The sequence below is a fragment of the Aeromonas sp. s7(2024) genome (assembly GCF_040907825.1).
Lineage (GTDB): Bacteria > Pseudomonadota > Gammaproteobacteria > Enterobacterales > Aeromonadaceae > Aeromonas > Aeromonas veronii.
In genome coordinates this window covers 55,876-111,498 of the sequence record NZ_JBFOCM010000004.1, presented here as the reverse complement: position 1 = coordinate 111,498, position 55,623 = coordinate 55,876, and the positions used below count along the sequence as shown (strand labels likewise).

Genomic DNA, 55,623 nt, shown 5'->3' with positions numbered 1-55,623 from the left:
GCGGGCAACTACAAGATGCCGGACTACCTCAAGCTGGCGCTGCCGGTTTCGCTGGCCTATAGCCTCGGGGTGATTGTGATGGTGCCCCTGCTGTTTCCGTTTTAAGGCGTGAGCGCCAATCAGGGAGTGTTGAATGAGTAATGCCATGGCATCAGCATGTTGTCGGCTGATCGTCCTAGGCGGCTCCCTGTGGTTCCGGACCGTTTAAGTTTTGAGGCGTGAGCGCCAATCAAGGAGTGTGGGATGAGCAATACCATGGCACCAGCACGTTGTCGGCTGATAGTCCTAGGCGGCTCCCCGTGGTGCCGGACAGTTTAAGTTTTGAGGCGTGAGCGCCAAGCAAGGAGTGTTGGATGAGCAATATCGTGTGGCACAAGCATGCCGTGGACAAACAGAGCCGGGCCGAATTGAAAGGACAAAAGCCGCTGGTGATCTGGTTTACCGGGCTGTCGGGGGCGGGCAAATCGACCCTGGCGGGGGCGCTGGAGCAGGCGCTGGCGGCACAAGGCAAGCACACCTATCTGCTGGATGGGGACAATGTGCGCCACGGCCTCTGTGGCGATCTCGGTTTCGATGATGCTGCGCGGCAGGAGAATATCCGCCGGGTTGGCGAAGTGGCAAAACTGATGGTGGATGCGGGCCTTATCGTGCTCACCGCCTTTATCTCGCCATTTCGTGCCGAGCGGGCGCTGGTACGCAATCTCTTGGGCGAAGGGGAGTTTGTCGAGGTGTTTGTCGATGCGCCGCTCGCCGTCTGTGAAGAGCGCGACCCCAAGGGGCTCTACAAGAAGGCTAGGGCAGGGGAAATTCGCAACTTTACCGGTATCGACTCCGCCTATGAGGCACCGGAACAGCCAGAAATTCATCTGCTGAATGCCGGTAAGCCGGTGGAAGTGTTGGTGGATGAGTTGCTGACCGCCCTGCGGCAGGGGAACTACCTGTAGTTGGATCGGAAGAACCTATAACAAGCCCCCGGCAGCCGGCCAGTTAGCTACCACAGGCGTTGATGAGCTGACGGCAGCCACTATAAGCAAAAGCTGGGTCATTATCGTAAAACCCATAAATACAGCTTCTTATAGTGGCACCGGCGAGTCTTGAGCCACTCCGAGGCGGTCGATAGCAACCCCGCAAAGGGATCTTCCGATCCTTGCTTATATCGCGGCGGGATTATTCGCGATTGTCCGAATACGCTGCGCTATTCGAACCTACGGGCTTAAGGGGCAGACAGCGCCACTAGCAACTTACCGCATAACACCTTAATCACCGAAACCAACGCATAGTAAAAATGCCGCGCGTTGGCTGTCCCTCTTGAAACGTTTGTTATACGTTTTTTGATCCTACATAAATTCCACTTGCATGAGATGCTTTTTCATAGCGTTTTATGTTGTTGAGAATATATTTTATGCTCTCTACATCATCTCCTAAATTTTTAGAAATACGCACCATAAAATACAAGATTCTTGACCATGCTTTAAAATGCTCATCTGTTAACTCTGATGCAACAGGAAGTAAGTTTCCAAATGTATTAAGGTCAACATCACACTGAGCTCGGATTGCATCAATTTCTGTCGTAGAAAGACCGTTTGAACTAACAAACTCAAATAAATTCTCTAAATAAGCAACATTTTCTTCATGCAACTGCCCATAGAAATTACCAACACGATACTCTTTAGGCAATGATTTGAAACCATGCTTCAAAAAGAAAATGAGATATTCTCTCAGGCGCTTCTCTTTAACAATTAAAAGCTGTAGTCGGTTTTGTTCCTGCCAGCGATCAACTATGAACAAGATAATACAAAGTTCAATAAGCATTCCTGTTAGTTCTGGCAACAAATTCCCCGAAAAGTACTCGGCGGGTTTATTAATATAAAACCCAACTCGGATACAAACTAATAGCAGGATGACAACTACGATGGTAAATGTTCCCTGCTTAGTATTACCTGGTATCCAATTCATTTCTTGTTATTTTCCTCTGACTACGTATAACGCCTTGTTGAGGTGTGAGGCAAACAATACCGAAGTCTCCGCATGCCACCTTAACTACTAAAACCAATGCATAGTAAAAATGCCAAGTGTGCCGAGTCACTCTTGAACAATTTGTTAGCTCACATAGTGTCGCAGAGCTTCCATACCAGAAGAGTCGCTCCACCGCCCAGATTTCGAAGAAGGATGATATTCATAAAACATGCTAAAATTAAATTCTTTCCACGCAAATTCAGTTACCTTACGCAACTTACCTTGTAACTTCGTTACTTCTTCAAAAAAGCATTGTGCGATGACCCCACAAACCACTATTTTAGCTTTCTGTGAAATTTCTATACTTGCATAAAGTCGCGATTCAAAACTATCTAAGGCTTTTAAACCAATCTCGCTACGCAAGATGTCTTTTATTTGATTTTTCTGAAGTTGAACCGAAGGATCGTAAATAGTTTGGATACGAAAAAATTCAACTAGTTTTGGTGGCAAATTCTCACCTGCATAACACGTACTTTGTAGAGGAATTCGAGAGCAATTAAGTATAGAGAGTTGGGTTGGAAGTGGTGCTCTGTTTTTTATTAGTTCACCAAGAGGTTGCTCGGAGTTAAATATGACTTTGCTCATATTCACGCCAGTTTCTCCCGCAGCAGGGTATCCAACTTTGAGCTCTTGAGTATGGGGGGATTCTAGAATGAAAATCACATCGCTATTCGGATGTGATAAATCTTCGATTTGAAATTTCTTTAAATTCAAATATAACACCTATCTCGTATGTTGGGCTAAAAATAGTAGGTTGGTGCTGAACGAAGTGAAGCCCAACGTTTACCGCGAACATATCTGAAAATTTGTTTTACCGAACGACCAAATCCATGTTTATCCTGCTCTGGTTGACGTTATAACGCTCGTCTGTTGAGCTTCGCTACGCTCTGCGCCAACCTACAAAAGCGAGGCTACCGAGTATAAATATCGGAACGCTCATTTATTTTACCTAGACGAACTAACCTGGAGGCAATGGAACCTTTTGTTCTTTTATGGATTCTTGATAATTCATCAACACCTAAGCCTGAATCAAAGCTATTTGCCAATAGCTCATCTTCGTCTGGCTTCCACGGCTTCCCAGCATTTTCTGGAAAATCAGATTTACGCTTTTCAGAAATGATTGATGCTTCGAGGCTCTGTTTTGCGATAAATAAAGCTCGAATGACTTTCGGCTGATTGAAGCAGCTTTCTTCAGATAACTCTTCACCGGTTTCAGGATTAACACCTTCTGATAATGCTGAGATGATTTCTAAAGCCTTAATGACATCCATATTTTTCCCTTTAACGCTGAAGAACTTGTCTGTTGGTCTTCGCTACGCGCTGTGCCAACTTACAAAAACCACGCTACCGCCCCTGAATTACAGCCTCCAGTCTGCTGCTTTACCTGAGATTTGGCACTGGCTTGGTTCATGGCTGACTCCGACGAGGGGTTGCCAAGCGGCTATGTTACCGAACGGGGCTGTGGTGAAAAGCGCAAGCGGGCGGTTTTCTGAGCAAGATCAATAAATTAATAAATAACGGACAGCGATATAACCGCTCAACAGTAGCGGCCATCAGAGCTGGGGAAAATCGGACGGTGAAAGCGGGAGTGCCGCCCTCTTGCTGGCGGGCATTAAAAAACCCTATGGGCCTGCGGGCCCATAGGGTTTTGCTGCGGTGATTGTTTGGGTAGTAGTTATCTTGCTTGGCGAACCGGCACGGCGCGGGTGGTGGCCACTTCGTAGCGGCTCTGGGTTGCCGGCGCCCCTTTCTGGAACTGGCGTACCAGCCGGTCGAGATCGCTTAACTGGTTTACCAGCTGGGTGATGCCGTGCACGGCGTGCTGGCTGCCGACGCTGGAGTCATCGGCCAGGGTCTTGATGCTGAGTACGTTGCGGTTGATCTCGGCGGTGACGTGGAACTGCTCCTGCACCGCCTGGGCAATCTGGCCGCTGCCGGAGGCCACCTGCTGCAGCATATCGTTGATCTGCTGGAGAATGGTGCCGGTTGCCGAGGCTTTTTGCTGGCAGCTCTCGGAGAGTTGGCAGCCCTTCTCCATCGCCTGCTCTGCATCCCCAGCGCTGGTTTGCAGTTCGGTGATCATCTTCTGGATCTCGCTGGTCGAGGATTGGGTCTTGATGGCGAGGGTGCGGATCTCGTCAGCCACTACCGAGAAGCCGCGACCCGCTTCGCCTGCCCGGGCCGCTTCAATGGCGGCATTGAGGGCCAGCAGGTTGGTCTGGTTGGCGATGTTGTTGATCACATCGAGGATGCCGTCGATATCGCGGCAGTGGCCGACCAGCGCACTGATCACGCTCTTGGAGGTGGTCAGCTCGCTGTTCATGCCCGCCACGGCCGCCACGGTTTCGGCCACGCTACTGTTGCCGCTCTTGAACAGCACGGCCGTTTCATCCAGCAGGCTGGAGGAGTCAGTCGAGCTTTGTGACACCTCGCGAATGGATTCCGACATCTCGGTCACGGCTGTCGCCACTTGATTGGTTTCGGCCTGCTGCTGTTGCAGGTTGTCGGTGATGGACTCGGCGTTGCGCAGATCCCCTTCGGCGGCCTGCAGGATCTTGCTGCAAGTCTGTTGGGTACGGGCCAGCACGGCGTTGAACTCGGCCTGATTCATCACCATCGAGAGTTCGATGGCGGCGATGTTGTCCACCTTGTTGGTGTAGAGCAGCTGCATCAGCGGGTTGTCAAAGCGGCTGCGGGCCATCTTGTTGAGCTTGCCGAGGCGGCGGGAGAGGGCATTCAGGGTGATGGCCGCTATCGCCAGCGGCAGGGCGACCAGCGCCAGTTGCCAGTTCATGTCGTGGTTGTAGCCCAGCGCAAACATGGCGAGCAGGCTCAGCAGCAGGCAGAGGTTGATGGTCAGGGTATGGGAGAAGGTGGGCAGCTTGTTGTTGCGAAGGTCGGCATAGACCTTCTCGGCCCGCTGTTTGATCTCCTCGCTCGGGGCGGTGCGCACCGACTGATACTCCACCACCCGGCCGCTGGCATCCTTGATGGGGGTGACAAAGGCGCTGACCCAGTAGTGATCGCCACTCTTGCAGCGGTTCTTCACCGGCCCCATCCAGCTCTTGCCTTCGCGGATATGGTTCCACAGATCGGCAAAGGCCTGTTTCGGCATGTCAGGATGACGTACCAGATTGTGGTGTTCCCCCACCAGCTCATCGAGCTGGAAGCCTGCTATCTCGCAGAACTCATCGTTGGCGTAGGTGATGCGGCTCTCCAGATCCGTGGTGGAGATCAGGCTCTGGTGGTCTGGATAGAGACGTTCTCTTTGGGTAACCGGTTGATTGATTCTCATGGCCTTACTCCCGAGCTGTGATGGTTAGATTTTGATCTACATCAAGACATCTGCAAGGGGTGGGCCAGCTGGCAAAAGCTAATGACTGATGTGTTATTAGTGCCGTTTTGGCAGGAAAAGAACGTTGCTGTTTGCAATATGCAATGGAGCAGACGGGGTGTGCCTTTGCGGCATCAGCAATTTGCAACCTATTCTGGTCAAGCCCATGAGCTGGGAGCCAGAAGCTTGATGCGAAGGAGCCACGAACCGACGGGGCATCAGCTGCCCCGCCAGAGATCAGGGGAGAGGGTCGGGAGCGGGTGAGGAGGGGGCGCTGACGAGCTGCATCACTTCAATCTGGATCCCCTGCACCAGCACGGTTTTCAGATCCTGCAGGTACTCCTCCAGCGGCGATTCTTGCAGCAGCTGAGCGAGCTCGTTGCCCACCGGGGTGAGGCGGTAGTAGAGCAGGGTGATGTTGTTCTGCTTGCACTGCAGCCGCCAGCGCTGGTTGCCGAACTCCAGCTCGACCCCATCGGCGGGCAGCGGGCCGGACTCCAGCTCCGCGCGATGCAGCAGCCCCAGCTCGAACAGTTGCAGCAGGGCGTTGTAGGGCAGTCGGTATTTGCCAAGGCCAAGGCGGGTTGCTTTGGCGCGACTCAGCAGGGTGGCCCCCTTGTGCAGCCCCAGCAGCAGTCGCTGTTCGTCGCTGCCGGTGTAGTGGCAGGTCAGTGAACAGATGCGCTGAAACAGCTGGGCTTCGCGCTGGGTCATCTCTTTGAGGGTGGCGAGCGCCCGGATGGAGAAGCGGCCCGGCGTGGCGACTTCCAGCGCGAAGATCCGCCCCCACAGCTGCTGCATCGGCACCATGCTGATATCTTCCGCCAGTTGCAGGAAGCGGGTCAGCCAGTCGCTGTCCATCTCGCCACCGGCCGCGGTCTCTTCGCAGTGGCGGGAGGCCATCACCATGATGGCTTCCAGATTGCGCTGACGGGCGGCCTGATCCGCCAGATGGCGAAAGGTGGCGCGCTGTTCGAAGGTGCTGTCGGTATTGCGGGTGAGCATGCCGTCGATGCCGCGACTGCGGGCCAGACGCAGGGTCTGCTCCTGGCTGCTCAGGATCGAACTCTCTTTTTTCGGGGGGGGGAGGTCTGCCATGCTGACTCCATTCGCACAGGTTCTGGAGCTGAATGTTACTCCAACCGGGATGCCAAGATAACAAAGCGGCCTCCGTGGAGGCCGCTTTTTTTGCAACGGGAGGATTACTCCTCGTAGACGCTCACCTCGACCGCTTCCATCGAGTAGGAGGCGGTGGCCATCTCGTGGCTGGAGCTGACCGTGCGCATCTTGCCCTTCACCCAGATGGCATCCCACAGATCATCCACCGGCGCCCCCTTGGGGTAGCTCACATAGATCACCTGATTGGTGGGGGGCGGCGGCACATGGATGCAGGCGCCGAAGTAGGGCACCAGCAGGAAGGCGGTGATCTTCTTGGCATCCCCTTCCAGCGGCACCACGAAGCCCGGAATGCGCACATCCTGGTTGTCCAGCTTCTTGTTTACCCCGCCCACCGGTTGTGGCACCGACATGGGATCTTCGTGATTGACCTGGGGCGGTGGCAGCAGTTTCTCCCCTTCCGGGATGAGCACATCCCAGTCGATGGTCTTGTAATCGGTGGCCAGGGCGGGCAGCACCAGCAGGCTGGCGAGCAGCGCCACAATTTTCCACTTCATCATCTGTCCTTCTGTTTCTATTTTGGGCGTCTCGCTAGACGCGAATGCTCATACCATCGCTCAGGCTGTAGCGGTAAGCGCGGGCAGCAGGGAGCAGGCCAATTACCATGCCTGCCAGCCACACTACCCCCAGCAACTGCCACTCGTAGGTGCTCGGCAGCCCCAGACTCAGTTGCAGGCCATAGTGGCTGAGCAGCCAGGGCGAGGCAAGCCCCTGCCCCAGATAGAGCACGGCGACCCCGAGAGCGATGCCGACCGTGGTCAGCGCCATCGCCTCCAGCGCCAGCAGCAGGAACAGATGGGCAGGGCCCGCACCGAGGGATCGCAAAATAGCGAGCTCCCGGCGCCGCTCGTTAAGCCCAGCCAGCAGGGTAGTCAGCATGCCGATCAGGCCCGCCACCACCACAAAACCGGCGATGACCGAGAGAGCGGTTTCCGCCACGCTCATCAGGCTCCACAGCTCCTGCAAGGCGGCCCCCGGCAGGATCGCCATCAGCGGCTCCTTGGGATAGGTGTTGACGCTGCGCTGCAGCTGGAACGCCAGGATCCGGTTGCTCAGCCCCACCATAAAGGCGGTGATGGTTTTCGGGGTGAGATCCTGCGCCAGCGCCTGCTCCGGCGTCACGTTCTTGCTGTGGCGGCCGGTATCCCAGCCCAGATGGATCGCCTCTATCCCCGCCAGCGGCACATGGATGGTGCGATCGATGGGCGTGCCGGTCGGCGCCAGAATGCCCACCACCTTGAACGGCAGGTTGTCGTGCTGGCTGAAGGAGGTGTTGCCAGCGCCGTGGGCGATGACGATGGATTGGTCAAGGTGATAGCCGAGCTTCTCGGCCACCTGGGCGCCGAGTACCGCTTCAAACGGCGTGTCGAATGGCCGCCCTTCCCGCAGTTGCAGCGACTGTTGCTGACCGTACTTCAGGTGAGTGAAGTAGTCGCCATTGGTGCCGAGCACCCGAAATCCCTTGTGGGAGTCACCAAGGGAAAGCGGGATGGTCCAGGCGACGCCCGGTTTCTGCTTGATAGCCTGATAGGAGTCCCACCCCACGTTGTTGGTGGGGTTGCCGATGCGAAACACCGAGTAGAGCAGCAGGTTCACCTGGCCGGAGCGGGCGCCAACGATGAGATCGGTCCCCGAGACGGTGTTGGAGAAGCTTTCGCGGGCCTGGGTGCGCACTCGTTCCACCCCGAGTAGCAGGGTGACGCTGATGGCGACGGCCAGCAGGGTGAGCCCGGCGGTGAGGCGGCGGGCCCAGAGACTTTGCAGGGCGAGCTTTAGCATGATGCCCTCCGGTTGAGCAGTTGCAGGTTTTCGACCCGCGGGAACAGGGGTTCGAGATAAGGGTCGTGGCTGACGAAGATCAGGGTCGAGCCCTGTTTGTCGCACTCCTCGAACAACAGCTTGATAAAGGCGGCCCGGTTGTCGGTGTCGAGGGCCGAGGTGGGCTCGTCGGCGATCACCAGCGGTGGCGAGCCAATCAGCGCCCGTGCGGCAGCAACCCGCTGCTGCTGGCCGATGCTGAGGGCATGCACGGGTCTGTGCAGCGCCTCGTCCGGCAGTTGCAGCTCCGCCAGCAGACGGCGCGCCTCCTGCTCCGGACTCCCTTGCAGGCGGGCCCGTTTGGCGGGCGAGAAGGTGAGGGCAGCGGTCACGTTGTCCTGCACCGAGAGAAAGGGCAGCAGATTGAACTGCTGGAAGATATAACCCAGATTGGCCGCCCGGAAGTGGTCACGGGCACGGCCAGAGAGCCGGGCCAATGGTTGGCCCAGCACCTCCAGGGTGCCGTGGTTGGCGGTCTGGATCCCGGCCAGCAACCCGAGCAGGGTCGACTTGCCAGAGCCCGACGGGCCCTTGATAAAGACCCGCTCACCCTCGCGGATGGTGAGGGCGGGCAGATCGAGTACAGCATCGCCACCTGGCCAGGCAAAGGCCAGATCGCGGATCTCAACCACGGCTTTTTTCATGGCGTTACCAGCTCAGCTTGTTGGCGGACGGGGTCAGCTCGCCCGCGGTCTGGCCGGTAGGCAGAATGCCCTGCACGCTCAGCTTCTCAAGGCTCGGATAGACGCTGAACAGGGTTGCCTCGAGGCCGGTCAGTTTGGCTGGTGTAGCGCAGGTGTAGGTGTACATGGCGCCCATATCGGCGTGACCCGCTTCGTCATGATCATGGTGGTCTTCATGTTTGTCGCTGGCAGCCTTGTCATGGTCGTGGTCGTGATCATGCTCTTCTTTGGCGGCTTGCAGCTCCTGCTGGGTCAGTTTGCAGCCAGCGGCCGGGTCGAAGCGGAACAGGGCGTCAGGCTGCTGGAGGCGGGTGACCGCTTTGGCATATTGCGCCTTCTCTTCATCGCTCTTGGCAGCGTGCTCGAAGCCCACCAGATCGGCTGCGGGTGCCTGCAGCTCGATCATCAGCTGGTTGCCATCGACAACCAGATTGAGGTGGCCGTGGCCATGCTCGTGGGCGCCGTGGCTGTGGCTCTCGTGTTCGTCGTGATTGGCGTGTGCGCCAAAGGCCGCTGCGGCCAGCAACAGAGTAACTGCTTTCATCTTTAATCCTTTTTTCAAAACAAATAACAAAATTAAACAAAGGGATAGAGAAAAGCAGAGGCTGGCGGTGCACGGATGGCATAGCAGTGAAGCGTGGCGGTATCTGCCGAGCGTTGCATGATTGAAACTGCGGGCAGAACAGAGGTCGAACCGGGGAAACAATAGGGGGTAGCGGTGATGACCTGCTTGCCATCCAGATGGAGGGCGCAAACCAGGCAGTGATGGTCGTCGTGGCCGGGCAGGGCGGATTCAAACTGGTGCCGGGCAAGGGCTGGCTGCAGCCATAACCAGCCCAGCAGCAAGATCCAGATTTTCAGTTTGATACGACCCATAGACCCTTATGGAAAGGGCGCCATCAGCGCCCTTTCTCTCTGACTTAGAGATGGGACTTGATGAGCCCCATCACGGTAGCAATGTTGTTGGCATCGAGCTGGCCATCTTTGGCAAACAGCACCTTGCCCTCTTTATCCAGCAGGATGATCGCCGAGCTTTCCGGCGTCAGATCCCAGGCGTTACGCGCCATGCCCTTGGCATCCAGCACCATGGCGGACCAGGGGAACTCTTTCTTGCTGTCCTCGGCACTGCTCTTCACGAAGCCGGAGGTGCCCCAGATGGCGTCATTGCTGTTGATGACGGTAACGGTCTGGTACTTGTCTTGCGGCAACTTGGCGGCCTTGATCGCCTCGATCATCGGGGCGTTCAGCTCCTTGGCACTGGAGCGACCGGCAATATGCTGGATCAGAAACACCTTGCCGGTGAGCGAGGTGCTCTGCCACGGCTGGTAACCGATATCCTTGCCATTCAGTACCAGCTCACCCTTGTCGCTGACATTGACCAGCGGCACCGGGTTGCCATCCTTGAAGTTGTGAGCAAAGACCAGAGATGGCAGCAGCGCCAAAGTAAGTACGAGATGTTTCATCCTGATGACACTCCATTTGTTATGTTATAACGAGTTTCGGATTGAGGGAATGGGCGAGCTTCATCCTAAACTGATCGGATCTGTTTAAAAAGTGTTAAATAAGATCGCAATTCAGAAGCGTCGGCGCCCCGCCTGTCAGGTGGTTGGCTGGCAAGGGCGGCTAGGATGGCATGACATCGATAAAAATCAATGAATTGGCTGCTGGTCTGAGCTGTCGGCGTCAGTAGAGTGATTCGCTGATAAGGGGGATCTTTGCCATGGTCATCTGCTGGGCCAGCAGGGACGAGCCGGTCAGCAACACATGGCGCTGATTATTGATCACCACCACATCACCGGGTACGCCACTGTCTGCCGTAATGGCCAGCCAGGCAGGGGAGACGCTGCCGATGCTGATATCCGGATAGATGATGCTGAGCACATATTGCGGCGCCAGCTCTGCCAGCAGGCTGGCCATCAAGAGCGCCTTCTCGTCGCTGTCGGCCTTGTTATCTTGCAGCGCCTGCAGCGGCGGCGCGAAGTGATCCAGCTGCTCCGGCTGGGTGGGGATGGCGTTCAGCCACTCCTGCAGCAGGCTGACGCTGGTGGCGAGATCCTTGGCCGCAAATTGCTGCGCCAGTGGCTTGAGGTGCCCTTTGAAGTGGTAGAAGAGCTGGGAGTAATCGGGGCGCACGCAAGGCAGCTTGCGATTGGCCGGATGAACGCAGGGCACCACCCTCATCTGGTAGAAGGCATCCTCCTGATACTGCTGGTAGGCTTGCCAGAACAGCATCGACTCCATGCTGTCGTCCCGCAGGGTGAAGGCCTGCTCCAGATTGCGAAATTTGGTAGCGGTCTCGGGGCTGCTCTGATTTATCAGGTTGATGCTGTTGTAGAGCCGCGGGCTGATATAGGCGTAAAGGGTCTCCAGCGGATTGGTGAGAGAGGCCTTCAGCAGGCTCATCTCGTGGCGACTGGCGGCCATCACCTGATCGTCGGTGGTCAGCTGGAAGTGCTTGCGCTGGCCATCGGTGGATTGCCACTGCCAGCTCATGTTGATCTCGCTGGCGTTGCTTGTAGCACCAAGGGTGGTGCTGAGAGTGAGGCTGAGCAACAGCGCGGGGGTCAGCTTCATGGTGGTGCTTCCTGCCGTGGACGATAATTAACAACTAGGTGAGCCGGCACCACTTTGGTGATGTTTCGTTTTGTGATCTGGATAACAGATTGATGTGACTTTTAATTTAATTGTGAAATTAAGTCACTCTGGAGGGGTTATGAAGCCTTGGATCATAGTGCTGTTTGGGCTGCTCAGCCTGCCAGCCATGGCGGGTCAGGTGATCGTCAACAAGGGGATGTCCATTGCGGATACCTTTGCCCTGCGTGACCAGCTGGCGCGCGAACACGAATGGCAGGAGTGGCTGCGCTACCAGCAGGCCATCAAGTGGCTGGAGGTGTTACCGGTCAACTGCGAGCTGATGAGCCAGCCGGGCGGTGGCTATCGCTGTGGCGGTGATTACTATCGTCCCTACCAGAAAGATGGTCGTGAAATATACATTCAGGGCAATCCTGCCGAAGATGCGGCCGGTCAGCTGCCGCAAACACCGACAAAAAAGGCGCCATAAGGCGCCTTTTTTACAAGCGAAGTGACGCTTACTTGGCAGCGTAACGTTCGGCAGAGGTCTTGATCTCGGCTTCGGCAGCGGCCTTGTCGCCCCAGCCTTCCACCTTGACCCATTTGCCCGCTTCCAGCTCTTTGTAGCGCTCGAAGAAGTGCTGGATCTGAGCTTTCAGCAGTTCCGGCAGATCGTTCACATCCTGGATGTGGTCGTACTGCTTGGTCAGCTTGGAGTGCGGTACGGCAACGATCTTGGCATCTTCGCCAGATTCGTCGGTCATCTTCAGCACGCCAACCGGGCGGCAGCGAATGACGGAACCGGCCAGCAGCGGGTAGGGGGTCGGAACCAGTACGTCGACGGGGTCACCATCCAGAGAGAGAGTCGCGTTCACGTAGCCGTAGTTGCACGGATAGAACATCGGGGTAGACATGAAGCGATCGACGAAAATAGCACCGCTGTCCTTGTCGACTTCGTATTTGATCGGGTCGGCATTCTGCGGGATTTCGATGATGACATAGATATCGTCGGGCAGGCTCTTGCCGGCCGGTACCAGGTTCAGGCTCATGATAATTCCTTCGTTGTTAGTATCAGGTTTGCAGGCCGATATTATAGCGATGTGATGTTAAATGACCATATTTCAGCGGATATCGCTAACAAAGAAGGAGGATGTTTCCTGTTTGCGGCGCGTTGATGTGTGCGGGATGCAACAAAACGGCTGTTTTGATGCCCTGCCGGTGAGCAAGGTCACCGGCAGAGCATGTGGAGTTGCGAGCAAAGAGGGTCAGAGCGAGTAGGGGAGTCTCGATTCGTTGACCAGTCGCGACAGGGCTGTCACTACATGAGGGTCAAACTGGGTGCCGGAGCGGGACTGGATATACTCCATGGTCTGCGTCAGCGTCCAGGGCTCCTTGTAGGGGCGCTTGCTGAGCAGGGCATCGAATACATCGACTACCGCCACAATCCGCGCCGACAGCGGGATCTGCTGACCAGCCAGCTGCTGCGGGTAGCCCTTGCCATCGAAGTGCTCATGGTGGCCCCGAGCGATTTCGGCGCCGAGAGAGAGGTAGCTGGTTCCCTCCACCATTTCACCCGCCTTGTGCAGGATATTGGCGCCGATACCGGCGTGCTGCTCCATGATGGCCCGCTCTTCCGGGTCGAAACGCCCCGGCTTGTGCAGGATATGGTCCGGGGTGCCCACCTTGCCCACATCGTGCAGGATGGAGGCCATGCCGATCATCTCGACAAACTCCGGGGTCAGCTGCTCAGGATAGGCCGCCATCTTCTTCAATTCGGCCACGATGGCATCCGAGAGCTTCTGTACCCGCAAGACATGCTCGCCGGTATCGGAGTCGCGGAACTCCGCCAGCGCCGCCAGCGCCACCACGGTGGCCTCCTGGGCGCGCAGCAATTGGTTGTAGAGATAGAGGTTGTCGTAGGCCGCCGAGATGCGCTGGCAGAAGACATCCAGCAGATCGCACTCGAGGGGATCGAGAGGCTGGGTCGGGGTAAAACTCAGCACGAACTCGCGACCATTCTGGGCGGCGATATAGAGGGAGTCCTGCGGGTGTTCAAAGCGGTTGCAGCGCGCCGCCAGTGCCTTCATGACCGAGTCATTGAGGGTGGGGAAGTCGGTGATCTTGCCATCATCCAGCAGAGTCTCGTAGTCGCCGGTGGCGGCGAGGATCTCCAGCCCCTGTTCGCCAGGACGGCGCTCGGCACAGATAGCCCCTTCGGTGCCCACATCAAGAATGGCGCTGATCTGTTTCAGCACGCCGGAGGCAAACTCCTTGAGTGAATGAAGATGGTAGAGATCGCCCGCTCCTTCCAGAATTTTGCCGAGCCCCTGACGGCTCTTGTCGATGGCACTGAGGGTTTCGTATGAACGCAGGGATGCGATGACAGTAGTGTAGAGCTTTTGTACCGTCAGCTCGGTCTTGGTCTTGTAGTCATTGATGTCGTAATCGAGGATCACCCGCTGCTCGGGGGCTTGGCCGGGTTGGCCGGTACGCAGCACGATCCGTACCAGCGAGTTGTGCATTTCGTTGCGGATCCGGTGCACCAGCCGCAGACCTGCGTCTTCGGTCTCCATCACCACATCGAGCAGGATCAGCGCAATCCTGGGATTGGCCTCCAGCATGCGGCCAGCTTCGGCGCCGCTGTAGGCATTGAGCAGCTCCAGCGGACGGGATTTGTAGTGAATGTTGGAGAGGGCCAGGCGGGTGGCATGATGGATATCCGGCTCATCATCCACGATCAGCACTTGCCATGGGTTGAGTGCCTTGGGGACCACGACCTCCTCATCATCGAGTTCGATGATGTCGTCGTCCAGCAAGATATCGTCCTTGTCTTGGGCACTGCTCATATCGGTTACGCCTCCGGCGCTCAATGAGTATGTGAACAGTATGCACGATCACATCCGCTCGGATCATCAGGATAAGTAGATATCGTGAGCTGGCTCCGCCTCTTTATCGCTACTCGAAAGGTTCCAGATACCCCTGGATCGACTTCTTCAACCAGGCCAACACCTTGCCGTGATAGGCGTTTTCCGCCAGATAGACCCCGTAATCCCGCCACTGCAGGCTGAACTTGTGTTTCAGGGTCAGCAGGGAGCCTTGTCGCAGCTGGCTCTGGATCAGTGGCGAGGGGAGCACCGCCCAGCCCAGTCCGTCCAGCACCGCATTGCGCATCAACTCGAAGCTGGAGAGACCAATATGCTGGCCTCCCACAGGTAGCAGGCTTTTTACAGAAAATTCATCTACATACGAGAGGGTAACCTGGGTATGATCGGTCAGATCCTGCTGTTTGACCCGCTTCAGTCCGGCCAGCGGATGGCTGGGAGCCACCACCATCAGGGTGCGGATCGGGTTGAGCACGTCGATATTGAGGCCGCTGCGTTCCTGATCCTCGGTGATAAGGCCAAAGGCGGCATCGACGAATCCCTCTTCCACCAGCGCCGGCAGTTCAGGCGGAGAGGCAAGCACCAGCGAGATACTGGTGCCGGGAAACTGATTGTGCAGGCTGGTCAGCATCTCGCGCCACACCGGCTCGGGAATCGCGTCATCGCGGGCAACCCGCAGCGCCACTTCGGCCCCCGAGGCGTAATGTTTGCACTTCTGCTGCAGGCTGTTGGCTGCCTGTAGCAGGCGAGTGCAATCATCAAGCACCAGCTCGCCGATCTCGGTCAGGCGACTCTGATTGGCGCCTCGTTCAAAAAGTTCGACGCCAAGCTCAACTTCCAGCGCCGCGATGGCGGTGCTGACGGCGCTGCGGCTTTTGCCGAGGCGACGGGCGGTGTTGGCAATAGAGCCGCTATTGGCTGACTCTACAAAGAGTTCTATCTGATATAGCTTCATCTTTTACAGGCCATGACGGATTTTTCACCATCACCTTAGCGTGCCGAACCAAGGCAAGGCAAACCTGTAGCGTCGGGATAATCGACGCTGAGCGATTGTCGTGAGTTGCGTCTCCCCGTTTACCATCTCTCCCGTCGAAGCAACAAAGGCATCTTATATGTTATTAAGTCGTATGTTTCTGGCCCGGCTGTTTTTGACCGGCGCCATCGTGACCGAGGTCGCCGGTACCTCCAGCATGGCCATGATCCCCGAGCAGGGGGCTGGCTGGATGAATTACATCCCGATGTGGCTGTTGATCGGTTTCTCGTACTGGTTGCTGGCGAAAGCCGCCAAAACAATCTCCATTGGTATTGCGTTTGCGCTCTGGGAGGGGCTCGGGATCACCTTGATCACCATAGTGTCGGTCATGTTCCTCGGTTACGATGTGACCGTTCAGGAGCTGATTGGCCTGGCTCTCGCGATAGTGGGGATTGTTATGGTGACCATGGGGGAGACCCATGATGAGCCCGTAGACAAGTCAGTAGAAGCGGAGGCCACAGCATGAGTCCGTTTGTCATAGTGCTGGGCGCAGCCCTGATCGATATCGGCGCCAACATGGCTATCAACCGCTCCAAAGGCTTTCGTTACAAGGGGTGGGGCTTCCTGGGGATCATGCTGGTACTCGGCGCCTTTACCTTGCTCTCGGAAGCGGTAAGTGGCGGCCAGATTGACCTGGCTGTTGCCTACGCCACCTGGGGGGCTATCGGCATTGTCGGTACGGCGCTGGGCGGTTTGCTCTTCTTCGGTGAGCGGCTCAAGCCCATCGGCTGGGCTGGCATGATGGTGATGGCGCTGGCTGTCGTTATGCTGACTACCGCCTGATAACCTGAAGCAATAAGAAAAGCCGCCCGGTCGCAACCGGGCGGCTTTTGTTTGGCTGATTGCTTGGTCGATGCAGGCTCAGCGCGGCGCTTCGTAGAGCTCCAGCGGCAGACCGTCCGGGTCGGCGAAGAAGGTAAAGCGCTTGCCGGTCAGTTCATCCACCCGCACTGGCTCAACATCGACTCGATGGGCATGCAGATGGGCGATGACGCGGTCAAGGTCGCTGACCCGAAAGGCGAGATGGCGCAGGCCGCACGCCTCGGGGTGGGAGGGGCGCTCGGAAGGCGAGGGGAAGCTGAACAGCTCCAGCTGGCTGCCGTCCGGCAGGGCCAGATCCAGTTTCCACGACTGGCGCGCCTCGCGCAGGGTCTCGGCGATGATGGGCAGCCCCAGTACCTCGTGATAGAAGTGGCGCGATCGCTGGTAATCGCTGGCGATAATGGCAATGTGGTGAATAGCCTCAAACAACGGCTGGCTCATGATGACTCCTTGTAAGCAGGCTGGGGAGAGGGGCCGCCCGTGCAGCCCCTCTCGCGATGTCAGTTGAAGAATCCACCGAACCACTCATCCAGGGCACTGCGTGGCGTCGTACTGCCGGCACAGCTGGTCGGGGAGCCCATAGTCGAGGTCTTGGCCGGTACCTGCAGGCTGCCCGGGCAGTCGCTGGTGACGCGGGTGCCGCTGGCACGGGAGAAGTTGGCCCAGGTGATCCCTTCCGGCATCTTCAGCCCCAGGCTGTTGACGCCTCGCTGGCTCATGTAGCCGCTAAAGAGCTGCAGTGCCCCGCTTGCGCCGGTCAAGCCCGCCGGGGTGTTGTCGTCGCGCCCGACCCAGATACTGACCAGCTCGTTGTTGTCCATCCCGGTAAACCAGGAGTCGCGCAGCTCGTTGGTGGTGCCGGTCTTGGCTGCCATGGTGGCGCCGGGGAACTTGGCACTGAGGGCGCGGGCCGTGCCCTGACTCACCGTCTTGGTCATGGCGAACAGGGTCAGCCAGCTTGCTTGCTGGTCGGTGACCCGCTTGGCGGTCTGATCATGCTGATAGAGCAGGCTGCCATCCCCGTTGACTACGGCGCGAATGGCCGACAGCGGCTGGGTCAGTCCCTGATTGGCGATGGGCAGATACATCTGGTTCACCTCCAGCGGCGAGAGGGCCACTGCCCCCAGCACCAGCGACGGATAGGGCTGGATCTCCTGCTGGACTCCCAGCTTGTGCAGGGTGTCGACTACCTTCTCCAGCCCCACCTGCAGACCCAGATTGACGGTCGGTACGTTGAGGGAGCTAGCCAGCGCATCCATCAGCGGCACGCTCTGGCGGAACTTGCGATCGTAGTTTTGCGGTGTCCAGACCTGACCATCCTGACCGCGAATGCGGATCGGCTGATCTTTGAGCGGGGTCGCCAGGGTCAGACCGTTTGAGAGACCGGTAAGGTAGACCGCCGGTTTCACCAGCGAGCCGATCTGGCGGCGGGCATCCAGCGCCCGGTTGAACCCGGCGTAACGGGGATCGCGACCACCCACCAGCGCGACGACTTCGCCCTTGTGCCAGTCGGAGACCACCATGGCCGCCTCCAGCTTCTTCTTGCCGCGCAGTTTCTCGATATCGGCGAGGCCCGATTCGACCGCCCGCTCGGCCGCGTGCTGGGCGATGGGGTCGAGGCTGGTGAAGATCTTGAGGCCGGACTGCTTGAGCAGATCGGCACCGAAGCGGCTCTGGATCTCTCGCTTGAGTAGTCCCATGAAGGCCGGGGTGCGGCCATAACTCATCTGGCCGCGAGCGATGATGCCGAGGGGCTGACGGCTGGCCAGTTCATACTCGGCTTGGGTCAGGCTGCCGTGATCCATCAGCAGCTTCAGCACCAGATCACGGCGGGTCTTGGCCCGCTCCGGGAAGCGCCATGGGTCGTAATAGGAGGGGCCTTTCACCAGACCGACCAGCAGGGCGACCTGATCGATATCCAGCTCGTTGACCGGAATGCCGAAGTAAAAGTAGGAGGCGAGGCCGAAACCGTAGACCCCTTGCGAGAAGTTTTGCCCCAGATAGACCTCGTTGAGGTAGGACTCCAGGATCTCGTCCTTGCTGTAGCGATAGTCGATCAGCACCGCCATATAGGCTTCCTGCAGTTTTCGCCACAGGCTGCGTTCACGGGTCAGGAAGAAGTTCTTGGCCAGCTGCTGGGTGAGGGTACTGCCCCCCTGCACGGTACGACCCGCGATCAGGTTGGCGAACATGGCGCGCATGATGGCCACCGGCGAGACGCCGCCATGCTGGTAGAAGTCGCGATCTTCGGTGGTGAGCAGGGTCACCAGCAGGCTGTCGGGCACTTCGGCGATACGCACCAGCAGGCGATCTTCCCGATCTTCGGTATTGAGGCGATCGAGCAGCACCGGGTCCATCTGGGCGTAACCGAGCTGGCGCTGGTTCTCCAGCGACTGGATCCCCTCAAGGCGCGGGCCGTTGAAGGTGAGGCGCAGGCCGCGGGCACCATCGGCGCCGTCATAGAACTCGAACGGACGGCGAATCAGCTCGATGCGGTTGCCGTTGATGGTGTATTCACCCGGCGTGTGAGGCTGGCGCACCTGCTTGTAGCTCAGCATGTTGAGCTCGCGCAGCATCTGGTCCCGCGACAGGCGTTGGCTGGGGTAGAGCTCCAGCGGGCGGCTATAGACCATCACCGGCAGCTGCCACTTCTCGCCATCGAAGCGCTCGCGCACCTTGGTATCGAGGTAGATGCCAAACACCACCATAAAGGCCGCCACCACCAGGGAGAGCTTGAAGCCAAGCCAGAACAGCTTGCGCCAGATGGTGCGTTTGGGCGCTGCCTTCTTGGGGGCACGCTTGCGTCGTTGGGTTGCCATAAATCCTCTTTGCTTTCCTTTCTACTTGTTATGTCGCATTCGCGAACGTTCGAGCGGGATTAACCCGCCGAACTTAGATGCCCATCTTCTTTTTGGTGACCTTGGTCGGCATAGCCTCCAGCGGATTATCCGGCCAGTAGTGGCGGGGATAGCGCCCCTTCATCTCTTTCTTCACCTGTTCGTAGGAGCCAGCCCAAAAGGCGGCCAGATCGGCGGTGATCTGCAGCGGTCGCTGGGCGGGGGAGAGCAGCTCCACCACCAGCGGTACCCGGCCATCGGCCACGCAGGGGGTCGAACCTTGCCCGAACATCTCCTGAATACGCACCGGGATTACCGGTGCCTGCCCCGGCTGATAGCGGATCCGCACCCGGCTGCCGGTCGGTGCCGCAAAGTGGCTCGGCAGCGCCTCGTCCAGCCGTTTGGGCAACGGCCAGGGCAGGGATTGGCGCAGGATGTCGCTCATATTGAGCCTCTTCAGCTGCTCCAGCCGGGTCATGCCGCTCACCGCTGGCAGCAGCCACTGTTCTAGGTCGGCCAGCAGGCTGTCGTCATCCATCGCGGGCCACTCCTCATCAGGCAGCCACTCACGGGCGCAGCGCAGACGGGCCAGCAGCCCTTCGCTGCTCTCGTCCCACGGCAGCACATGCAGCCCCTTGCGGCGAATGCCTTGTAGCAGGCAGCGTCCTTTCTGCTCGTCAGAGAGTTCGGTCAGCGGTCGCTGGTTCAGCACCAGCTCGCCGATCACCTGCTGGCGCTCGGCGCGCACCCGCTCTTCCCGCTCATCCCAGTCGAACCACTGCCGTTCGCTCACCAGCTCCGGCAGCAGGCGTACCAGCTCGTCCAGATCGACCGGTTCGGCGATAAAAATGCGGCTACCGCGCTCGTTCTGCCCCATCTCGATAGCGATGAGGGCTGCTTGTCCCTGACAGGGATGACCTTCTACCAGATCGCAGCTCACCCCACCACTGAGTTGATAGCGACTGCCGCTGCGCAGTTTGCCGATGCGATCCGGCCAGGCGAGGGCACAGAGCAGCCCCAGCCACTGACCCTGTGCATTGGCAGGGCGTGCGCCAAGCCGCTCAAACCAGCGGGCCGCCCCCTGACGCAGGGCGTTTTGACGGCGGTGGAACAGCACAGAGAGGCGCTCCGATCCTCGCAGATCTTCTTCCTGCAACGCCACTAGATATGCGGCATCGGCGACAATCCCTGTCAGACCCTCGGACTCCAGCTCGCGGGCACGCAGCAGCATGCGGGCGAGACGAGGGTGGGTACCGAAGGCCGCCATGGCACGGCCAGCGGGAGTGAGTTGTTGCTCACCCTCCGGCTTCATGGCGCCAAGAGCCACCAGCAGCCGCTGGGCGCTGGCCACCGCGGCGGCTGGGGGCATGTCCAGCAGCGGCAGATCTTCCACCTTTGCCCCCCACTGGGCGGCGTCCAGCAGCAGGCCGGTCAGCTCCTGAGTGAGGATGTCTGGCGGGCTCTGCTCGGCGAGCCGCTCCTGCACCTCGCTGCTCCAGAGCCGGTAGCAGATACCGGGGCCGAGGCGACCGGCGCGACCGGCCCGCTGGGTGGCGGAGGATTTGGCTATCTGGCGAGTCTCCAGTCGGGTGACACCGCTTTTCAGATCATAGGAGGCCCGTCGTTCCAGCCCGCTGTCGATAACGACAGAGACGCCTTCGATGGTGAGCGAGGTCTCCGCCACATTGGTGGTAAGCACCAGCTTACGGCGGCCGGCAGGCGCCGGTTCGATGGCCGCTTGCTGTGCCGCCATGTCGAGGCGGCCGTAGAGGGGGGCGAGGGTCACGTCGTCCGGCAGTTTGTCTGCCAACCATTGCGCCAGTCGCTCGATCTCACCCTGTCCCGGCAGAAAGACCAGCAGGCTGCCATCTTGAGCGGCCAGCGCTTCGAGCACCACGGCGCCAACTTGCGGTTCCAGCCACTGCTGGCGATTGGCGGGGCGGTAGTGATAGTCGATGGGAAAACCACGCCCCTCGGAGCGAACCACTGGGGCATCCGGCAACAAGGTCTCGAGTGCCATGCCATCCAGGGTTGCGGACATCACCAGTAGCTTGAGGTCATCGCGTAATCCCTGCTGGCTCTCGATGGCGAAGGCCAGCGCGGTATCGGCGTGCAGGCTGCGTTCGTGGAACTCATCGAAGATGACCAGCGAGACGCCATTCAGCTCCGGGTCTTGCTGCAACATCCGGGTCAGCACCCCTTCGGTGACGATCTCTAGCCGGGTCGCTGAGCTGGTGCGGCTCTCGCCACGCACTCGCAGGCCGATGCGCTCGCCCACCTTCTCCCCTAGCTGGCGCGCCAGAAAGCTGGCGATATTGCGCGCCGCGAGGCGCCTTGGCTCCAGCATGATGATGCGGCCGGGCAGCCGGTTCTGACGCACCAGCTCCAGCGGCAGCAGGGTCGATTTGCCCGCGCCGGGCGGCGCCTGCAGGATCACGCTGGTGTGGCTGTCGAGGGCGGCAAAGAGTTCGGGTAATACCGAAACGATGGGGAGCTGGGACAAAGTGATGAGCACCTTCTGTGGCAACCGGTAAAACGGCGCCTATTCTGCCACAGCCACCCGCGCCACCGTGAGTGGATGTGCGGATATGGCCACTCGGGCGGGAGGCTGGCGAGACATGGCCGGATGGCTGCCATAGAATGGGCCCATCCAATGAGCGTGAAAAAGGCATTATCACCACATGGCCAAACTCTTCTTTGCCCTGCCCGTCAAGGAGCTCGCCCCCGAGCTCATCGCCTGGCGCGATCAGCTGCCTTGGCCCGGTCAGCCGGTGCCGCAAGCCAACCTTCATCTGACCCTCGCCTTTCTGGGGGAGGCGGACGAGTTGACCACCCGCCGCCTGATCGCCGCCGTAGAGCGCCAGCACTGTCCGCCGCTCACCATCAGGCTGGATGAGACCGGCTGGTTCAGCCGGGCCAAGGCGGCCTGGATTGGCCCGAAGGAGTGGCCCAATGAGCTGACCGTGCTGGCGAAGGCGCTGCGCCGCCACGGCGAGAAGTTGCGTCTTGGCAATGGCGAGCAGGGTTATCGACCCCATGTCACCCTGTCGCGCAAGGCGGGTGAGGCTCCGGCCATCCTGCCAGCCCCAAATTTTCTGCTGCAGGCCGATGAGTTCTGCCTCTATCAATCCATCTCGACTCCGGACGGGGTGCGCTACGAGCCGCTTGCCTGCTGGCCGCTGCGCGCCCGGGTAAAAGAAGATGCGCGGAGGGCTAACCCGTGATTTTTGATCCCCCCCTGCAATCGGGCCAGCTGCTGGCCCGCTACAAGCGCTTTCTGACCGATGTGCAACTCGATAACGGCGAGGTCATCACTATCCACTGCGCCAATACCGGTGCCATGACCGGTTGTGCCGATCCGGGCACCCGGGTCTGGTACTCCACCTCTGATAACCCCAAGCGCAAGCTGCCCAACAGCTGGGAGATCGCCGAGAGCCCGGCGGGCCACTTTATCTGCGTCAACACGGCGCGCGCCAACCAGATCGCCCGGGAGTTGATCGAGCAGGAGGCTATCGCTCCGCTGGCGGGTTACAGTCGGTTGCGCACCGAGGTGAAGTATGGCGAAGAGAACAGTCGCATCGATCTGTTGCTGGAAGATGATGAGAAGGGCAATTGTTACATCGAGGTAAAATCGGTCACCCTGCTCGACGAACGTGAAGATCCGGGTATGGGCTACTTCCCCGATGCGGTCACCGCCCGTGGTGCCAAGCATTTGCGCGAGTTGATGGCGATGAAAGCGGCGGGCCACAGGGCCGTGCTGCTCTTTATGGTGCTGCACTCCGGAATAAGCCGGATGCGCCCTGCAACCCATATAGATCCGCACTATAGTCTGCTAATTGAGCAGGCAATCGCGGCGGGGGTTGAAATTTTATGCTATCGGCCCCATGTTGGGGTGCAAGGCATGGTGGCTCAAGGGTTTATCCCGTTTGAATCTGGTCACCTGTTACCCGAGGGGAGTGCATAAATATTGGAGTGGGTAACATTATTGGTACGGCTCGTTTGCTTACCCGTTACCCTTCTGCTATAGATGTCGCCCTCAATTTATGGATGGCACGGGTAGCGTGCTGAATTAGGAGACAGGGCATGCCAACAGGCGAAAACAGGAAATCTCTGGGCCCCCTGGCCATTGCGGGTGTCGCGCCTTACCAGGAAAAGCCGGGTGAGGAGTACATGAATGACCAACAAAAGGCGCATTTTCGCAAGATCCTGGGTGCCTGGCGCAACCAACTGATGCAGGAAGTTGATCGTACCGTCGACCATATGAAAGACGAGGCTGCCAACTTCCCGGATCCCGTGGATCGTGCCGCGCAAGAAGAAGAGTTCGCTCTTGAACTGCGTACCCGCGACCGTGAACGCAAGCTGATCAAGAAGATCGAGAAGACCTTGCAGCTGCTTGAAGACGATGATTTCGGTTACTGCGAACACTGCGGTATCGAGATCGGTATCCGTCGTCTGGAAGCCCGTCCGACTGCCGACCTCTGTGTCGATTGCAAGACGCTGGCCGAGATCAAGGAAAAACAGATGGCCGGTTGATCCCGACCCTCTGGTATATGAAAAAGGGAGCTCGCGGGCTCCCTTTTTTATTGAGCTTTTGGCGGTCGCGCCCCAGAATGCAGCCTCAATGAATCGCTTACCCGAACAGTCATGCCAGTGAATTTCCCGTCCTCACCCCTTGTGCGCCCCTATGTCGGCCGCTTTGCCCCCTCACCCTCAGGCCCGCTTCATTTCGGTTCGCTGATCGCCGCCCTCGGCAGCTTTTTGCAGGCCAGAGCGCAGCAGGGGCGCTGGCTGGTTCGCATCGAAGATATCGATCCGCCGCGGGAAATGGCGGGGGCAGCGCACCTGATCCTCAAAACCCTTGAGGCATATGGCCTCGAGTGGGATGGGGAGGTGATGTTCCAGAGCGCGCGCCATAGTCGTTATGACGAGATCATCGACCAGCTCTATCGGGCGGGGGATCTCTACTGGTGCCGCTGCACCCGGCGAGAAATCATGGCCGCGGGCGGTCTCTACAGCGGCCACTGCCGCACCCTCGGGCTTGCGGCCGAAGGTTGCGCCGCCCGGCTGCGCCAGCACCATCCGGTCTACCACTTCGACGATCGCTTGCAGGGCCATATCGCGGTCCCGGCGGCGCTTGCCGAGGAGGATTTTATTATCCGCCGCCGCGACGGGCTTTACGCCTACAACCTGGCAGTGGTGGTGGATGATATGGACAGCGGCATCACCGAGATAGTGCGCGGTGCCGATCTGCTGGAGCCCACGGTGCGCCAGATTGCCCTCTACCAGACCCTGGGGGCGCCGGTGCCCGACTGGGTGCACCTGCCGCTGGCGGTACTGGCCGATGGCAACAAGCTCTCCAAGCAGAACCATGCGCCTGCTCTGGCGCTCGATGAGGTGCGACCCGCCCTGTGGCAGGCGCTGCACTTCCTCGGCCAGTGCCCGCCGCCCGAGCTGATGGCAAGCCGGATCGACGAGATCATCGAATGGGGCATCGCCAACTGGCAGCTAGAACGGGTGCCCGCCAGCGAGAAAATCCCGCTGGACCTTGAGTAAAAAGAGCCGGTTTTCGTGTAATAAGGCGTGAGCTGGGCGCTGATAGACCGCTATTTTCGCTGGCAGACGGTTTCATGCGGGATCAATTGTCAGCACGGTTTTTCATTTGGTCAGGTGTGAGCTATGTGCAGATTGACCGCTATTTTCGCTGGCAGACGGTTTCATGCGGGATCAATTGTCAGCACGGTTTTTCATTTGGTTAGGCGTGAGCTATGATAGGCCGCTATTTTTTGGCCTCCCGTCAATTTAGAAGTCATGAAGAGGTGTACCATTTTTTCCCAGATCGCAAACTTTTGCCGCAAGGTGCTCGGCAAGGAAGACGGCGAGCAGTCGGTGGAATCCCCCATTCCAGCCCGTGTCGCCGGTCAACGTCGTACCTTAAGCCGTGATCAGCACCCTATTTCGCGCAAAGAGATCAGCGAGAATGCACTCAAGGTGCTCTATCGCCTGAACAAAGGGGGCTATGAGGCCTACCTGGTCGGCGGCGGAGTCCGGGATCTGCTGCTCGGGAAGACGCCCAAGGATTTCGACATCGCAACCGATGCGACGCCGGAGCAGATCAAGGCGCTGTTCAGCAACTGCCGCCTGATTGGCCGTCGTTTCCGCCTGGCCCACATTGTCTTTGGTCGTGACGTGATCGAAGTGGCCACCTTCCGGGGTCACCACCATCAGGTCAATACCAGCAAACATGTGTCGGCCCAGTCTGATGAAGGCATGCTGCTGCGCGACAACGTCTACGGCACCATCGAAGAGGATGCCGAGCGCCGCGACTTTACCGTCAACGCCCTCTACTACAGCGCCAAGGATTTCACTCTGCACGATTTCGAAGGGGGTCTGGAAGATCTGGCCGAGCGCAAGCTTGAGCTGATCGGCGATCCCGAGACCCGTTATCGTGAAGATCCGGTGCGGATGCTGCGCGCCGTGCGCTTTGCCGCCAAGCTGGATATGACCATCAGTCCGCGTACCGCCGCCCCTATCAAGGAGCTGGCGCCACTGCTGCAAGACATACCGGCTGCCCGCCTGTTTGAGGAGACCCTCAAGCTGTTTCTGGCTGGCGACGGTCTGGCGACCTACAAACTGCTGCGCGAGTATGGCCTGTTCCAGCAGCTGTTCCCGCAAGTGGCGGCGCTGTTTACCCCGCACGGCAACTCGCCCTACGAGCAGTTTATCGAGCAGGCGCTGATCGATACCGACACCCGCGTCCGCGAAGATAAGCGCGTCACCCCCGCCTTCCTCTTCGCCACCCTGCTGTGGGGCTGCGTCGAGGCCCGTGGTCGGGTGCTGGAGAACGAGAGCGGCCTGCCCTGGTATGACGCCTTCATGCTGGCGATCAACGAGGTGCTGGACAATCAGGTGCGGATCATCGCCGTTCCCCGCCGTTTCACCACAGATGTCCGCGACATCTGGGCACTGCAACAGCGGCTGACCCGTCGTCAGGGCAAGCACCCCGAGCGCGCCATGGAGCATCCCAAGTTCCGCGCGGCGTTCGACTTCCTGTTGCTGCGCAACCGGGTCGAGCGCGGTCTCGGCGAGCTGGCCAGCTGGTGGGAGCGCTATGTTGCCTCCAATCCGGATGTGCGCCCGCAACTGCAACGGGAAGCGACCCGTCGCCCGGCAAGCGGTGAGCGCGGTGAGGTCCGTAGCCACGATGGCGAGAAGCGCAGCAGCAACAGCCGCAACCGTCGTCGTCCCCGTCGCCGCAAACCGAAAGTGGCCGAGTGACAACAGACGTGATGACCGAGGTCTTCATCGCCATTGGTTCCAACCTGTCTGATCCGCAGGGTCAGGCTCGTCGCGCCGTTGCCGCCTTGGCAAGGTTGCCGGAATCTGTGCTGGTGGAGGCCTCGTCGTTTTACAGCAGCCGCCCCATGGGGCCTGCTGACCAACCGGACTACGTCAATGCCGTGGCCCGGCTCAATACCCGGCTCGCGCCCCTTGCGCTGCTGGATCAATTACAAAAAATCGAGCTGGAACAGGGACGTGTGCGCAAAGATGAGCGGTGGGGGCCGAGAACTCTGGATCTCGATCTGCTGCTCTATGGGGATCAGGTGATCAACCATGAGCGCCTGATCGTACCCCACTACGGCATGAAGGAGCGGGAGTTCGTGCTGCTGCCCCTTGCCGAAATTGCGCCTGCTCTGGTGCTGCCCTGCGGCACCCCGCTCGCCCGACTGGTTGCCCGCTGCCCGCACAATGATTTGGCCATCATTGCCCCGCGTGCAGACGTACAGGAGCCTCTATGAGCAAGATCACCACCGCCAGCCTGCTGAAGATGAAGCAGGACGGTCAAAAGTTCACCGCCATCACCGCCTATGATGCCACCTTTGCCAAGCTGTTCGACGACGAGGGGGCCCACGTGCTGCTCATCGGCGATTCACTGGGCATGGTGCTGCAAGGGGGTCAGGATACCCTGGCGGTCAACATGGATGAGATGGTCTATCACACCCGCTGTGTGGCGCGCGGTGCCAGCAAGGCACTGGTGGTCGCCGACATGCCGTTCATGAGCTACGCCACCCCCGAGCAGACTTACCAGAACGCCGCCCGCCTGATGGCGGCCGGTGCCCGCATGGTCAAGATGGAAGGGGGCGACTGGCTGTGTGACTCCATCCGCCACCTCACCCGCAACGGGGTGCCGGTGTGTGGTCACCTCGGTCTCACTCCGCAATCCGTTCATGTCTTTGGCGGCTTCAAGGTGCAGGGGCGCGATGAGTTTCAGGCGCAGGAGATCTACCGTCAGGCCCTCGAACTGCAAGCGGCCGGTATCCAGCTGCTGGTGCTCGAGTGTGTGCCCACTGCGCTGGCCGAGCGCATCACCAAGGCGCTTCGCATCCCGGTGATCGGCATTGGTGCCGGCCCCGCGACCGATGGTCAGATTTTGGTGATGCACGATGCCTTTGGCGTCACCTCCGGCTATGTCCCCAAGTTCACCAAGAACTTCCTGGCCGAGACCGGCGATGTGCGTGCCGCCATCCGCCTCTATGTCCAGCAGGTGAGCGAGGGGAGCTTCCCCGGCCCGGAGCACTGCTTCAACTGATCCTGGCGGTTGCATGATGGGGGCTGCGGCCCCCGTCTCTGCTTGTCAGCCTCGCACAGTTAATCTGTATAGCTAATCCGTATCTTATTGATTCATCTAAAGGTGAACTGCTGATAGCCATGTTCGTGCCCCATCCCGCCCGAGCGCTATTTGTGGATGCAACCCGTCTCTCTTTTTGATTTATCGGAAGGTGAACTGCTGATGTTGGTCGTAAATAATCCCGTCGTTCTGCGTGAGCAGATCAGCCAATGGCGCCGTGAAGGGCGTGCCATTGCATTCGTGCCCACCATGGGTAACCTGCATCAGGGCCACCTGACGCTGGTGAAAGAGGCGCACAGCCACGCCGAGAAGGTGGTGGTCAGCATCTTCGTCAACCCGATGCAGTTCGACAAGGCTGAGGATCTCGCCAACTATCCGCGCACTCTGGAGCAGGATTGCGCTGCGCTGGAAGCGGCCGGTGTCGATATGGTGTTCACCCCGACCCCGGAGATCATGTATCCGCAGGGGCTGGCGAGCCAGACCTTCGTCGAGGTGCCGGGTCTCTCCAATCTGCTGGAGGGAGCGCTGCGCCCGGGTCACTTCCGTGGTGTCAGTACCGTCGTCACCAAGCTGTTCAATCTGGTACAGCCGGATGTGGCCTGCTTTGGCCAGAAGGATTACCAGCAGCTGGCGCTTATTCGCAAGATGGTGGCCGATATGGCGATGCCCATCGAGATCGTCGGCGTGCCTACCGTGCGGGCCGAAGACGGGCTGGCGCTCTCTTCGCGCAACGGTTATCTGACGGCCGCCGAGCGTGCCATTGCCCCCGAGCTGGCGCGCACCATGAACTGGATCGCCGAGCAGATTGAAGCGGGTGACCACCACCTGCCCTCCTTGGTGGTGCAGGCCAGCCAACGCCTCGACAATGCCGGTTTTCGTACCGATGCCATCGACATCGTCGATGCCGCCACCCTCGAATCTGCCACTGACGAGAGCGCGCAGCTGGTGATCCTGATGGCTGCCTATCTTGGCAAGGCCCGCCTTATCGACAACCGCGTCGTCACCGTAAAGAAGTAATTCCCCCGATTGCCAGCGGACGCCTTCCCGGGCGTCCGCTGCTTTTTCACGCCTGCACTCTCCTGCATCCCGGCGTTTTGTTCTGCGGCCCTGCCCGCATCCCCCTTTGTTTCAATCCACTTTCGGCCTGATGGCCGCTACAGGTATTCATGATGTTTGTCCTGATTGCATCGCTTGTTTTCTGTCTGCTCTGTTTTGCTCTCACCCGGTTGCCCACCGGGTTGCCGCTCTCGCGCAAGGTGCTTGCGGGTCTGCTGTTTGGCGCCCTGTTTGGGCTGGCTCTGCAACTGGGGTGGGGCGCCGATGATGCCGGCGTCCAGCAGACCCTGGAGTGGGTCAATATCATCGGCGGCGGCTATGTCAGCCTGCTCAAGGTGGTAATGATGCCGCTGGTGTTCACCTCGATCCTCTCCGCCATCAACAAGCTGGAGCAGGCCCAGTCCCTCGGCAAGATCAGCGCCGTGCTGATCGGCTCCATGTTGACCCTGGTGATGATCGCCGGTGTGGTGGGGATGACGGTGACCCATCTGAGCGGTCTCACTGCCGAGGGGCTGCTGAGCCACGGCAGCGACACGGCTGCGCTGCAACAGAGCATGAGCACCATCGACAGTGCCCAGACCCTGCCGGCCCTGCTGCTCTCGCTGGTGCCCACCAACTTTGCCGCCGATATGGCGGGTAGCCGCGGCCTCTCGGTGATCGGCGTGGTGATCTTCACCGTGCTGGCCGGGGTTGCCCTGCTGCAGTTGAAGGCGGAGCATCCAGAGGCTGGTGCTCGCGCCGCCGTCGCCATCGACACCTTGCAACTGTGGGTGATGAAGATAGTGCGGGTGGTGATTGCGCTCACCCCCTATGGCGTGATGGCGCTGATCGCCCGGGTGGTGGCTCACTATCCCCTGAGCGAGATCCTCAGCCTGCTCGGCTTTATTCTGGTCTGCTACGTCGCCATTCTGGCGATGTTTGCGGTACACATGGTGATCCTGCTGCTGATCGGTCAGAACCCGCTGCACTATCTGCGGGAAGTGTGGGGCGTGCTCACCTTCGCCTTTATCTCCCGCAGCAGCGCGGCTTCCATTCCGCTCAGCATCGAGACCCAGCAGCGTCTTGGCGTGCCCTCCAGCATCGCCAACTTTGCCGCCTCGTTCGGTGCCAACCTCGGCCAGAACGGCTGTGCCGGCATCTATCCGGCCATGATGGTGGCGATGATTGCCCCCATGCTCGGCATCAACCCGTTTGACCCGCTGTTCCTGCTGACTCTGCTGCCGGTGATTGCGCTGGGCTCCATCGGGGTGGCAGGCGTCGGCGGTGGTGGCACCTTCGCCGCGCTGATCGTGCTCTCTACCCTCAACTTCCCCATTGCGCTGGTGGGGGTGATGATCGCCATCGAGCCACTGGTGGACATGGGCCGTACCGCCCTCAACGTCAACGGCTCCATCATGGCGGCGATGATCACCAAGCGCCTGCTTGGCGAACAGGCGCAGAGTGATGTCGCGGAAGGCGAAGCGTCCCGAGTCGCCAGCTGACTGCCAGCATCGAAATGAGAGAAGCCCGCAGTTGCGGGCTTCTTTTTTTGGGGCGAAAGGTCGGGTTACTCGGCCGTGACGGGGTAGCCGGCCCCTTTCCAGGCGAAGATGCCGCCCGGCACCCGATAGACCTGTTGATAGCCCTGATTGACCGCCCAGGCGGCAGCATTGTGGCTGCGGCCGCACTTGACGAAGCCGCAGTAGATCACCACGGGGCGAGCTTTGTCTTCACCCAGCAGCGCCTGGAACTGCTCCGCCGTGCCGCTTCCCTCGACGATCTCGCTCCAGTTGTCACCAGCCTTGGCCTCCTTCACAAAGACGAAGTTCTTTGCGCCCGGGATGTGCTCCTTCTTGTAGGAGTCCTCATAGGGCATGGTGTCGATGATCACCAGCTCCTCGCCCTTGTCCATCCGGGTTTTCAGCTCGGCCACGGTCAGCAGCTGATAGCCCCCCTGCTGCGCCTCCTGTGCCAGCTGCACCGCCGACTGCTCCAGCTTCACTTCCTGCTCGAACTGGTTGTCGCCACAGCCTGTGAGGGCAAAGCTGGCGGCGATCAGCGAGGCCAGCAGGGTGCGGGATCGCAATGTCATCATGTCACTACTCCTTTGGAATGGAAAAAACGGGGCGGGAAGTTCGCAGCAGGGCGCCCGCAAGCGTCAGTAGCAGCAGATCCCGCACAATGGCCTCCGGCAGCGAGCTGAGATCAGCCCTGCCCAGACAGCCGCAAGAGATGTCGAGCCCGATGGTAACGCCATAGCCCAACACTGGAATAAACAGGGCGAGCAGCCCGATCATCAGCCACAATCCCCAGCGCCGGTTGGCGATGACAGCAAGCCCGGCGCAGAGCTCAAGGGCGATCAGCCCCCAGGCTGCGAACGGGATCAGCGGCGGCCAGATCAGGCCAAAGGCGCCGATCTGATCGATGAACAGGGCGGGGGAGACCAGCTTGAACCCGGCGGAGGCGAGGAAGAATCCCCCCAACGCCAGATTGGCCAGCATGCGCAGATAAACGGCCATGGGATAGATCTTTATCATCCATGACTCCGACTGCCAGCCACAGGCGTTTGCTTCGCCATGTCCGGGCTATCGGCCGGGTAGCGTGCCAGCTCCTGATAGTCGCCGTCCGCTTCGCAGCGAAAGACGGCGGCGGTTTCGCCGCGCTGGCACCACTGTTGCCACTCGTCTGGCAGACAGTGGAGACGAATGGCGAGGCCACAGCCGGCGCTGAGCAGGCGAGGCACGTCGCAGACCCGAAACTGCTGGCCATGTTGCTCCAGCCGCTTGCGCAGTCTGACTGTGCCGAGGGTGGAGTGGAACAGGTAGAGAAACTCCTGATTCATGATTTGCCTCCCGTGCTGGCGCGCGCGCCGAACAGGGCGGCCCCCAGCGCACCGGCAAACTGGGCATCCGGGTGGGTGGCTACTTCGCAGCCCAACCCTTCGGCCAGATAGTGGCGGAAGGTGGCACAGTGGCTGACGCCGCCGGTAAAGAGCACGCTCGGTCTGGCGCCGAGGCGGCCGATAAAGTTGGCGCTGCGCCGTGCCATGGAGCGGACGATGCCGGCCAGGATCGACTCGGCTGGAATGCCCGCCGAGCGCAGGCTGATCGCCTCCGACTCGGCAAACACGGTACACATGCTGCTGATGTCGTGGGGCTCTGCGCCCTCCAACAGTTCGTCGAGCTGCTCGACCCGAGCCCCCAGAGTACGGGTGATCACCTCGAGAAAACGACCGGTGCCGGCGGCGCACTTGTCGTTCATCAGAAAGTCGGTGAGGTTGCCCTCGCCATCGAGCTGGATCACCTTGCTGTCCTGTCCGCCGATGTCGATGACGGTGTGTACCGATGGGCAGAGCAGGCGAGCCCCCAGCCCGTGGCAGGAGATCTCGGTAACCCGGCGATCGGCGAACGACGCCAGATCCCGGCCATAGCCGGTCAGGGTCAGGTGGGGGCGCTCTGGCAAATCGGCCGAGAGCTCCTCCCAGCCTTGCTCGATGGCAGCCAGCGGACGAAAGGGGGTCGGCACCAGATAACGGCGGACGATGCGTCCGCCATCCCGGTTGTCGAACAGGATCCCTTTGGTCGCGGTGGAGCCCGAGTCAATCCCGATGGAGAGTGACACGGCGCCTCCTTACAGCATTTCGATAAAGGCGGCCAGCCGGGTGGCCAGTTGTCCCTTGTCGGCGCTGGAGTAGTCGGTCTCGACCGCCATGTAGGGGATGCCGTGGCGTTCTCGTACGTGGCGCTTGATGGCCAGTGACTCCACCGCATAGGTGTGACAGGCCTGCAGGATCACATCGATCACCCCGTCCGCCTGATACTCCTCCACCATCTGGCTCAGCAACGCCATGCGCTGGTGGTTGGGGGAGATGCAGGAGCAGCCGATGGCCAGATACTTGTCGGTCAACGCATCGAACGGGTCACCCTGTTCGCTGACGCACTGCTCGGTCGCCTTGGCGCCGGTGCAGTTCTCGTAACCTACCACCCAGCCGCCGTGCTCCTCGATAAGGCGCACCACCTTGTCGGCGGCGCCGCCGATGGGGCAGCCGGTGATGAGGATGCGCGGACGGGCATCGAGCCGCTTGCCCTCGGCATACTCGGCCTTGATGCGGCGGGTCATCTCTTGCAGCTCGCTGATGAGCTGCTCCTTGTCGAAGCGGAAGGTGGCGCCATAGACCACCTTGAGCAGGTCGGTGCCGCTCAGTGCCGGGGGATTGAGCTGGCCCAGCCGGTAGAAGTCGGCCAGTGCGCGGCGTTCGCGGTTTTTCAGCACGATGGCCTCTCGCAGCGCCTGCTCGCTGATGGGCTGGCCAAACTGCTGTTCCAGTAGCTCCTTGAAGCGGACGATCTCGCTGCGCCACAGGGTGCGGGAGGCCTCGTCATCGGCGCGGTTGGGCAACTGCATCACGTGCACCGGTTTGAACTCGGCCATGTACTCGTACATCTTCTTTTTGCCGTCGCAGGTGGTCTCACCCACCACCAGATCGGAGAAGTAGAAGTAGGGGCATTTGTCGGTCTTGCCGAACCCGTAGCTGCTCTTGATCAGCGGGCAGAGGTTGCGGGGCAGATCTTTCTCGGCCTCCTCGATGGTCTCATCGCTGGTAGAGCAGAGCGATACCACCACGGCACCGGCGGCCATCGCCACCTCCTGCGGCATGAAGGTGCAGTAGGTACCAACCAGGGGGATCTGTCGCTCCTTGAGTGCCATCACAGCCAGAAAGCCCTGACGACGGGCATCTGAAAAACTCTCGAAAATGGCTGGCAACTCGGTGATCAGTGACATAAGCGATCCTGTCCTGCTGGGAAATGAGAGAGAGGAAGAGGCCGTCCATCACGGCTCTTCCAACCGCGGGAATTATACCTTTGGGGGTAATCCGAAAATTGCGGTGGATCACAAGGTGCCGGATAAAGCCTTAATAACAGGGAGGTTATCTGATGTGTGATGAAGATAGGAGGATGAGAATAAACAACGGGCACCGCGAGGTGCCCGTTGCATGTCATCAGTGACGCAGCCCGGTGCCGCGGGAGATAAGCCACCAGGCGATACCGTAGAGGGCCACGATAAAGCCGATGATGATGAGGTAGGCGGTGCCGAGCGGCACGTCGGAGATGCCGAGGAAGCCGTAACGGAACGCGTTCACCATGTAGATGATGGGGTTCACCTGGGAGACGCCCTGCCAGAAGGGGGGCAGCAGGCTGATGGAGTAGAACACCCCGCCCAGATAGGTGAGCGGCGTCAGCACGAAGGTGGGGATGATGCTGATGTCGTCGAAGGTCTTGGCAAACACCGCGTTGATAAGGCCACCCAGCGAGAAGAGGATGGCGGTCAGCAGCACGGTCACGCAGACGCTGAACAGATGGTGGATCTGCAGCGGCACGAAGAAGAGCGACACCAGGGTGACGATAAGGCCGACGCAGAGGCCGCGCGCCACGCCACCGCCCACGTAACCGGCGATGATGACGTAGTTGGGCACCGGTGCCACCAGCATCTCCTCGATATTGCGCTGGAACTTGGCGCTGAAGAAGGAGGAGGCAACGTTGGAGTAGGAATTGGTGATCACCGACATCATGATGAGGCCGGGCACGATGAACTCCATGTAAGTGAAACCGCCCATGTCACCGATGCGCGAACCGATCAGGTTGCCGAAGATGACGAAGTAGAGGCTCATGGTGATGGCCGGTGGCACCAGGGTCTGGATCCAGATGCGGGTAAAGCGGCTCACCTCCTTGGCCAGAATGCTCTTGAAGGCGATGTAGTAGATGGCCAGATTCATGCTTTTCTCCCCTCTTCGACCAGATTGACGAACAGCTCTTCCAGCCGGTTGGCCTTGTTGCGCATGCTCACGACCTGCACCTGCTGGTTCGACAGCTGCTCGAACAGGCTGTTGAGTGACTGGCTCTTGTCGAGATCCACCTCGAGGGTGCGCTCATCCTGCATGCGGCCGTTGAACTCTGGCACCTCAGGTACGGCAGAACCTGGCGCAAGGTCGAGCAGGAAGGTCTCGCGACCCAGCTTGCCCAGCAGATTCTTCATGCTGGTGTTCTCGATCAGACGCCCCTTGTCGATGATGCCGATGTTGCGGCAGAGCATCTCGGCCTCTTCCAGATAGTGGGTGGTGAGGATAATGGTGACACCCTGTTCGTTGAGATCCTTGAGAAAGGTCCACATGGAGCGGCGGATCTCGATATCGACCCCGGCGGTCGGTTCATCGAGGATCAGCAGTTTGGGCTCGTGCATCAGGGCGCGGGCGATCATCAGGCGACGCTTCATACCGCCGGAGAGGGTGCGGGCAGGCATGTCGCGCTTCTCCCACAGATCGAGCTGGCGCAGGTACTTCTCGGCGCGGATCTTGGCTTCCGCCTTGGGCACGCCGTAGAAACCGGCCTGATGGGTGACAATCTGGATCACCTTCTCGAACTGGCTGAAGTTGAACTCCTGCGGCACCAGTCCGAGCTGGGCCTTGGCCTGTTCGAGATCGCTGTCGATGTCGTAGCCAAATACCTTCACCTTGCCAGCGCTCTTGTTCACCAGCGAGCTGATGACGCCGATGGTGGTGGATTTGCCCGCGCCGTTCGGGCCTAGCAGGGCGAAGAAATCCCCCTGCCTGACGGTAAGATCGATGCCTTTAAGGGCTTCGACGCCCCCCTGATAGGTCTTTTTCAGGCCGCTGATTTCCAGTGCGTTCATTGCAACCTCTATGATGGTTGAATCCGGCTCGATACAGAAAAGGCGGCCAAGGCCGCCTGCACAGAGTAAAGGGCGCAAGGCCGCTTCACCCGTGATATTCCTGAACCTGGCTTACTCCTGGGGTACCACTTTGCCGATAAACGGCAGGTTGCGGTACTTCTGGGCATAGTCGATGCCACAGCCGACCACGAATTCGTCCGGAATGGCGAAGCCAATCCAGTCGACCGGCACCTGCACTTCGCGGCGGGAGGGTTTGTCCAGCAGGGTGCAGATGGCCAGGGATTTCGGCTCGCGCAGGGAGAGGATCTCGCGCACCTTGTTGAGGGTGTAACCGGTGTCGATGATGTCTTCCACGATCACCACATCCTTGCCCTTGATGTCGTCGTCCAGGTCTTTGAGGATGCGGACGTCACGGGTGCTGTGCATGCCGGAGCCGTAGCTGGAGGCGGTCATGAAGTCCAGGGTGATGGGCAGCTTGCACTGGCGGCAGAGGTCGGCCAGGAAGATGCAGGAACCGCGCAGCAGCGCAATCATCACGACTTCGTCAGAACCCTGATAGCGGGCGGTGATCTCTTCACCCAATTTGGCGATCCGGGCGGCTACTTCAGCCTCGGAGATCATCACCTCGACGGTGTGTTTCATCACTTACTCCCATAAGGCCAAAGGGGATTTGGCCGTTCATGAATATCAAAACCGATGATTCTACCACTCATGTTGAAGGGTGCTAGAGATACGTGGTGCTTTTATCGGCTTATTTTAATTGATAGAGTTAGCAGGCACTCAGGCATGATTAGTTAAAATACTATAAACACCATAATCAATAACTATTAGATGATAAAAACTATGGAACCACGCGCAGAAATAAGACGTCGTACCCGGCTGTCGCCGGAAGCTCGTCGCTCCCAATTGATGGAATGTGCCATCGAGGTGTTCTCCCGTCGCGGCATTGGCCGTGCAGGTCACGCCGAGATAGCCGAACAGGCCAAGGTCTCTGTGGCTACCGTCTTCAACTATTTCAACACCCGCGAGGAGTTGGTAGATGAGGTGCTGGCCGAGATCGAACGCTTTGTGAACCAGATGCTGTCGCAGGCATACGGTGACCAGGGCTCCATTTTCGACAAGATCCAGCGTCATGTACGCCTCTCTGTCGATGCCGCCTACGATCAACCGGATTATGCCGGTATCTGGCTGGAGTGGAGCTCATCGGTTCGGGAAGAGGTATGGCCCCGCTATACCCGGCTGCTCGATCACTGCCTTGAGCTGATCGCCAGCGAGCTGCAAACCGCCATGGATGCAGGGGAGATCACCAGCGTGCTGTCAGCACAGGATCTGGCCCGCTCTTTGACCGGTTTTGGCTATGTGATGATGCAGATGATCAATCAACCTCAGCGCCCGGCGCGCCAAGAGGTGACTGATTTCCTGTTCAAGTACGTGACGGCGCCAATTCAGGCTCGCTAACACGGCTTAACGAAAAAACGGCGTCACTCATTGAGTGGCGCCGTTTTTTTATGGCCGGATATGGCGGTCAGCTCAGTGGTGGCCATAGCCCCAGCGGTGGGTCAACTCATGCTCGACACCGAGATGATCGAGGATGCGGGCGACCATAAAGTCCACCAGATCGGCGATGCTTTTCGGCTCATGATAGAAACCGGGGGCGGCAGGCATGATGGTCACCCCGAGCCGCGCCAGTTTCAGCATGTTCTCCAGATGGATCGCCGAGAAGGGGGTTTCGCGGGGCACCAGGATCAGCTGGCCACGCTCCTTGAGCACCACATCCGCTGCCCGCTCCAGCAGGTTGTCCGAGGTGCCGTTGGCAATGGCCGAGACGGTGCCCATGGAGCAGGGGCAGACCACCATCTGTTTGGGCGCGGCCGAACCGGAGGCCACCGGCGAGAACCACTCCTCCTTGCCGCAGGCGACAATCTGCCCCTCCTTGGCGCCATATTGGCGACAGAGATAGGCAGAGAGCTCTTTCGGCGAGCCCGGCCAATCCTGCTGCTGCTCGGTCTTGAGTACCACACGAGCCGCCGAGGAGGCGAGCAGGTAGACCCGATAGTCCGCCTGCACCAGACACTGGAGCAGGCGCAGGGCGTAGGGGGCGCCGGAGGCGCCGGTCAGCGCCAGGGTGATCGCTTTGTTCATAGTTCGCCGTGGTAATCCTTGAGGCGGGCGATCAGCTTGTCATGAATGCCACCGAAGCCGCCGTTGCTCATGATCAGAATATGGTCGCCATCGCGGCTCTCGGCCACCAGCCGGTTGATCAGGGTCTCCAGATCATTGAATACCTTGGCCGGTCGGGTCATATGGGCGGTCACCTCGCCGAGATCCCAGCCGATGTTGGGCGGCTGGAAGAAGAACACCTCGTCGGCGCCATCGAAGCAGCCAGCCAGCTCCTCCTTGTGAACCCCCAGCTTCATGGTGTTGGAGCGCGGCTCCAGCACCGCCAGAATGCGGGCCTCGCCCACTTTGGCGCGCAGGCCGCCGAGGGTGGTCTCGATGGCGGTGGGGTGGTGGGCGAAGTCGTCATAGACGCTGATGCCCGCTACCTCACCCTTGAGCTCCATCCGCCGCTTGGGGGATTTGAATTGGCAGAGGGCGGCGATGCCATGCTCTACCATGACACCGGCGTGGCGGGCAGCGGCGATGGCCATCAGGCCATTGTTGACGTTGTGCTCGCCGATGCACTCCCAGTGCACCTCGCCCTGTTTTTCACCATCCAGCCACACCTCGAAGGCGGAGCCGTCATCGGCCAGCTTGACCGCCTGCCACTTGGCGTCGTCCTGACCTACCAGCTCCACTTCGCTCCAGCAGCCCATCTTGCGCACGGCGGTGAGGTTGTCATCGGCTTGCGGGAACAGCACTCGGCCGTTGCTCGGCACGGTGCGCATCAGGTGGTGGAACTGGCGCTGGATCGCGGCGAGATCCGGGAAGATGTCCGCGTGGTCGAACTCCAGATTGTTCATCACCAGGGTGCGCGGGTGGTAGTGGACGAACTTGGAGCGTTTGTCGAAGAAGGCGCAGTCATACTCGTCCGCTTCGATGACGAAGAAGGGGGCGGAGCCGAGACGGGCCGAGACCGGGAAGTTGCCCGGCACGCCGCCAATAAGGAAACCGGGCTCCAGTTTGGCGTACTCCAGCACCCAGGCCAGCATGCTGGCGGTGGTGGTCTTGCCGTGGGTGCCGGCTACGGCCAGCACCCAGCGATCTTGCAGCACGTGCTCCAGCAGCCACTGGGGGCCGGAGATGTAGGGCAGATTGCGGTCCAGCACATATTCAACACAGGGGTTGCCGCGGCTCATGGCGTTGCCAATCACCACCAGATCCGGCGCCGGATCGAGTTGGGAGGGGTCATAGCCTTCGGTCAGTTCGATGCCCTGTTGCTCGAGCTGGGTACTCATGGGGGGATAGACATTGGCATCCGAACCGGTTACCCGGTAACCAAGCTGTTTTGCCAACACCGCCAGACCACCCATAAAGGTGCCGCAGATCCCGAGAATGTGAATATGCATACCGCTTCCTTTCGCAGTAAAGGGAAGTGCGCATTCTAGGGGGTGTTGCGGTGGTGGCACAAGCCGCACTCATGGTGAGAGGCCCACAGATGCAGCACCGGAGGCAGAAATCTTGGCGCTGTTGGGATATGCGAGATTGGAATGGGCTGATGGGCTTTATTTGAGGCTTGATATTGTGTCGCACTTTCTTACAATTCTTCGGTTTTGTGACGCACTCTACAGTTTTACGATATCGCCCTTTTCCAAAGGAGAGTCCCCATGGGCAAGTTCCTGCTTTGCTATCTGGTCGGTGGTCTGGTGGCCATCAGTTGGGCTGCGCTGCCCGCTCACGGTCCCTGGGATCAGTGGGACCTCGCGATTTTTCATACCGTCAACGGCTGGCTCGGCCAGTCGGCTCTGTGGGCCGATCTGGTGGCCATCACCAATAACCGGCTGTTCGATCTGGCGGTGCTGGCCTGTATGGGGCTGATCCTGGCCCGCTGCTTCTTCGCCCGGGATTTGGCGGGTCGTCGCCAGCTGGTGGCGATGGGCATAGTGATGCTGCTGAGTGCACTGGTGATCAACCAGCTTGGTCACCGATTGCCGGTGGAGCGACCCAGCCCGACCCTGATGGTGGCCGATGCGCTGCGGGTGACCCAGATCAGCGCTATTCCGACCAAGGACTCTTCCGGTGACAGCTTCCCCGGGGATCACGCCCTGTTCCTGATGATCTTCGCCGGCTACGCCTTGCGCTATCTACCGCGCTGGGCGGGAGTCACCGCATTGCTGATGGTGCCGATCTTTTCCGCGCCGCGCATTCTGGCTGGCGCCCACTGGTTTACCGATGTCTACGTCGGCGCACTGGGGCTGGCGACCCTCTGTCTGCCCTGGTTGCTGCTGACCCCGCTGGCGGATCGGCTGATAGAGCGCATCGCCCCCCGATTGGCCCGTGTGCCGCTGCTGCGCAGTCAGACCCACTGATTGAACGTCGCAAAATAAAACGCCCCGACATGAAAATGTCGGGGCGTTTTGTTATCCACCCGCTAGATCATCAGCCTTGATAGCCGTTCGGGTTGTTGCTTTGCCAGCGCCAGGTATCGACCATCATCTGCTCCAGACCGCGCTCTGCCTGCCAGCCCAGCTCGGCACGGGCCAGCGTCGGCTCTGCCCAGCACTCGGCGATGTCGCCCGGGCGACGGGGTTTGATCTGGTAGGGAATGGGTCGGCCGCTGGCCGCTTCAAACGCCTTGACCATCTCCAGTACCGAGTAGCCCTGACCTGTGCCCAGGTTGTAGGTGAAGACGCCGGTGTCGCTCTTGATGCGCGCCAGTGCTTTCAGGTGGCCGATGGCGAGATCCACCACATGGATGTAGTCACGTACGCCGGTGCCATCCGGGGTCGGGTAGTCGTTGCCAAATACCCCCAGCTCCTTGAGCTTGCCGACACCCACCTGGCTGATATAGGGCAACAGGTTGTTGGGGATGCCGTTGGGATCTTCACCAATCAGGCCGCTCTCGTGGGCGCCGACCGGGTTGAAGTAACGCAGCAGTACGATAGCCCAGCGGGGATCGGATTTGGCGAGATCACGGAGGATCTCCTCCACCATCAGCTTGGAGCGACCATAGGGGTTGGTGGCGCTGGTGGGGAAATCTTCCCGCAGTGGTACCGAGGCGGGATCGCCATAGACAGTGGCCGAGGAGCTGAATACCAGCCGGAAAACTCCGGCCTTGGCCATCTCTTCGCACAGCACCAGAGTGCCGCTGATGTTGTTCTGGTAGTAGGTGAGCGGGATCTGGCTCGACTCCCCGACCGCCTTGAGGCCGGCGAAGTGGATGACCGATTCGATCTGGTGGTTGGCAAACAGCTGCTGCAGGCAGGCTCTGTCCAGCACATCCCCTTCGACGAAGATGACCGGCTTGCCGGTGATCCGTTCGACCCGCTTGAGTGACTCCGGTGAGGAGTTGGAGAGGTTGTCCAGCACCACCACCTGCTGCCCGACGTTCAAGAGTTCAACCAGGGTATGGGAGCCGATATAGCCGGCGCCCCCTGTAACCAGAATTGTCATTTTTTTATCCCGTCTTCGACTGAAACTGGGGCTGAGTCTACCTGCCCGACCCACTCGGGAAAAGCGTGAGATGCCAGGAACGAGCTTCAATAGTCGACGCTGACATCCCCGCTGGCGGTGCAGGAGCAGGCCAGAGCAACGCCGCTCTCCAGATCCTGCGCACTCAGGGTCATCACGCTCTGGCGCTCGATGTCACCTGTGGTGGTGCAACGACAGCTGCCACATACCCCGGCGCGGCAAGCGGCCATTATGGTTTCGCCCGCCGCTTCCAGTGCCGCCAGCAGGGTCTGACCCGGCAGGATCTTCACCTTTTTGCCGCTCTTTTTCAGGGTCAGCCAGAAGTGGTCGCTGGTGGTCGTGGCTGGCTCTACGGGAGGAAGACCGAAGGACTCCTGATGCAGCTGCTCCTGCGGCAGTCCCAGTTCGGCCAGCATGGTTTTGACCGCCGCCATATAGGGTGCCGGGCCACAGAGATAGACGTGGCGTTCGCGCAGATCCGGGGCCAGTTCGGCCAGCATGGCGGGGGTGAGTCGGCCAATCCAGGGGTGATCTGCTGGGGCCCCTTCCAGTATCAGGGCATGCCGTACACCGGGGTGCGCTTCGGCCAATGCAGCCAAGTCATCTGCGAAGATCACATCTGCTGGCGAGCGGGCGCTATGGATAAAGCGAATATCGGCATCCGGCCGTTTGGCGAGCTCGTCTCGCAGCATGGCCCACATGGGGGTGATGCCGGAACCGGCGCTCAAGAGCAGTGGTCGTTCGCAGGGCAAGGCGGTTAGGTTGAAGTCGCCAAAGGGACCATCCACCCGGATCTCGTCGCCCACTTGCAGGGTCTGGTGCAGATGGCGAGAGACCCGTCCCACATACTTGATAGTCACTTGCCAGCAGGCATCCTGCGGGCTGGAGGAGAGGGTATAGGCGCGGCACTCCGGCTGGCCGTCGATCTCGGTGTGCAGGGTGATGCACTGGCCTGCCAGCACGGGAGGGAGGCTGCCGGAAAACGGCACCAGCTGCCAGCTCACTACGTCGTGGGTGTTCTGTTGGCGGCCAATGCAGGTGAGCGTGAGAGAGGTCATCACAAGGCTCCTTAGGTTTGAAACGGTTCGAAAAACGTCTGGTGAAAAAGCCGGGTCCAGAAAAAAGGCGAGCCGGGCGGCTCGCCAAACGCTTACAACATGCGGTACCGATCAGGCCGCCAGGATCTCGGCCAAGTCAGCCTCGGCCGTGGTGGTCCCTTTCAGACCGAACTGCTCTTCCAGCACCTTGAGCAGGGCCGGGGTGAGGAAGGCGGGGGCGGTCGGGCCGGTACGAATATCCTTCACCCCGAGGGAGAGCAGGGTGAGCAGAATAACGATGGCTTTTTGCTCGAACCAGGAGAGCACCAGCGTCAGCGGCAGATCGTTGACCCCGCACTCGAACGCCTCGGAGAGTGCCAGCGCCAACTGAATGGCGGAGTAGGCATCGTTGCACTGGCCCACGTCCAGCAGACGCGGAATGCCGCCGATGTCGCCAAAATCGAGCTTGTTGAACTTGTATTTGCCGCAGCCCAGGGTGAGCAGCAGGCTGTCGCGCGGCGCCGCCTTGGCAAACTCGGTGAAGTAGGCGCGCTCGGCCTTGTCGCCGTCACAGCCACCCACCAGGAAGAAGTGGCTGATCTCTCCGGCTTTGACCTTCTCAATCACCGCGGGGGCGGCCTGCATCAGGGCGTTGCGGGCAAAGCCGATGGTGATGAAGTGCTCGAGCTCTGTGTGTTTGAAGCCTTCCAGCGCTTGCGCCTTGGCGATCACGGCGGAGAAATCATCCCCCTCCAGATGAGTGACGCCCGGCCAGCCGACGATGGAGCGGGTGAAGATACGATCCGAGTAGTTGCCCACATTCGGGTCGATGATGCAGTTGGAGGTCATCACCACGGCGCCCGGGAAGTTGGCAAACTCCTTCTGCTGGTTCTGCCAGGCGGAGCCGTAGTTGCCCACCAGATGGGGGTACTGCTTGAAGAAGGGGTAGGCCAGCGCGGGCAGCATCTCGCCGTGGGTGTAGACATGAATGCCGGCCCCCTTGGTCTGCTCCAGAATGAGCTTGAGATCCATCATGTCGTGGCCGGAGACCAGAATGCACTTGCCGGGGATGGGGGTGACGCGTACCTGGGTCGGCTCCGGATGGCCGAAGGCGCTGGTTTCACCCAGATCCAGCATCTCCATGATTTTGAAGTTGAGCTGACCGATCTCCATGGCGCAGCTGAACAGCCGACCCATTTCGCTCGGGTCTGTGCTGAGCCAGCTCATGATGCGGTGGAATTCGGCGGCCACCTCGTCACTCTGCTGATCCAGCACCCGGGCGTGCTCCATGTAGGCGGCGGCGCCCTTGAGGCCGTAGAGACAGAGCAGACGCAGCCCCATGATGTCTTCGTTCACCTCGCTCTTGCCCCGATTGGGGGCGGCTGGTGCGGCATGGGCAAGTTGTTCCAGCAGTTCGGCACCGGGTTCGAAGTAAGCGGACTGTGGCAAGTCGTTGACCTGCACCGCCATGGCGGTCAGACGATCGGCTAACTGCTGGCGATAGGCGAGGGCCTGATTGACGTAGGCCACGATGCGATTCGAGTCGAAGTTGACGTTGGTGAGGGTGGCGAAGAAGGCCTTGGGCACGAAAGCATCGACCTCGCGATCTATGATGCCTTGCTCGCGGGCGGCCAGCGCCCAGGCGCTGAGCCCCTGCAGGGTGTAGATCAGCACATCCTGCAGATCCGAGGTTTCCGCCGTCTTGCCGCACATACCTTGTGCGTAGGCACAGCCGTTGCCTGCCGGGGTACGAATTGTCTGTTCACATTGCACACAAAACATCATGCCTCTCCTAATTGGACATTTCAGTTGTCTGTTTTGTGGTGATTCTATTCCTCTCGCGAAAAACTTAATAGGTATTCAATTTGCCAATTAAGATTCCCTTGATGCAGATCAAAAACAAAAAAAGCCGCCCAAACAGGGCGGCAAGCGGGTGGATAAAAGGAGAGACAACTCAGGTTTGCAACAGAACATAACAATCAGACGGATTGGGCCGTGGTCTGGTCAGGAGCTTTCGGCCCGGTACTTACTCAAGCCAGCATACGTACGCTGTAGCTGGCTTGGTTCACTATCAGGCCAGATAAGCGCGCAGCATCCAGACCAGTTTTTCCTGCTGCTGCACATAGTCGGAGAGGATGGAGGCAGTGCCCTCATCACCGGCTTCGGCGGCCTGGCCCAGAATACGACGCTGGGCGACCAGCAGTTCGCGGAAGCTCTCCAGCAGGGATTCGACACAGGCGCGGCCATCGCGAAGCCCCTTTTGCTCTGGGATGGCAGAGACTTTCAGGTAGTCACTGAAGCTGTGCATCGGCACGCCATCCAGGGTCAGGATCCGCTCGGCCAGTGCATCGACTTTCAGCAGCAGGTCGTTGTAAATCTCTTCAAATTTCAGGTGCAGTTCGAAGAACTGGTTGCCACGGATATTCCAGTGGAAGCCGCGCACGTTCATGTAGAGGATCTGGTAGCTGGCCAGCAATTTGTTCAACTCGGCTGCCAGGGCTTGTGATTGAGCAGTATCAAGACCAATCGGGCTTTTCATCATTCACCTCCAGATTTGGAAATCGGTTTTAAATTCTCTTTCGGAACGCAGTCAGAATAACGCCTTGCAAAATGCAGGGACAATTGCTTGTGCCTAACTGTTTGATAGCTAACGGCTATCAAACAGTACGCAGCAACGGGGGCAATGGATGAGGATTAGGGGAAGTATTTTTCGAGCAGCGCCATCAGGATGGCCTGACACTCGCGGTCCGGTTTGCTATCGACCTTGCTGGCGCGAAAGTGGAGCTGAAAGGCGCCCATGACGGCGCGGCTCTGCTCATCCCACTGGCCGCTCCGGGGCAGACCATAGCCATAGCGGGCCAACTGCTGCTGCCACATGGCCGCATCCCAATAGGGCAAGGGACTGGCCAGCAACTCGGCCACCCGACCTTCATCGGGCCAGGCACCGACCCCGTACGTCAGATATAGCTGGCGCCAGGGGAAGTGGGGGCCGGGATCTTGCTTACGCTCGGGGGCGACGTCGCTGTGAGCCAGCACCTGGGTCGGCGGGATCCGGTAACGGTCGACCAGCTTGCGGCTGAGGGCGCCGACGGCAGCAATCTGCTGCGGGGTATAGGGTTGCCAGCGGCGCGCATCGGGGGCCAGCGGCTCATCTTCTGCTGGATAGCCGAGGTTGACGATCTCGATGCCAAGGGAGCTGGCATTGAGCCCGGCATATTGGTGCCAGCGGCTGCGTCCCGCATGCCAGGCGCGCGCGTTGTCCGGCACCAGCTGATAGACGGTGAGTGGTGTTTCGTGGCTGTCGCGGGGGATCAGGTAGTGGGCGCTCACCTTGTGCTCCGGCTCGGTCAGCAGGCGCAGGGAGTTGGCATCGTCTTCGTCGGTGTAGTGGAGGATCAGAAAGGCGATCCGCTCATTCTGGTTGGCGCTCTGATGGCGGGTAGAGAGCTGGTATTCGGACGGAGTACAACCACCCAGCAGAAGAACCAGTGGTAGAAATAAGAGGGGAAGAAGAGAGCGCCAGCGCCATCCCCCTGCCGCAGCCAGGCTGCTGAACGTGGGAGGAGTGAGTCGCTGGCACATGTCGAAGGCCCTGTCTGGTCAGTCGCGCGGCTGGTTAGCTGCGGTATTTGGCCGTGAGACCAATCAGGAAGTTGCGCAGGATCTGATCCCCGCAATCCTGATAGTGCTTGTGATCCTTGGAGCGGAACAGGGCACTGAGCTCGGACTTGGAGAGGTTGAAGTCGGCGAGCTTGAGGGTACCGAGCATGTCCTCTTCCTTGAAGTTGAGACCGATGCGCAGCTTGCGCAGGATCATATTGTTGTTGATCCGGTTCGGGATCACCTGGGCCGGTGCATCTTCCCGCACGCCGCGGCGGGCGATGATGAAACCGTCGAGGAACTGGCTCAGGGCCGAGTCGGGACAGGCGACATAGCCTGCCTCTTGCTCTTCACCTTCCGCCGCCTCTTTCATCAACCAGCTGTGCAGCTGGGCGTGAGTGACCGTCAGGTTGCCCTTGGCAAACATCTCGACCATCTGGTCGTTGCTGATGGTGAGGGCGTAGCGCAGACGGCGCAGAATATCGTTGTTGGTCATGCTGACTCCTGTGTAAACGGCGCAACTTTACCATCTGGCGGCCCTCGCGTCAGAAAAAGCGGGGGCCAATACAGTTCAGGTCAAGCTCATCAAGCCTTGCCGAGATAGCGGGGCGCCTCCTGGCGCACCAGTTCCAGCGCATCTTGCAGCTCCAGCAGCTCGGGTTCCAGCTCGCTGACCGGCACGCCGTCACGCAGCTGTTGCTCCAGCTGGGAGAGCAGCCGTTGCAGTCCCGGCACCCCGGAATAGGCACAGCCACCGTTGAGGCGATGGAGCTGGGCCAGCACCTCGCTATCTTCAATTTCGCCAGCCAGCGCGCTATCCAGCACAGGTTCCACTTCGTCGAAACTGGCCAGCAGCATGGTCAGCATCTCTCTGGCGAGATGCTCTTTCCCCGCCGCTTGCCGCACCGCCAGTGCCCAGTCGATCTGTTGGGCACCATTATTCTGGTGGCGGCGATGGGCAAAGTCGGTGATGAGCTGGGCCAGCATGCTCTCGTCGATGGGCTTGGCCAGATAGTCGTCCATCCCCTGCCGGATCAGCCGCTCCCGTTCGCCGGGGATGGCGTGGGCGGTCACCGCCACGATCGGGGTGGTGGTGTTGAGGGACTGGTTGCGGATCGCCTGGGTGGCACTGATGCCATCCATGATCGGCATCTGGATATCCATGAAGATGATGTCGAACGGCTGGCTCTGGGCCTGCTTGACCGCCTCCTTGCCGTTTTTGCACACCACCACCTGACTCACCATCTCCTTGAGCATGGCGGCGATCAGCTTGAGGTTGGCGGCGTTGTCGTCCACCGCCAGCACCTTGATCGGCTGCAACTGGCGCGGCGCAGGCTGAGCAGGCAGCTTCTGGCGGCTCGATTCCGGCGAGAGCAGGGCGTGCAGTAGCTTGCGGTGGTTGACCGGTTTGGAGAGACAGTGCTGGGCGCCATGGGCCAGCATCGCTTCATAGAGCGCCGGCTCGTGGCTGCTGAGCAGTACTATGGTGTTCTGCTGCTGGCCGTTCAGTTTGTCGAGACGGCCGAGCACTTGCTGCGGCGTATGCAGGGTGCTGCTGCCGATGATCACCATCTCCTGCTCGCTCATCTCGGGCCAGGGATCATCGCTAGTCAGTGGGTGCACGTCGAGGTGCCACTCCGCCAACAGGGCGAGCAGGGAGGCTTGCGCAAAGGGATCCGGCTCCAGCAGCCAGAGCCGTTTGCCACGGATCCGATCCAGCGGCAGTTGATCGGTCTGGGGCAGGGGTGAGACCTCCACATCCAGACTGAAGGAGAAGATGGAGCCCTTGCCGAGCTCCGATTCGAAACGGATCTGGCCGCCCATCTGCTGCACCAGCTTCTGGGTGATAACGAGGCCCAAACCCGTGCCGCCATAACGGCGGGAGATGGAGGAGTCGGCCTGATTGAAGGCCTGGAACAGCTGATGTTGCTGCTCCTGGGAGATGCCGATGCCGGTATCGCGGATCTGGACGTTGAGCCTCACCTTGTGGTTGCCACTGCCGGTCTGCTCGATATGAACATCCACGTTGCCCTGTTCGGTGAACTTGATGGCGTTGCCGGTGAGGTTGGTCAGCACCTGTTGCAGACGCATGGGGTCGCCGGTGAGGTAGTCCGGCACATCGGCATCCACCCGCAGGGAGAGTTCCAGCTGCTTGTCGTGGGCGCTGGGGCCGAGCAGGTGCATGGTCTCGTTGAGGGTGTCGCGCAGGCTGAACGGGATATGTTCCAGCTGCAGCTTGCCCGCTTCCAGCTTAGAGAAGTCGAGGATGTCGTTGATGATGCCAAGCAGGTTGCGCGCCGATTTCTCGATGGTCTGCATGTAGTCGGTCTGGCTCGGGGTCAGGCTGGTTTTCAGCAGCTGGCGGGTAAAACCGATGACCCCGTTGAGCGGGGTACGCAATTCGTGGGACATGTTGGCCAGAAACTCCGACTTGACCCGCGCCGCCTCTTGCGCCCGTTTCTTGGCCATGTCGAGTTCGACGTTCTGGATCTCGATCTGCTCCAGCGTTTCGCGCAAGTCAGAGGTGGCCTGATCGATATTCTGCTGCATCTCTTCGTGATATTCGGAGAGCGCCTTGGCCATGGCGTTGATGCCGTTTTTCAGCATATCCAGCTCGCCGGTGAGCTGGCCGCTGACCCGGGTATCGAGCCGCCCCTCCCTGATTTTGTGCACCGCCTGCACCATGTTGGTGATGGGCTGGGTCACGCTCTTGACCAGACGGAAGCCAAACAGGGTACTGAAGGCGACCCCGATGAGCACCATGATCACCGCAAAGAAGGTGTCGCGGTACTGCAGCAGCATGGCCCTGTCGGTCGCCATCTGCATCGAGATGTAGCCGATCATCGGCGGCTCTACATCGCTGGGCAGCGGGAAGCCATCCAGACTGGTTTCAGCCTGGATCGGTGTGCGCAAAATGATGTCGTCCCCCTGAAACGTCACGCTGGTCAGATCCGGAATGGGCTCGCCATCGGGCAGCCTGAGCCGGGTGAAATCCCGGTGATAGTTCGAGGTAACGAACAGCTGGTTGTCTTGGGTGAAAACCGCGATGGACTTGATGAAGGGGGAGTTCTTGCGATGGGTCAGACCTATCAGCCGCTTGAGGGATTCGCGACTGTGCTGGGTCATCCCGTATTCACTGGCGATCGCCAGCGGTTCGATAATGTTGATCCCCTGATCAATGAGGTTGTTTTCCAGCTGCTGGTAGCGGTGGAAGGTGAAGTAACCGGCCATCAGGCCACCGATGATCAGGGTTGGCAGGATGGTGAAGGCGAGAACGCGTGCTCTCAGGCCATATTTGGTCATACGAACAGGCCACCAGTGAACAGGGTTGGCGATAGGGTTGATGGCAATACACGGGCTCTGTGGCCGTATTTGGTCATACTATTATTCTTGTGGGACAATACCCGGCAGCAGATTCCACAATCATGACATAGCCACCTATAGGCACCAAGTTTTATGGCCCAGTTTTTCAAGCCCCAAAAGAAGTCCACCCAGCTCCAACGCATTGAATTTACGATAGACACCCTCGATCACCACTGCGTCGGTATCGGTCGCCATCAGGGCAAGGCGATCTTCGTCGAAGGGGCACTGCCCGGCGAGACCGTCAAGGCACGCATCACCGAAGAGAAAAAGCAGTATGGTCACGCCGCCTTGCAGCAGGTGGTGACCCCGGCGGCCAATCGTATCGCCCCCTTTTGCGGCCACTATCGCGAGTGCGGCGGTTGCAGTGCCCAGCACATGTCGGTTGCCGATCAGCAAGCCGCCAAGGCGGCGGGACTGGTCAGCCTGTTCGAGCGGTTGGGCAACATCAAGGCGCCGGCGCTGGAGCCGGTACTGACCGGTGAAGATCGTGCCTACCGCCGGGTCTGTCGTCTGGCCATCAAATTTGACAAGAACGGTCGCTGCACCCGGGTCGGTTTCCGCCGTCGCAACAGCAACGATCTGGTGGAAATCGAAGGGTGCCCTGTGCTGGCTGAGCCGCTCTCTGCGCTGATTGCCCCGCTGCGTGAGTGCCTCAATCGCCTCAAGAGCCAGCGCGAGCTGGGCCATGCGGAGCTTATCCAGGCCGAGCAGGGGATCATGATGCTGCTGCGTCACACCGGCCGCCCCAATGAGGCGGATCGCGCCCTGCTGGTGGAGTTTGCAAAAGCACAGGGGATCGACCTCTACCTGCAGGCGGCGGATGATCGCATCGAAGCGCTGCAGCAACATTTTTCTCCATCCTACTCGCTGGATGGCCTGTCTCTTGCATTTGCTCCCGGTGATTTCATTCAGGTCAACGGCCCCATCAACCAGAGCATGGTTGAGCAGGCGCTGACATGGCTCGGGGCGAGCAAGGATGACAAGGTGCTCGATCTCTTCTGCGGTATCGGCAACTTCACCCTGCCGCTGGCCCGTCAGGCTCGCGAAGTGGTGGGTGTCGAAGGTGAACTGGCCATGGTGCAGCGGGCCGAAGAGAACGCCCGTCGCAACGGCATCACCAATGCCCGTTTCTACAAGGCCGACCTGAGCGATGACATCGTCGGCATGTCCTGGGCGCGGGAAGGGTTTGATCTGGTACTGCTGGATCCGGCTCGTCCCGGCGCGCTGGAAGTGATGGGACACGTCGTGAAACTTTCACCCAAGCGGGTGGTCTACGTCTCCTGTAACCCAGTCACCCTGGCGCGGGACAGTCAGGTGCTGGTGAAAGGGGGTTACCGTCTGGTGCGCCTCGGCATGCTCGACATGTTCCCTCACACCGGTCATCTGGAGTCCATGGCGCTGTTTGAACGGGAGTAAATGACTCATCAGCTCGGCGATGCCGGATAGGTCATCCGGCATGTTCGTTACTCTTTGAGCAGGTGTGTATATGAAGTAATCCTGCTCATCGGTACGGCGATGCGGATATGTAATCTGGCATGTCTGCGGCTGTTTGAGCTGGTGTGATTGGGGTAATCTAGACCCTCGTCGTTCGGCAGGGCCTGTTGGTGCGCTCTATTGTCTTTCTGGACAATATGCCTTGAAAAGTGCGCTGGATATCCCCATTTGAGGCAATCTCATGAGGGGGGAAAGTGACAGCTTTCGGCCCGATAATTTAAAGGATTGATACCATGGTTGCGGTTCGCGATATTCATTTGAAAGACAACTTCACCCTGGAAGAGTGGGTCAGCTCGCTCTCCTTGAGTGACAGTGAAAAGGATCAGCTGCGAACCGTCTATCAGTATTGTCTGACGCTCGGTGACGAGGCGCTGACCAGCAAGCTGCTGGTGCGTGGCATCGAAATGGTGGGCATCCTGCAGATGCTCAGCATGGATATCGGCACTCTCAAAGCGGCCATCATCTACCCCTTCGTCGAAGCCGGCCTCATCAGCCAGGAGCGGATGGACGAGGACTTCGGCTCCAAGATCGCCAAGCTGGTGGAAGGGGTGCTGGAGATGGAAGCCATCCGCTCCCTGCAGACCCTCCATCGCAGCGAAACCTCGCCGGAGCAGGTCGACAACGTACGTCGCATGTTGCTCGCCATGGTCGAGGATGTGCGCGCCGTGGTGATCAAGCTGGCGGAGCGGATCGCCTGCCTGCGGGAAGCTAAGACGGCAGATGAAGAGACCCGGGTGCTGATGGCCCAGGAGATCACCAATATCTATGCACCGCTCGCCAACCGTCTGGGTATCGGCCAGCTCAAGTGGGAGCTGGAAGATCTCGCCTTCCGTTACCTGCACCCGGATACCTACAAACAGATCGCCAAGCAGCTCGACGAGAAGCGGCTCGACCGCGAGCGCTACATCCGCGAGTTTGTGCAATCCCTGCGTAATGGCCTGAAAGAGGCGGGAGTTGACGCCGAGGTGTACGGTCGGCCGAAACACATCTACAGCATCTGGCGCAAGATGCAGAAGAAGCACCTCGAATTCAACGAGTTGTTCGACGTGCGCGCGGTGCGGGTAGTGACCAAGCGGCTGCAGGATTGCTATGCGGCGCTCGGTATCGTGCATACCCAGTTCCACCACATTCCTCGCGAGTTTGACGACTATGTCGCCAACCCCAAACCCAACGGCTATCAGTCGATCCACACCGTAGTGGTGGGGCCGGAGGGCAAGACGGTCGAGATCCAGATCCGTACCGACCAGATGCATCAGGACGCCGAGCTCGGCGTCGCGGCGCACTGGCGCTACAAGGAAGGGGCACAGGCTGGCGGCAAGGCCAACACCTTCGAAGACAAGATCGAGTGGCTGCGCAAGCTGCTCGCCTGGCAGGAAGATCTCTCCGAGAGCGGCTCCCTGCTGGAAGATCTGCGCAGTCAGGTGTTCGAGGACAGGGTCTACGTCTTCACCCCGAAAGGGGATGTCATCGACCTGCCGGCGGGCGCCACCCCGCTCGATTTTGCCTATCACGTCCACAGCATGATCGGTCACCGTTGCATCGGCGCCAAGATTGACGGCCGCATCGTGCCGTTCACCTACGCGCTGCAGACCGGCGATCAGGTGGAGGTGATCACCCAGAAAGAGCCCAACCCGAGCCGCGACTGGATGAACCCCAACGCCGGCTTCCTGCGCTCCAGCCGGGCGCGGGCCAAGGTGGCGACCTGGTTTAGAAAACTGGATCGGGACAAGAATATCGTGGCCGGTCGCGAGCTGTTTGAGAAGGAGCTGGATCGCCACAACCTCAGCATGTCCAAGATCGACAAGGGCAACATGCTGCGCCGCTTCAATCTGGAGAGCACCGACGATCTGCTGGCCGGTATCGGCAGCGGCGATATCCGCATCAACCAGGTGCTCAACTATCTCGACACCTGTTACAACAAGCCGACGGCGGAAGAGGAAGATCGCCGCCTGTTGGAGAAGCTGGAGCAGAAGGCCAATGCGCCGATGCGCCACAAGCCCAAAGACCATATCGTGGTGGAAGGGGTCGGCAACCTGATGACCCATATCGCCCGCTGCTGCCAGCCCATTCCGGGGGACTCCATTCAGGGCTTTATTACCATGGGGCGCGGCGTATCCATTCACCGGGAAGATTGCGAGCAGCTCAAGGAGCTGTCACGTCGCAACCCTGAGCGGCTGATCGATGCGGTGTGGGGGGAGAACTACTCCGGCGGCTACGGCCTCACCATCAGGATCATCTCCAACGATCGCTCCGGCCTGCTGCGCGATATCACTACCGTGCTGGCCAACGAGAAGATCAATGTGATGGGGGTGCGCTCACGCTCCAACGTGCGCGAGCAGACCGCGGAGATCGACATGGAGCTGGAGATTTACAACATCAACGCCTTCAACCGGGCGTTGGCCAAGCTCAGTCAGCTCAACGATGTGATCAGCGCCAAGCGGCTTTGATATCGAACCGACCGGCCCCAGTGGCCGGTCTGCATTTACGACCCTTTTTGAACGAATTGAAAGCGAATATCCCATGTCCCAACGTTACGATCTGCCCCAACTGCTCGACATCATGGCTCGCCTGCGCGATCCGCAAAACGGCTGTCCCTGGGATCTGAAACAGGACTTCCAGAGCATAGTGCCGCACACCCTGGAAGAGGCCTACGAAGTGGCCGATGCCATCGAAACCGAGGATTGGCAGGGGCTGAAAGGGGAGTTGGGCGACCTGCTGTTTCAGGTGGTGTTTTACGCCCAGCTGGGTAAAGAGCGGGGCTTGTTCGACTTCGCCGATATCGTCGATACGGTGAGTGAAAAGCTCATTCGCCGTCATCCCCACGTTTTTTCCGATGCAGACCTTGGCGACGAGAAAGCGGTAAAAGCGAACTGGGAAGCGGAAAAGGCCAAAGAGCGAGCGGCCCTCGACAAAGAGAGTGTGCTGGACGATATCCCGCAGGCGCTGCCTGCCCTGACTCGCGCCGCCAAAATTCAGAAACGCTGCGCCACCGTCGGTTTTGACTGGAAGACGCTGGGGCCTGTGGTGGACAAGATCCACGAAGAGATCGACGAGGTGATGGAAGAGGCATTGATGGCCGATGTGGACGAGGCGCGGGTGAGCGACGAGCTCGGCGACCTGCTGTTTGCCACCGTCAATCTGGTGCGTCATCTGGGCAAGGATCCGGAGCAGGTACTGCGAGGTGCCAATGCCAAGTTCGAGCGTCGTTTTCGTCAGGTTGAGCAGATAATCGCCGCAGAAGGCTTGAAAATGACCGATTGCACCCTCGAAAAGCTCGATGCCGCCTGGGATAAGGCGAAGGAAACCGAGCAAAGTTGATTTGGCGCAAGATGGGGGGGCGGTGAGCCTGATAGATTTTTGCTCATTGTTTGGGAGAGGGGTTTTTGGTATACTGTTTCCCCGTCCTGCTTCATCCCCGAAGCACCCCTTAAAATTCCCTAAACTTCTTTCAGGTTCAGCATGACGACCAAATATATTTTTGTTACTGGTGGCGTTGTTTCATCCCTCGGCAAAGGCATTGCCGCAGCTTCTCTGGCAGCCATTCTGGAAGCCCGTGGTCTGGATGTGACCATCATGAAACTGGACCCGTACATCAACGTGGATCCGGGCACCATGAGCCCGACCCAGCATGGTGAAGTGTTCGTAACCGAGGACGGGGCCGAAACCGATCTGGATTTGGGCCACTACGAGCGTTTCATCCGCACCAAGATGACCCGTCGCAACAACTTTACCACCGGCCGTATCTACGCCGACGTACTGCGTAAAGAGCGTCGTGGTGACTATCTGGGCGCCACCATTCAGGTTATCCCGCACATCACCAACGCCATCAAAGAGCGGGTGATTGCCGGTGCCGAAGGCCATCAGGTTGCCATCGTCGAAGTGGGCGGTACCGTAGGTGACATTGAGTCCCTGCCGTTCCTCGAAGCCATTCGTCAGCTGGCTGCCGAAGTGGGCCGCAACAACGCCATGTTCATGCACCTGACGCTGGTTCCTTACCTGGCTGCGGCCGGTGAAGTGAAGACCAAGCCGACCCAGCACTCCGTCAAAGAGCTGCTCTCCATCGGTATCCAGCCGGATGTGCTGATCTGCCGTTCCGACCGTGCCATTCCGGCCAACGAGCGCGCCAAGATCGCCCTGTTCTGCAACGTGCCCGAGCGCGCCGTCATCTCCATGAAAGACGTCGACTCCATCTACAAGATCCCGGCACTGCTGAAATCCCAGAATCTGGACTCCTACTTCACCGAGCGTTTCGGTCTGGAGTGCAAAGAAGCTGATTTGTCCGAGTGGGAACAGGTTATCTATGAAGAGGCCAATCCGACTGGTGAAGTAACCATCGGTATGGTCGGCAAGTACGTCTCCCTGCCGGACGCTTACAAGTCCGTAAACGAGGCGCTCAAGCACGGTGGTCTGAAGACCCGTCACTCCGTCAACATCAAGTACATCGACTCTCAGGATATCGAGACCCGTGGCGCCGAGCTGCTGGAAGGTCTGGACGCGATCCTGGTGCCGGGTGGCTTCGGTGAGCGCGGTGTGGAAGGCAAGATTCTGGCTGCCCAGTATGCCCGCGAGAACAAGATCCCCTACCTGGGTATCTGCCTCGGCATGCAGGTTGCCATGATCGAATTCGCTCGCAACGTAGCGGGCATGGAAGGGGCTCACTCCTCAGAATTCAAGAAAGATTGCGCCTATCCGGTCGTCGGCCTCATCACCGAGTGGGTGGATGAAGAGGGCAACGTCGAGACCCGTACCGAGAAGTCCGATCTGGGCGGTACCATGCGTCTGGGTTCCCAGCTCTGCCACCTGGTCGAAGATTCCAAGGTGCGTCAGATGTACGGCAGCCCGACCATTTACGAGCGTCACCGTCACCGTTACGAAGTCAACAACAAGCTGCTGCCGCAGATTGAAGCGGCAGGTCTGAAAGTGACCGGTCTCTCCGCCGACAAGAAGTTGGTGGAAATCATCGAGATCCCGGATCACCCCTGGTTCGTGGCCGCGCAGTTCCACCCGGAGTTCACCTCTACTCCTCGTGATGGCCACG

The 55,623-nt window shown here is 59.6% G+C and carries 55 protein-coding genes (2 of these 55 cut by a window edge); 20 read left to right on the top strand and 35 right to left on the bottom strand.

Annotation, left to right across the window (positions count from 1 at the left end):
* Together AB5Y73_RS00575 and cysC are read left to right on the top strand one after the other, a co-directional pair.
* Window positions 1-105, top strand: the end of a protein-coding gene (locus AB5Y73_RS00575) for an SLC13 family permease (RefSeq protein ID WP_107682750.1). 1,620 nt of this gene lie to the left of the window's left edge; 105 of the gene's 1,725 nt are visible here — the last part of the coding sequence; its start codon lies beyond the left edge, outside the window; its stop codon occupies window positions 103-105.
* Window positions 106-353: 248 nt separating this feature from the next.
* A complete protein-coding gene (gene cysC / locus AB5Y73_RS00570; protein ID WP_107682749.1) occupies window positions 354-944 on the top strand; it encodes an adenylyl-sulfate kinase in 591 nt (196 codons plus the stop codon).
* 376 nt (window positions 945-1,320) lie between these two features.
* Here the strand turns inward: cysC and AB5Y73_RS00565 are convergent, their stop codons facing one another.
* The 12 genes from AB5Y73_RS00565 to AB5Y73_RS00510 all read right to left on the bottom strand — a co-directional run bounded on the left by AB5Y73_RS00565 (window position 1,321) and on the right by AB5Y73_RS00510 (window position 11,601).
* Entirely contained in the window at window positions 1,321-1,956 is a 636-nt protein-coding gene (locus tag AB5Y73_RS00565) for a hypothetical protein (RefSeq protein ID WP_107682748.1), read from the bottom strand.
* 144 nt (window positions 1,957-2,100) lie between these two features.
* Window positions 2,101-2,730: a hypothetical protein gene (locus tag AB5Y73_RS00560; protein WP_368147141.1), complete on the bottom strand. Its 630-nt coding sequence runs from the start codon at window positions 2,728-2,730 to the stop codon at window positions 2,101-2,103.
* A 197-nt stretch (window positions 2,731-2,927) separates the two neighbouring features.
* Window positions 2,928-3,287, bottom strand: coding sequence for a hypothetical protein (locus AB5Y73_RS00555; protein ID WP_107682746.1), 360 nt, complete (start codon window positions 3,285-3,287; stop codon window positions 2,928-2,930).
* A gap of 404 nt (window positions 3,288-3,691) precedes the next feature.
* Window positions 3,692-5,311, bottom strand: coding sequence for a PAS domain-containing methyl-accepting chemotaxis protein (locus AB5Y73_RS00550; protein WP_181497081.1), 1,620 nt, complete (start codon window positions 5,309-5,311; stop codon window positions 3,692-3,694).
* A 276-nt stretch (window positions 5,312-5,587) separates the two neighbouring features.
* A complete protein-coding gene (locus tag AB5Y73_RS00545) occupies window positions 5,588-6,448 on the bottom strand; it encodes a TIGR03899 family protein (protein ID WP_047439578.1) in 861 nt (286 codons plus the stop codon).
* Between the two features lie 104 nt (window positions 6,449-6,552).
* Window positions 6,553-7,026, bottom strand: coding sequence for a DUF3299 domain-containing protein (locus tag AB5Y73_RS00540; protein ID WP_107682744.1), 474 nt, complete (start codon window positions 7,024-7,026; stop codon window positions 6,553-6,555).
* Between the two features lie 31 nt (window positions 7,027-7,057).
* Window positions 7,058-8,305, bottom strand: a complete 1,248-nt coding sequence (locus AB5Y73_RS00535) for an ABC transporter permease (protein WP_043821722.1) — start codon at window positions 8,303-8,305, stop codon at window positions 7,058-7,060.
* Window positions 8,299-8,988, bottom strand: coding sequence for an ABC transporter ATP-binding protein (locus AB5Y73_RS00530; protein ID WP_107682743.1), 690 nt, complete (start codon window positions 8,986-8,988; stop codon window positions 8,299-8,301). Before AB5Y73_RS00530 ends, AB5Y73_RS00535 begins: the two co-directional genes overlap by 7 nt.
* 4 nt (window positions 8,989-8,992) lie before the next feature.
* Window positions 8,993-9,571, bottom strand: coding sequence for a DUF2796 domain-containing protein (locus AB5Y73_RS00525; RefSeq protein WP_107682742.1), 579 nt, complete (start codon window positions 9,569-9,571; stop codon window positions 8,993-8,995).
* Window positions 9,572-9,603: 32 nt separating this feature from the next.
* Window positions 9,604-9,903 (bottom strand): hypothetical protein, encoded by a 300-nt coding sequence (locus tag AB5Y73_RS00520; protein ID WP_107682741.1) that lies wholly within the window; start codon window positions 9,901-9,903, stop codon window positions 9,604-9,606.
* A gap of 44 nt (window positions 9,904-9,947) precedes the next feature.
* Window positions 9,948-10,490 (bottom strand): YtfJ family protein, encoded by a 543-nt coding sequence (locus AB5Y73_RS00515; protein WP_005343253.1) that lies wholly within the window; start codon window positions 10,488-10,490, stop codon window positions 9,948-9,950.
* Window positions 10,491-10,710: 220 nt separating this feature from the next.
* A complete protein-coding gene (locus AB5Y73_RS00510) occupies window positions 10,711-11,601 on the bottom strand; it encodes a hypothetical protein (protein ID WP_103250934.1) in 891 nt (296 codons plus the stop codon).
* A 139-nt stretch (window positions 11,602-11,740) separates the two neighbouring features.
* Between AB5Y73_RS00510 and AB5Y73_RS00505 the strand changes: the two genes are divergently transcribed.
* Window positions 11,741-12,088, top strand: coding sequence for a hypothetical protein (locus AB5Y73_RS00505; RefSeq protein WP_005335669.1), 348 nt, complete (start codon window positions 11,741-11,743; stop codon window positions 12,086-12,088).
* Window positions 12,089-12,116: 28 nt separating this feature from the next.
* Here AB5Y73_RS00505 and ppa read toward each other — a convergent pair whose 3' ends face one another.
* From ppa to AB5Y73_RS00490, 3 genes are all read right to left on the bottom strand, one after another.
* Window positions 12,117-12,647 (bottom strand): inorganic diphosphatase, encoded by a 531-nt coding sequence (gene ppa, locus AB5Y73_RS00500; protein WP_005335667.1) that lies wholly within the window; start codon window positions 12,645-12,647, stop codon window positions 12,117-12,119.
* Window positions 12,648-12,863: 216 nt separating this feature from the next.
* Window positions 12,864-14,444: a DUF3369 domain-containing protein gene (locus AB5Y73_RS00495; RefSeq protein ID WP_107682740.1), complete on the bottom strand. Its 1,581-nt coding sequence runs from the start codon at window positions 14,442-14,444 to the stop codon at window positions 12,864-12,866.
* Window positions 14,445-14,553: 109 nt separating this feature from the next.
* Window positions 14,554-15,435, bottom strand: a complete 882-nt coding sequence (locus AB5Y73_RS00490) for a LysR family transcriptional regulator (protein ID WP_107682739.1) — start codon at window positions 15,433-15,435, stop codon at window positions 14,554-14,556.
* A gap of 157 nt (window positions 15,436-15,592) precedes the next feature.
* On the opposite strand from AB5Y73_RS00490, the gene AB5Y73_RS00485 reads away from it, so the two are divergent.
* Both AB5Y73_RS00485 and AB5Y73_RS00480 read left to right on the top strand, forming a co-directional pair.
* A complete protein-coding gene (locus AB5Y73_RS00485) occupies window positions 15,593-15,979 on the top strand; it encodes a multidrug efflux SMR transporter (RefSeq protein ID WP_139474088.1) in 387 nt (128 codons plus the stop codon).
* Complete coding sequence (locus AB5Y73_RS00480; RefSeq protein ID WP_005335659.1) at window positions 15,976-16,296, top strand: SMR family transporter; 321 nt, start codon at window positions 15,976-15,978, stop codon at window positions 16,294-16,296. Before AB5Y73_RS00485 ends, AB5Y73_RS00480 begins: the two co-directional genes overlap by 4 nt.
* A gap of 78 nt (window positions 16,297-16,374) precedes the next feature.
* Here AB5Y73_RS00480 and AB5Y73_RS00475 read toward each other — a convergent pair whose 3' ends face one another.
* The 3 genes from AB5Y73_RS00475 to hrpB form a co-directional block, all read right to left on the bottom strand.
* On the bottom strand, window positions 16,375-16,776 hold the full coding sequence (locus tag AB5Y73_RS00475) for a VOC family protein (RefSeq protein WP_181497083.1): 402 nt from the start codon (window positions 16,774-16,776) through the stop codon (window positions 16,375-16,377).
* A 59-nt stretch (window positions 16,777-16,835) separates the two neighbouring features.
* A complete protein-coding gene (gene mrcB, locus AB5Y73_RS00470) occupies window positions 16,836-19,154 on the bottom strand; it encodes a penicillin-binding protein 1B (RefSeq protein ID WP_181497084.1) in 2,319 nt (772 codons plus the stop codon).
* A gap of 73 nt (window positions 19,155-19,227) precedes the next feature.
* Window positions 19,228-21,675, bottom strand: coding sequence for an ATP-dependent helicase HrpB (gene hrpB / locus AB5Y73_RS00465; RefSeq protein ID WP_181497085.1), 2,448 nt, complete (start codon window positions 21,673-21,675; stop codon window positions 19,228-19,230).
* A gap of 178 nt (window positions 21,676-21,853) precedes the next feature.
* Between hrpB and thpR the strand changes: the two genes are divergently transcribed.
* The 9 genes from thpR (at window position 21,854) to AB5Y73_RS00420 (ending at window position 30,335) form a co-directional block, all read left to right on the top strand.
* Window positions 21,854-22,396 (top strand): RNA 2',3'-cyclic phosphodiesterase, encoded by a 543-nt coding sequence (gene thpR / locus AB5Y73_RS00460; RefSeq protein ID WP_107682735.1) that lies wholly within the window; start codon window positions 21,854-21,856, stop codon window positions 22,394-22,396.
* A complete protein-coding gene (sfsA, locus tag AB5Y73_RS00455) occupies window positions 22,393-23,136 on the top strand; it encodes a DNA/RNA nuclease SfsA (protein ID WP_107682734.1) in 744 nt (247 codons plus the stop codon). Before thpR ends, sfsA begins: the two co-directional genes overlap by 4 nt.
* A 119-nt stretch (window positions 23,137-23,255) precedes the next feature.
* Complete coding sequence (gene dksA / locus AB5Y73_RS00450) at window positions 23,256-23,705, top strand: RNA polymerase-binding protein DksA (protein WP_005335644.1); 450 nt, start codon at window positions 23,256-23,258, stop codon at window positions 23,703-23,705.
* A 111-nt stretch (window positions 23,706-23,816) separates the two neighbouring features.
* The gene (gene gluQRS / locus AB5Y73_RS00445) at window positions 23,817-24,725 is read left to right on the top strand and encodes a tRNA glutamyl-Q(34) synthetase GluQRS (protein ID WP_118854600.1); all 909 of its coding nucleotides are present in this window, start codon (window positions 23,817-23,819) and stop codon (window positions 24,723-24,725) included.
* Between the two features lie 255 nt (window positions 24,726-24,980).
* A complete protein-coding gene (gene pcnB / locus AB5Y73_RS00440) occupies window positions 24,981-26,447 on the top strand; it encodes a polynucleotide adenylyltransferase PcnB (RefSeq protein ID WP_118854601.1) in 1,467 nt (488 codons plus the stop codon).
* 11 nt (window positions 26,448-26,458) lie between these two features.
* Window positions 26,459-26,968, top strand: coding sequence for a 2-amino-4-hydroxy-6-hydroxymethyldihydropteridine diphosphokinase (gene folK, locus AB5Y73_RS00435; RefSeq protein ID WP_181497720.1), 510 nt, complete (start codon window positions 26,459-26,461; stop codon window positions 26,966-26,968).
* On the top strand, window positions 26,965-27,759 hold the full coding sequence (gene panB / locus AB5Y73_RS00430) for a 3-methyl-2-oxobutanoate hydroxymethyltransferase (RefSeq protein WP_042063124.1): 795 nt from the start codon (window positions 26,965-26,967) through the stop codon (window positions 27,757-27,759). Before folK ends, panB begins: the two co-directional genes overlap by 4 nt.
* A gap of 201 nt (window positions 27,760-27,960) precedes the next feature.
* The gene (gene panC, locus AB5Y73_RS00425) at window positions 27,961-28,815 is read left to right on the top strand and encodes a pantoate--beta-alanine ligase (RefSeq protein ID WP_107682731.1); all 855 of its coding nucleotides are present in this window, start codon (window positions 27,961-27,963) and stop codon (window positions 28,813-28,815) included.
* A 152-nt stretch (window positions 28,816-28,967) separates the two neighbouring features.
* Window positions 28,968-30,335, top strand: a complete 1,368-nt coding sequence (locus tag AB5Y73_RS00420) for a cation:dicarboxylase symporter family transporter (RefSeq protein ID WP_341535955.1) — start codon at window positions 28,968-28,970, stop codon at window positions 30,333-30,335.
* Between the two features lie 65 nt (window positions 30,336-30,400).
* Here the strand turns inward: AB5Y73_RS00420 and AB5Y73_RS00415 are convergent, their stop codons facing one another.
* The 8 genes from AB5Y73_RS00415 to hpt form a co-directional block, all read right to left on the bottom strand.
* A complete protein-coding gene (locus AB5Y73_RS00415; RefSeq protein ID WP_107682729.1) occupies window positions 30,401-30,928 on the bottom strand; it encodes a rhodanese-like domain-containing protein in 528 nt (175 codons plus the stop codon).
* 4 nt (window positions 30,929-30,932) lie between these two features.
* Window positions 30,933-31,370: a MauE/DoxX family redox-associated membrane protein gene (locus AB5Y73_RS00410; RefSeq protein ID WP_107682728.1), complete on the bottom strand. Its 438-nt coding sequence runs from the start codon at window positions 31,368-31,370 to the stop codon at window positions 30,933-30,935.
* Entirely contained in the window at window positions 31,367-31,675 is a 309-nt protein-coding gene (locus AB5Y73_RS00405; RefSeq protein ID WP_107682727.1) for a DUF3343 domain-containing protein, read from the bottom strand. The genes AB5Y73_RS00410 and AB5Y73_RS00405 overlap by 4 nt, the downstream gene beginning before the upstream one ends.
* On the bottom strand, window positions 31,672-32,454 hold the full coding sequence (locus tag AB5Y73_RS00400) for an acyl-CoA dehydratase activase (RefSeq protein WP_107682726.1): 783 nt from the start codon (window positions 32,452-32,454) through the stop codon (window positions 31,672-31,674). Before AB5Y73_RS00400 ends, AB5Y73_RS00405 begins: the two co-directional genes overlap by 4 nt.
* Before the next feature lie 9 nt (window positions 32,455-32,463).
* On the bottom strand, window positions 32,464-33,615 hold the full coding sequence (locus AB5Y73_RS00395) for a double-cubane-cluster-containing anaerobic reductase (RefSeq protein WP_107682725.1): 1,152 nt from the start codon (window positions 33,613-33,615) through the stop codon (window positions 32,464-32,466).
* A 217-nt stretch (window positions 33,616-33,832) separates the two neighbouring features.
* On the bottom strand, window positions 33,833-34,606 hold the full coding sequence (locus tag AB5Y73_RS00390) for an ABC transporter permease (RefSeq protein ID WP_005362866.1): 774 nt from the start codon (window positions 34,604-34,606) through the stop codon (window positions 33,833-33,835).
* Window positions 34,603-35,520, bottom strand: coding sequence for an ABC transporter ATP-binding protein (locus AB5Y73_RS00385; RefSeq protein WP_100652864.1), 918 nt, complete (start codon window positions 35,518-35,520; stop codon window positions 34,603-34,605). The genes AB5Y73_RS00390 and AB5Y73_RS00385 overlap by 4 nt, the downstream gene beginning before the upstream one ends.
* Window positions 35,521-35,631: 111 nt before the next feature.
* Window positions 35,632-36,162: a hypoxanthine phosphoribosyltransferase gene (gene hpt, locus AB5Y73_RS00380; protein ID WP_005362861.1), complete on the bottom strand. Its 531-nt coding sequence runs from the start codon at window positions 36,160-36,162 to the stop codon at window positions 35,632-35,634.
* 201 nt (window positions 36,163-36,363) lie between these two features.
* On the opposite strand from hpt, the gene AB5Y73_RS00375 reads away from it, so the two are divergent.
* Complete coding sequence (locus AB5Y73_RS00375) at window positions 36,364-36,978, top strand: TetR/AcrR family transcriptional regulator (protein WP_042079938.1); 615 nt, start codon at window positions 36,364-36,366, stop codon at window positions 36,976-36,978.
* A gap of 72 nt (window positions 36,979-37,050) precedes the next feature.
* Here AB5Y73_RS00375 and AB5Y73_RS00370 read toward each other — a convergent pair whose 3' ends face one another.
* Window positions 37,051-37,662 carry a flavin prenyltransferase UbiX gene (locus tag AB5Y73_RS00370; RefSeq protein WP_107682724.1) on the bottom strand — a complete coding sequence of 204 codons (612 nt, stop codon included), beginning with the start codon at window positions 37,660-37,662 and terminating at the stop codon, window positions 37,051-37,053.
* Window positions 37,659-39,029 carry a UDP-N-acetylmuramate:L-alanyl-gamma-D-glutamyl-meso-diaminopimelate ligase gene (gene mpl, locus AB5Y73_RS00365; protein WP_107682723.1) on the bottom strand — a complete coding sequence of 457 codons (1,371 nt, stop codon included), beginning with the start codon at window positions 39,027-39,029 and terminating at the stop codon, window positions 37,659-37,661. Before mpl ends, AB5Y73_RS00370 begins: the two co-directional genes overlap by 4 nt.
* 258 nt (window positions 39,030-39,287) lie before the next feature.
* Here mpl and AB5Y73_RS00360 point away from each other — a divergent pair, with 258 nt between their 5' ends.
* On the top strand, window positions 39,288-39,989 hold the full coding sequence (locus tag AB5Y73_RS00360) for a phosphatase PAP2 family protein (RefSeq protein ID WP_107682722.1): 702 nt from the start codon (window positions 39,288-39,290) through the stop codon (window positions 39,987-39,989).
* A 70-nt stretch (window positions 39,990-40,059) separates the two neighbouring features.
* Here AB5Y73_RS00360 and galE read toward each other — a convergent pair whose 3' ends face one another.
* From galE to barA, 7 genes are all read right to left on the bottom strand, one after another.
* Complete coding sequence (gene galE, locus AB5Y73_RS00355) at window positions 40,060-41,073, bottom strand: UDP-glucose 4-epimerase GalE (RefSeq protein ID WP_107682721.1); 1,014 nt, start codon at window positions 41,071-41,073, stop codon at window positions 40,060-40,062.
* An 86-nt stretch (window positions 41,074-41,159) separates the two neighbouring features.
* Window positions 41,160-42,149 (bottom strand): hybrid-cluster NAD(P)-dependent oxidoreductase, encoded by a 990-nt coding sequence (locus AB5Y73_RS00350; RefSeq protein WP_107682720.1) that lies wholly within the window; start codon window positions 42,147-42,149, stop codon window positions 41,160-41,162.
* Between the two features lie 111 nt (window positions 42,150-42,260).
* The gene (hcp, locus tag AB5Y73_RS00345; RefSeq protein WP_107682719.1) at window positions 42,261-43,910 is read right to left on the bottom strand and encodes a hydroxylamine reductase; all 1,650 of its coding nucleotides are present in this window, start codon (window positions 43,908-43,910) and stop codon (window positions 42,261-42,263) included.
* 289 nt (window positions 43,911-44,199) lie between these two features.
* The gene (locus tag AB5Y73_RS00340) at window positions 44,200-44,667 is read right to left on the bottom strand and encodes a Dps family protein (RefSeq protein WP_107682718.1); all 468 of its coding nucleotides are present in this window, start codon (window positions 44,665-44,667) and stop codon (window positions 44,200-44,202) included.
* 155 nt (window positions 44,668-44,822) lie between these two features.
* Complete coding sequence (locus tag AB5Y73_RS00335; RefSeq protein ID WP_107682717.1) at window positions 44,823-45,710, bottom strand: N-acetylmuramoyl-L-alanine amidase; 888 nt, start codon at window positions 45,708-45,710, stop codon at window positions 44,823-44,825.
* Window positions 45,711-45,744: 34 nt separating this feature from the next.
* The gene (locus AB5Y73_RS00330; protein ID WP_107682716.1) at window positions 45,745-46,224 is read right to left on the bottom strand and encodes a DUF1456 family protein; all 480 of its coding nucleotides are present in this window, start codon (window positions 46,222-46,224) and stop codon (window positions 45,745-45,747) included.
* A gap of 89 nt (window positions 46,225-46,313) precedes the next feature.
* Complete coding sequence (barA, locus tag AB5Y73_RS00325; protein WP_107682715.1) at window positions 46,314-49,031, bottom strand: two-component sensor histidine kinase BarA; 2,718 nt, start codon at window positions 49,029-49,031, stop codon at window positions 46,314-46,316.
* A gap of 153 nt (window positions 49,032-49,184) precedes the next feature.
* Between barA and rlmD the strand changes: the two genes are divergently transcribed.
* From rlmD to pyrG, 4 genes are all read left to right on the top strand, one after another.
* Window positions 49,185-50,507, top strand: a complete 1,323-nt coding sequence (rlmD, locus tag AB5Y73_RS00320) for a 23S rRNA (uracil(1939)-C(5))-methyltransferase RlmD (protein WP_107682714.1) — start codon at window positions 49,185-49,187, stop codon at window positions 50,505-50,507.
* 311 nt (window positions 50,508-50,818) lie between these two features.
* A complete protein-coding gene (relA, locus tag AB5Y73_RS00315) occupies window positions 50,819-53,032 on the top strand; it encodes a GTP diphosphokinase (RefSeq protein ID WP_005335588.1) in 2,214 nt (737 codons plus the stop codon).
* A gap of 73 nt (window positions 53,033-53,105) precedes the next feature.
* Window positions 53,106-53,903 (top strand): nucleoside triphosphate pyrophosphohydrolase, encoded by a 798-nt coding sequence (mazG, locus tag AB5Y73_RS00310; protein WP_107682713.1) that lies wholly within the window; start codon window positions 53,106-53,108, stop codon window positions 53,901-53,903.
* A 141-nt stretch (window positions 53,904-54,044) separates the two neighbouring features.
* On the top strand, window positions 54,045-55,623 hold the 5' portion of the coding sequence (gene pyrG, locus AB5Y73_RS00305; RefSeq protein ID WP_005335584.1) for a glutamine hydrolyzing CTP synthase. It continues 59 nt past the right edge of the window; only the first 1,579 of its 1,638 coding nucleotides appear in the window; its start codon is at window positions 54,045-54,047; its stop codon lies off the right edge, out of view.

What these genes read in the sequence shown, in the direction of transcription:
- cysC (WP_107682749.1), top strand. Translation starts at nt 354, where the DNA reads ATGAGCAATATCGTGTGGCACAAGCATGCCGTGGACAAACAGAGCCGG.
- AB5Y73_RS00565 (WP_107682748.1), bottom strand. Translation starts at nt 1,956, where the DNA reads ATGAATTGGATACCAGGTAATACTAAGCAGGGAACATTTACCATCGTA.
- AB5Y73_RS00555 (WP_107682746.1), bottom strand. Translation starts at nt 3,287, where the DNA reads ATGGATGTCATTAAGGCTTTAGAAATCATCTCAGCATTATCAGAAGGT.
- AB5Y73_RS00550 (WP_181497081.1), bottom strand. Translation starts at nt 5,311, where the DNA reads ATGAGAATCAATCAACCGGTTACCCAAAGAGAACGTCTCTATCCAGAC.
- AB5Y73_RS00545 (WP_047439578.1), bottom strand. Translation starts at nt 6,448, where the DNA reads ATGGCAGACCTCCCCCCCCCGAAAAAAGAGAGTTCGATCCTGAGCAGC.
- AB5Y73_RS00540 (WP_107682744.1), bottom strand. Translation starts at nt 7,026, where the DNA reads ATGATGAAGTGGAAAATTGTGGCGCTGCTCGCCAGCCTGCTGGTGCTG.
- AB5Y73_RS00535 (WP_043821722.1), bottom strand. Translation starts at nt 8,305, where the DNA reads ATGCTAAAGCTCGCCCTGCAAAGTCTCTGGGCCCGCCGCCTCACCGCC.
- AB5Y73_RS00530 (WP_107682743.1), bottom strand. Translation starts at nt 8,988, where the DNA reads ATGAAAAAAGCCGTGGTTGAGATCCGCGATCTGGCCTTTGCCTGGCCA.
- AB5Y73_RS00525 (WP_107682742.1), bottom strand. Translation starts at nt 9,571, where the DNA reads ATGAAAGCAGTTACTCTGTTGCTGGCCGCAGCGGCCTTTGGCGCACAC.
- AB5Y73_RS00520 (WP_107682741.1), bottom strand. Translation starts at nt 9,903, where the DNA reads ATGGGTCGTATCAAACTGAAAATCTGGATCTTGCTGCTGGGCTGGTTA.
- AB5Y73_RS00515 (WP_005343253.1), bottom strand. Translation starts at nt 10,490, where the DNA reads ATGAAACATCTCGTACTTACTTTGGCGCTGCTGCCATCTCTGGTCTTT.
- AB5Y73_RS00510 (WP_103250934.1), bottom strand. Translation starts at nt 11,601, where the DNA reads ATGAAGCTGACCCCCGCGCTGTTGCTCAGCCTCACTCTCAGCACCACC.
- AB5Y73_RS00505 (WP_005335669.1), top strand. Translation starts at nt 11,741, where the DNA reads ATGAAGCCTTGGATCATAGTGCTGTTTGGGCTGCTCAGCCTGCCAGCC.
- ppa (WP_005335667.1), bottom strand. Translation starts at nt 12,647, where the DNA reads ATGAGCCTGAACCTGGTACCGGCCGGCAAGAGCCTGCCCGACGATATC.
- AB5Y73_RS00495 (WP_107682740.1), bottom strand. Translation starts at nt 14,444, where the DNA reads ATGAGCAGTGCCCAAGACAAGGACGATATCTTGCTGGACGACGACATC.
- AB5Y73_RS00490 (WP_107682739.1), bottom strand. Translation starts at nt 15,435, where the DNA reads ATGAAGCTATATCAGATAGAACTCTTTGTAGAGTCAGCCAATAGCGGC.
- AB5Y73_RS00485 (WP_139474088.1), top strand. Translation starts at nt 15,593, where the DNA reads ATGTTATTAAGTCGTATGTTTCTGGCCCGGCTGTTTTTGACCGGCGCC.
- AB5Y73_RS00480 (WP_005335659.1), top strand. Translation starts at nt 15,976, where the DNA reads ATGAGTCCGTTTGTCATAGTGCTGGGCGCAGCCCTGATCGATATCGGC.
- AB5Y73_RS00475 (WP_181497083.1), bottom strand. Translation starts at nt 16,776, where the DNA reads ATGAGCCAGCCGTTGTTTGAGGCTATTCACCACATTGCCATTATCGCC.
- mrcB (WP_181497084.1), bottom strand. Translation starts at nt 19,154, where the DNA reads ATGGCAACCCAACGACGCAAGCGTGCCCCCAAGAAGGCAGCGCCCAAA.
- thpR (WP_107682735.1), top strand. Translation starts at nt 21,854, where the DNA reads ATGGCCAAACTCTTCTTTGCCCTGCCCGTCAAGGAGCTCGCCCCCGAG.
- dksA (WP_005335644.1), top strand. Translation starts at nt 23,256, where the DNA reads ATGCCAACAGGCGAAAACAGGAAATCTCTGGGCCCCCTGGCCATTGCG.
- gluQRS (WP_118854600.1), top strand. Translation starts at nt 23,817, where the DNA reads ATGCCAGTGAATTTCCCGTCCTCACCCCTTGTGCGCCCCTATGTCGGC.
- pcnB (WP_118854601.1), top strand. Translation starts at nt 24,981, where the DNA reads ATGAAGAGGTGTACCATTTTTTCCCAGATCGCAAACTTTTGCCGCAAG.
- folK (WP_181497720.1), top strand. Translation starts at nt 26,459, where the DNA reads ATGACCGAGGTCTTCATCGCCATTGGTTCCAACCTGTCTGATCCGCAG.
- panB (WP_042063124.1), top strand. Translation starts at nt 26,965, where the DNA reads ATGAGCAAGATCACCACCGCCAGCCTGCTGAAGATGAAGCAGGACGGT.
- panC (WP_107682731.1), top strand. Translation starts at nt 27,961, where the DNA reads ATGTTGGTCGTAAATAATCCCGTCGTTCTGCGTGAGCAGATCAGCCAA.
- AB5Y73_RS00420 (WP_341535955.1), top strand. Translation starts at nt 28,968, where the DNA reads ATGTTTGTCCTGATTGCATCGCTTGTTTTCTGTCTGCTCTGTTTTGCT.
- AB5Y73_RS00415 (WP_107682729.1), bottom strand. Translation starts at nt 30,928, where the DNA reads ATGATGACATTGCGATCCCGCACCCTGCTGGCCTCGCTGATCGCCGCC.
- AB5Y73_RS00410 (WP_107682728.1), bottom strand. Translation starts at nt 31,370, where the DNA reads ATGATAAAGATCTATCCCATGGCCGTTTATCTGCGCATGCTGGCCAAT.
- AB5Y73_RS00405 (WP_107682727.1), bottom strand. Translation starts at nt 31,675, where the DNA reads ATGAATCAGGAGTTTCTCTACCTGTTCCACTCCACCCTCGGCACAGTC.
- AB5Y73_RS00395 (WP_107682725.1), bottom strand. Translation starts at nt 33,615, where the DNA reads ATGTCACTGATCACCGAGTTGCCAGCCATTTTCGAGAGTTTTTCAGAT.
- AB5Y73_RS00390 (WP_005362866.1), bottom strand. Translation starts at nt 34,606, where the DNA reads ATGAATCTGGCCATCTACTACATCGCCTTCAAGAGCATTCTGGCCAAG.
- AB5Y73_RS00385 (WP_100652864.1), bottom strand. Translation starts at nt 35,520, where the DNA reads ATGAACGCACTGGAAATCAGCGGCCTGAAAAAGACCTATCAGGGGGGC.
- hpt (WP_005362861.1), bottom strand. Translation starts at nt 36,162, where the DNA reads ATGAAACACACCGTCGAGGTGATGATCTCCGAGGCTGAAGTAGCCGCC.
- AB5Y73_RS00375 (WP_042079938.1), top strand. Translation starts at nt 36,364, where the DNA reads ATGGAACCACGCGCAGAAATAAGACGTCGTACCCGGCTGTCGCCGGAA.
- AB5Y73_RS00370 (WP_107682724.1), bottom strand. Translation starts at nt 37,662, where the DNA reads ATGAACAAAGCGATCACCCTGGCGCTGACCGGCGCCTCCGGCGCCCCC.
- mpl (WP_107682723.1), bottom strand. Translation starts at nt 39,029, where the DNA reads ATGCATATTCACATTCTCGGGATCTGCGGCACCTTTATGGGTGGTCTG.
- AB5Y73_RS00360 (WP_107682722.1), top strand. Translation starts at nt 39,288, where the DNA reads ATGGGCAAGTTCCTGCTTTGCTATCTGGTCGGTGGTCTGGTGGCCATC.
- galE (WP_107682721.1), bottom strand. Translation starts at nt 41,073, where the DNA reads ATGACAATTCTGGTTACAGGGGGCGCCGGCTATATCGGCTCCCATACC.
- AB5Y73_RS00350 (WP_107682720.1), bottom strand. Translation starts at nt 42,149, where the DNA reads ATGACCTCTCTCACGCTCACCTGCATTGGCCGCCAACAGAACACCCAC.
- hcp (WP_107682719.1), bottom strand. Translation starts at nt 43,910, where the DNA reads ATGTTTTGTGTGCAATGTGAACAGACAATTCGTACCCCGGCAGGCAAC.
- AB5Y73_RS00340 (WP_107682718.1), bottom strand. Translation starts at nt 44,667, where the DNA reads ATGAAAAGCCCGATTGGTCTTGATACTGCTCAATCACAAGCCCTGGCA.
- AB5Y73_RS00335 (WP_107682717.1), bottom strand. Translation starts at nt 45,710, where the DNA reads ATGTGCCAGCGACTCACTCCTCCCACGTTCAGCAGCCTGGCTGCGGCA.
- AB5Y73_RS00330 (WP_107682716.1), bottom strand. Translation starts at nt 46,224, where the DNA reads ATGACCAACAACGATATTCTGCGCCGTCTGCGCTACGCCCTCACCATC.
- barA (WP_107682715.1), bottom strand. Translation starts at nt 49,031, where the DNA reads ATGACCAAATATGGCCTGAGAGCACGCGTTCTCGCCTTCACCATCCTG.
- rlmD (WP_107682714.1), top strand. Translation starts at nt 49,185, where the DNA reads ATGGCCCAGTTTTTCAAGCCCCAAAAGAAGTCCACCCAGCTCCAACGC.
- relA (WP_005335588.1), top strand. Translation starts at nt 50,819, where the DNA reads ATGGTTGCGGTTCGCGATATTCATTTGAAAGACAACTTCACCCTGGAA.
- mazG (WP_107682713.1), top strand. Translation starts at nt 53,106, where the DNA reads ATGTCCCAACGTTACGATCTGCCCCAACTGCTCGACATCATGGCTCGC.